Origin of the sequence: Bradyrhizobium sp. B120 (assembly GCF_049075665.1) — a bacterium.
Taxonomy (GTDB): Bacteria; Pseudomonadota; Alphaproteobacteria; order Rhizobiales; family Xanthobacteraceae; genus Bradyrhizobium.
In genome coordinates, this window is record NZ_CP185242.1 from 5,041,691 (window position 1) to 5,097,358 (window position 55,668).

Annotated in this window: 58 protein-coding genes and 1 tRNA gene (2 of these 59 only partly in view); 18 read left to right on the forward strand and 41 right to left on the reverse strand. The window is 63.9% G+C overall.

The window, feature by feature from the left end; all coding sequences use genetic code 11:
- The 4 genes in view from ACOIX3_RS23205 to ACOIX3_RS23220 are tightly spaced (at most 53 nt apart) and all read left to right on the forward strand, a layout consistent with a single transcriptional unit that may run on beyond the window.
- On the forward strand, positions 1-990 hold the 3' end of the coding sequence (locus ACOIX3_RS23205; protein ID WP_420964438.1) for an FdhF/YdeP family oxidoreductase. The gene continues 1,275 nt to the left of window position 1, outside the view; 990 of the gene's 2,265 nt are visible here — the last part of the coding sequence; its start codon lies off the left edge, out of view; the stop codon is at positions 988-990.
- A 53-nt stretch (positions 991-1,043) separates the two neighbouring features.
- The gene (locus ACOIX3_RS23210; RefSeq protein ID WP_420964439.1) at positions 1,044-2,456 is read left to right on the forward strand and encodes a cytochrome ubiquinol oxidase subunit I; all 1,413 of its coding nucleotides are present in this window, start codon (positions 1,044-1,046) and stop codon (positions 2,454-2,456) included.
- Positions 2,457-2,461: 5 nt separating this feature from the next.
- Positions 2,462-3,466: a cytochrome d ubiquinol oxidase subunit II gene (gene cydB / locus ACOIX3_RS23215; protein ID WP_420964440.1), complete on the forward strand. Its 1,005-nt coding sequence runs from the start codon at positions 2,462-2,464 to the stop codon at positions 3,464-3,466.
- Positions 3,466-3,582: a DUF2474 domain-containing protein gene (locus tag ACOIX3_RS23220; RefSeq protein WP_420964441.1), complete on the forward strand. Its 117-nt coding sequence runs from the start codon at positions 3,466-3,468 to the stop codon at positions 3,580-3,582. The genes cydB and ACOIX3_RS23220 overlap by 1 nt, the downstream gene beginning before the upstream one ends.
- Positions 3,583-3,663: 81 nt before the next feature.
- Here the strand turns inward: ACOIX3_RS23220 and ACOIX3_RS23225 are convergent, their stop codons facing one another.
- The 23 genes from ACOIX3_RS23225 to ACOIX3_RS23335 all read right to left on the reverse strand — a co-directional run bounded on the left by ACOIX3_RS23225 (position 3,664) and on the right by ACOIX3_RS23335 (position 23,442).
- A complete protein-coding gene (locus ACOIX3_RS23225; protein WP_420964442.1) occupies positions 3,664-3,960 on the reverse strand; it encodes an Hsp20/alpha crystallin family protein in 297 nt (98 codons plus the stop codon).
- Between the two features lie 69 nt (positions 3,961-4,029).
- The gene (locus ACOIX3_RS23230) at positions 4,030-4,995 is read right to left on the reverse strand and encodes a Dyp-type peroxidase (RefSeq protein ID WP_420964443.1); all 966 of its coding nucleotides are present in this window, start codon (positions 4,993-4,995) and stop codon (positions 4,030-4,032) included.
- A gap of 32 nt (positions 4,996-5,027) precedes the next feature.
- Entirely contained in the window at positions 5,028-5,222 is a 195-nt protein-coding gene (locus tag ACOIX3_RS23235) for a hypothetical protein (protein ID WP_420964444.1), read from the reverse strand.
- Positions 5,223-5,407: 185 nt separating this feature from the next.
- A complete protein-coding gene (locus ACOIX3_RS23240; RefSeq protein ID WP_229165131.1) occupies positions 5,408-5,662 on the reverse strand; it encodes a DUF2171 domain-containing protein in 255 nt (84 codons plus the stop codon).
- Positions 5,663-5,751: 89 nt separating this feature from the next.
- A complete protein-coding gene (locus ACOIX3_RS23245; protein WP_420964445.1) occupies positions 5,752-5,979 on the reverse strand; it encodes a DUF2171 domain-containing protein in 228 nt (75 codons plus the stop codon).
- A gap of 58 nt (positions 5,980-6,037) precedes the next feature.
- Entirely contained in the window at positions 6,038-8,650 is a 2,613-nt protein-coding gene (gene clpB / locus ACOIX3_RS23250; protein WP_420964446.1) for an ATP-dependent chaperone ClpB, read from the reverse strand.
- Positions 8,651-8,700: 50 nt separating this feature from the next.
- Positions 8,701-9,114 (reverse strand): thioesterase family protein, encoded by a 414-nt coding sequence (locus tag ACOIX3_RS23255; RefSeq protein ID WP_420964447.1) that lies wholly within the window; start codon positions 9,112-9,114, stop codon positions 8,701-8,703.
- A 3-nt stretch (positions 9,115-9,117) separates the two neighbouring features.
- Entirely contained in the window at positions 9,118-9,714 is a 597-nt protein-coding gene (locus ACOIX3_RS23260) for a superoxide dismutase (protein ID WP_420964448.1), read from the reverse strand.
- 361 nt (positions 9,715-10,075) lie between these two features.
- Positions 10,076-10,468 (reverse strand): hypothetical protein, encoded by a 393-nt coding sequence (locus tag ACOIX3_RS23265; RefSeq protein WP_420964449.1) that lies wholly within the window; start codon positions 10,466-10,468, stop codon positions 10,076-10,078.
- 615 nt (positions 10,469-11,083) lie between these two features.
- Positions 11,084-13,120, reverse strand: a complete 2,037-nt coding sequence (locus ACOIX3_RS23270; RefSeq protein ID WP_420964450.1) for a sensor histidine kinase — start codon at positions 13,118-13,120, stop codon at positions 11,084-11,086.
- Entirely contained in the window at positions 13,099-14,487 is a 1,389-nt protein-coding gene (locus ACOIX3_RS23275; RefSeq protein WP_229165124.1) for a sigma-54-dependent transcriptional regulator, read from the reverse strand. The genes ACOIX3_RS23270 and ACOIX3_RS23275 overlap by 22 nt, the downstream gene beginning before the upstream one ends.
- A 139-nt stretch (positions 14,488-14,626) precedes the next feature.
- Positions 14,627-14,908, reverse strand: coding sequence for a chaperone modulator CbpM (locus ACOIX3_RS23280; RefSeq protein WP_420964451.1), 282 nt, complete (start codon positions 14,906-14,908; stop codon positions 14,627-14,629).
- Positions 14,905-15,813: a DnaJ C-terminal domain-containing protein gene (locus ACOIX3_RS23285; RefSeq protein WP_420964452.1), complete on the reverse strand. Its 909-nt coding sequence runs from the start codon at positions 15,811-15,813 to the stop codon at positions 14,905-14,907. The genes ACOIX3_RS23280 and ACOIX3_RS23285 overlap by 4 nt, the downstream gene beginning before the upstream one ends.
- 74 nt (positions 15,814-15,887) lie before the next feature.
- A complete protein-coding gene (locus ACOIX3_RS23290) occupies positions 15,888-16,064 on the reverse strand; it encodes a hypothetical protein (RefSeq protein ID WP_420964453.1) in 177 nt (58 codons plus the stop codon).
- A gap of 141 nt (positions 16,065-16,205) precedes the next feature.
- A complete protein-coding gene (locus tag ACOIX3_RS23295; protein WP_420964454.1) occupies positions 16,206-17,357 on the reverse strand; it encodes a hypothetical protein in 1,152 nt (383 codons plus the stop codon).
- Between the two features lie 59 nt (positions 17,358-17,416).
- Entirely contained in the window at positions 17,417-17,914 is a 498-nt protein-coding gene (locus tag ACOIX3_RS23300) for a DUF992 domain-containing protein (protein ID WP_420964455.1), read from the reverse strand.
- 148 nt (positions 17,915-18,062) lie between these two features.
- Positions 18,063-19,961 (reverse strand): molecular chaperone DnaK, encoded by a 1,899-nt coding sequence (gene dnaK, locus ACOIX3_RS23305; protein ID WP_420964456.1) that lies wholly within the window; start codon positions 19,959-19,961, stop codon positions 18,063-18,065.
- A 191-nt stretch (positions 19,962-20,152) separates the two neighbouring features.
- Positions 20,153-20,746 (reverse strand): Hsp20/alpha crystallin family protein, encoded by a 594-nt coding sequence (locus ACOIX3_RS23310; RefSeq protein ID WP_420964457.1) that lies wholly within the window; start codon positions 20,744-20,746, stop codon positions 20,153-20,155.
- 169 nt (positions 20,747-20,915) lie between these two features.
- Entirely contained in the window at positions 20,916-21,533 is a 618-nt protein-coding gene (grpE, locus tag ACOIX3_RS23315; RefSeq protein ID WP_420964458.1) for a nucleotide exchange factor GrpE, read from the reverse strand.
- A gap of 57 nt (positions 21,534-21,590) precedes the next feature.
- Entirely contained in the window at positions 21,591-22,154 is a 564-nt protein-coding gene (locus ACOIX3_RS23320) for an HdeD family acid-resistance protein (protein WP_420964459.1), read from the reverse strand.
- A 333-nt stretch (positions 22,155-22,487) separates the two neighbouring features.
- Complete coding sequence (locus ACOIX3_RS23325) at positions 22,488-22,652, reverse strand: hypothetical protein (protein ID WP_420964460.1); 165 nt, start codon at positions 22,650-22,652, stop codon at positions 22,488-22,490.
- A 367-nt stretch (positions 22,653-23,019) separates the two neighbouring features.
- Positions 23,020-23,104 (reverse strand) — tRNA-Leu (locus tag ACOIX3_RS23330).
- Between the two features lie 92 nt (positions 23,105-23,196).
- Positions 23,197-23,442 carry a FliM/FliN family flagellar motor switch protein gene (locus ACOIX3_RS23335; protein WP_021080574.1) on the reverse strand — a complete coding sequence of 82 codons (246 nt, stop codon included), beginning with the start codon at positions 23,440-23,442 and terminating at the stop codon, positions 23,197-23,199.
- Positions 23,443-23,502: 60 nt separating this feature from the next.
- Here ACOIX3_RS23335 and lipB point away from each other — a divergent pair, with 60 nt between their 5' ends.
- A complete protein-coding gene (lipB, locus tag ACOIX3_RS23340; RefSeq protein ID WP_420964461.1) occupies positions 23,503-24,255 on the forward strand; it encodes a lipoyl(octanoyl) transferase LipB in 753 nt (250 codons plus the stop codon).
- Between the two features lie 28 nt (positions 24,256-24,283).
- Positions 24,284-24,673 carry a hypothetical protein gene (locus ACOIX3_RS23345; RefSeq protein ID WP_420964462.1) on the forward strand — a complete coding sequence of 130 codons (390 nt, stop codon included), beginning with the start codon at positions 24,284-24,286 and terminating at the stop codon, positions 24,671-24,673.
- Between the two features lie 10 nt (positions 24,674-24,683).
- On the opposite strand, the gene ACOIX3_RS23350 is transcribed toward ACOIX3_RS23345, so the two are convergent.
- Positions 24,684-25,109, reverse strand: a complete 426-nt coding sequence (locus ACOIX3_RS23350) for a tautomerase family protein (protein WP_420964463.1) — start codon at positions 25,107-25,109, stop codon at positions 24,684-24,686.
- Positions 25,110-25,218: 109 nt separating this feature from the next.
- Here ACOIX3_RS23350 and ACOIX3_RS23355 point away from each other — a divergent pair, with 109 nt between their 5' ends.
- Entirely contained in the window at positions 25,219-26,076 is an 858-nt protein-coding gene (locus ACOIX3_RS23355; RefSeq protein WP_420964464.1) for a LysR family transcriptional regulator, read from the forward strand.
- Between the two features lie 18 nt (positions 26,077-26,094).
- On the opposite strand, the gene ACOIX3_RS23360 is transcribed toward ACOIX3_RS23355, so the two are convergent.
- The 5 genes from ACOIX3_RS23360 to ACOIX3_RS23380 all read right to left on the reverse strand — a co-directional run bounded on the left by ACOIX3_RS23360 (position 26,095) and on the right by ACOIX3_RS23380 (position 29,417).
- A complete protein-coding gene (locus ACOIX3_RS23360; protein WP_420964465.1) occupies positions 26,095-26,403 on the reverse strand; it encodes a hypothetical protein in 309 nt (102 codons plus the stop codon).
- A gap of 126 nt (positions 26,404-26,529) precedes the next feature.
- A complete protein-coding gene (locus tag ACOIX3_RS23365; RefSeq protein ID WP_420964466.1) occupies positions 26,530-27,966 on the reverse strand; it encodes a TIGR01777 family oxidoreductase in 1,437 nt (478 codons plus the stop codon).
- A complete protein-coding gene (locus ACOIX3_RS23370; protein ID WP_420964467.1) occupies positions 27,963-28,628 on the reverse strand; it encodes a DUF4166 domain-containing protein in 666 nt (221 codons plus the stop codon). Before ACOIX3_RS23370 ends, ACOIX3_RS23365 begins: the two co-directional genes overlap by 4 nt.
- Positions 28,629-28,654: 26 nt before the next feature.
- Positions 28,655-29,212 carry a GbsR/MarR family transcriptional regulator gene (locus ACOIX3_RS23375; protein ID WP_420964468.1) on the reverse strand — a complete coding sequence of 186 codons (558 nt, stop codon included), beginning with the start codon at positions 29,210-29,212 and terminating at the stop codon, positions 28,655-28,657.
- Positions 29,213-29,243: 31 nt separating this feature from the next.
- Entirely contained in the window at positions 29,244-29,417 is a 174-nt protein-coding gene (locus tag ACOIX3_RS23380; protein ID WP_420964469.1) for a hypothetical protein, read from the reverse strand.
- A 32-nt stretch (positions 29,418-29,449) separates the two neighbouring features.
- Here ACOIX3_RS23380 and ACOIX3_RS23385 point away from each other — a divergent pair, with 32 nt between their 5' ends.
- Entirely contained in the window at positions 29,450-30,262 is an 813-nt protein-coding gene (locus tag ACOIX3_RS23385; protein ID WP_420964470.1) for a class I SAM-dependent methyltransferase, read from the forward strand.
- A 9-nt stretch (positions 30,263-30,271) separates the two neighbouring features.
- On the opposite strand, the gene ACOIX3_RS23390 is transcribed toward ACOIX3_RS23385, so the two are convergent.
- The 5 genes from ACOIX3_RS23390 to ACOIX3_RS23410 all read right to left on the reverse strand — a co-directional run bounded on the left by ACOIX3_RS23390 (position 30,272) and on the right by ACOIX3_RS23410 (position 34,129).
- Complete coding sequence (locus tag ACOIX3_RS23390) at positions 30,272-30,571, reverse strand: acylphosphatase (protein WP_420964471.1); 300 nt, start codon at positions 30,569-30,571, stop codon at positions 30,272-30,274.
- Positions 30,568-31,434 carry an isocitrate lyase/PEP mutase family protein gene (locus ACOIX3_RS23395; protein ID WP_420964472.1) on the reverse strand — a complete coding sequence of 289 codons (867 nt, stop codon included), beginning with the start codon at positions 31,432-31,434 and terminating at the stop codon, positions 30,568-30,570. Before ACOIX3_RS23395 ends, ACOIX3_RS23390 begins: the two co-directional genes overlap by 4 nt.
- 123 nt (positions 31,435-31,557) lie before the next feature.
- The gene (locus ACOIX3_RS23400; protein WP_420964473.1) at positions 31,558-33,573 is read right to left on the reverse strand and encodes an acetyl-CoA carboxylase biotin carboxylase subunit; all 2,016 of its coding nucleotides are present in this window, start codon (positions 33,571-33,573) and stop codon (positions 31,558-31,560) included.
- Between the two features lie 167 nt (positions 33,574-33,740).
- Positions 33,741-33,947, reverse strand: a complete 207-nt coding sequence (locus ACOIX3_RS23405; RefSeq protein WP_016840474.1) for a hypothetical protein — start codon at positions 33,945-33,947, stop codon at positions 33,741-33,743.
- Positions 33,948-34,000: 53 nt separating this feature from the next.
- On the reverse strand, positions 34,001-34,129 hold the full coding sequence (locus tag ACOIX3_RS23410; RefSeq protein WP_283815118.1) for a hypothetical protein: 129 nt from the start codon (positions 34,127-34,129) through the stop codon (positions 34,001-34,003).
- A gap of 158 nt (positions 34,130-34,287) precedes the next feature.
- Between ACOIX3_RS23410 and ACOIX3_RS23415 the strand changes: the two genes are divergently transcribed.
- Both ACOIX3_RS23415 and ACOIX3_RS23420 read left to right on the forward strand, forming a co-directional pair.
- Positions 34,288-35,085 carry a thermonuclease family protein gene (locus ACOIX3_RS23415; RefSeq protein ID WP_420964474.1) on the forward strand — a complete coding sequence of 266 codons (798 nt, stop codon included), beginning with the start codon at positions 34,288-34,290 and terminating at the stop codon, positions 35,083-35,085.
- A gap of 91 nt (positions 35,086-35,176) precedes the next feature.
- Entirely contained in the window at positions 35,177-37,645 is a 2,469-nt protein-coding gene (locus tag ACOIX3_RS23420) for a PAS domain-containing protein (protein ID WP_420964475.1), read from the forward strand.
- 19 nt (positions 37,646-37,664) lie between these two features.
- Here ACOIX3_RS23420 and ACOIX3_RS23425 read toward each other — a convergent pair whose 3' ends face one another.
- The 4 genes from ACOIX3_RS23425 to ACOIX3_RS23440 form a co-directional block, all read right to left on the reverse strand.
- Complete coding sequence (locus ACOIX3_RS23425; RefSeq protein ID WP_420964476.1) at positions 37,665-37,961, reverse strand: septal ring lytic transglycosylase RlpA family protein; 297 nt, start codon at positions 37,959-37,961, stop codon at positions 37,665-37,667.
- A gap of 107 nt (positions 37,962-38,068) precedes the next feature.
- Complete coding sequence (locus ACOIX3_RS23430; RefSeq protein WP_420964477.1) at positions 38,069-40,780, reverse strand: bifunctional diguanylate cyclase/phosphodiesterase; 2,712 nt, start codon at positions 40,778-40,780, stop codon at positions 38,069-38,071.
- Positions 40,781-40,912: 132 nt separating this feature from the next.
- Positions 40,913-41,431: a hypothetical protein gene (locus ACOIX3_RS23435; protein WP_420964478.1), complete on the reverse strand. Its 519-nt coding sequence runs from the start codon at positions 41,429-41,431 to the stop codon at positions 40,913-40,915.
- A 146-nt stretch (positions 41,432-41,577) separates the two neighbouring features.
- Positions 41,578-42,072 carry an ArsI/CadI family heavy metal resistance metalloenzyme gene (locus tag ACOIX3_RS23440; RefSeq protein ID WP_420964479.1) on the reverse strand — a complete coding sequence of 165 codons (495 nt, stop codon included), beginning with the start codon at positions 42,070-42,072 and terminating at the stop codon, positions 41,578-41,580.
- A 94-nt stretch (positions 42,073-42,166) separates the two neighbouring features.
- On the opposite strand from ACOIX3_RS23440, the gene ACOIX3_RS23445 reads away from it, so the two are divergent.
- From ACOIX3_RS23445 to ACOIX3_RS23465, 5 genes are all read left to right on the forward strand, one after another.
- Positions 42,167-42,394 (forward strand): hypothetical protein, encoded by a 228-nt coding sequence (locus ACOIX3_RS23445; protein ID WP_420964480.1) that lies wholly within the window; start codon positions 42,167-42,169, stop codon positions 42,392-42,394.
- 92 nt (positions 42,395-42,486) lie between these two features.
- Entirely contained in the window at positions 42,487-42,837 is a 351-nt protein-coding gene (locus ACOIX3_RS23450; protein WP_420964481.1) for a hypothetical protein, read from the forward strand.
- Between the two features lie 113 nt (positions 42,838-42,950).
- Positions 42,951-44,174 (forward strand): efflux RND transporter periplasmic adaptor subunit, encoded by a 1,224-nt coding sequence (locus ACOIX3_RS23455; protein WP_420964482.1) that lies wholly within the window; start codon positions 42,951-42,953, stop codon positions 44,172-44,174.
- Positions 44,167-47,391 carry an efflux RND transporter permease subunit gene (locus ACOIX3_RS23460; protein WP_420964483.1) on the forward strand — a complete coding sequence of 1,075 codons (3,225 nt, stop codon included), beginning with the start codon at positions 44,167-44,169 and terminating at the stop codon, positions 47,389-47,391. The genes ACOIX3_RS23455 and ACOIX3_RS23460 overlap by 8 nt, the downstream gene beginning before the upstream one ends.
- Positions 47,392-47,531: 140 nt before the next feature.
- A complete protein-coding gene (locus tag ACOIX3_RS23465) occupies positions 47,532-49,373 on the forward strand; it encodes an alkaline phosphatase family protein (protein WP_420964484.1) in 1,842 nt (613 codons plus the stop codon).
- Positions 49,374-49,454: 81 nt separating this feature from the next.
- Here ACOIX3_RS23465 and ACOIX3_RS23470 read toward each other — a convergent pair whose 3' ends face one another.
- Positions 49,455-49,997 (reverse strand): hypothetical protein, encoded by a 543-nt coding sequence (locus ACOIX3_RS23470; RefSeq protein WP_420964485.1) that lies wholly within the window; start codon positions 49,995-49,997, stop codon positions 49,455-49,457.
- A 428-nt stretch (positions 49,998-50,425) separates the two neighbouring features.
- On the opposite strand from ACOIX3_RS23470, the gene ACOIX3_RS23475 reads away from it, so the two are divergent.
- Positions 50,426-51,085 (forward strand): peroxiredoxin, encoded by a 660-nt coding sequence (locus ACOIX3_RS23475; protein WP_097675150.1) that lies wholly within the window; start codon positions 50,426-50,428, stop codon positions 51,083-51,085.
- 3 nt (positions 51,086-51,088) lie between these two features.
- On the forward strand, positions 51,089-52,570 hold the full coding sequence (locus tag ACOIX3_RS23480) for a cryptochrome/photolyase family protein (protein ID WP_420964486.1): 1,482 nt from the start codon (positions 51,089-51,091) through the stop codon (positions 52,568-52,570).
- On the opposite strand, the gene ACOIX3_RS23485 is transcribed toward ACOIX3_RS23480, so the two are convergent.
- Entirely contained in the window at positions 52,567-53,439 is an 873-nt protein-coding gene (locus ACOIX3_RS23485) for a DMT family transporter (RefSeq protein WP_420964487.1), read from the reverse strand. The genes ACOIX3_RS23480 and ACOIX3_RS23485 overlap by 4 nt on opposite strands.
- A gap of 362 nt (positions 53,440-53,801) precedes the next feature.
- On the reverse strand, positions 53,802-55,367 hold the full coding sequence (locus ACOIX3_RS23490) for a winged helix-turn-helix domain-containing tetratricopeptide repeat protein (protein WP_420964488.1): 1,566 nt from the start codon (positions 55,365-55,367) through the stop codon (positions 53,802-53,804).
- Here ACOIX3_RS23490 and ACOIX3_RS23495 point away from each other — a divergent pair.
- A protein-coding gene (locus tag ACOIX3_RS23495) for an acyl-CoA dehydrogenase family protein (protein WP_420964489.1) crosses the window boundary here: on the forward strand, positions 55,366-55,668 show its 5' portion. The gene runs 1,011 nt beyond the window's last position; the window shows 303 of its 1,314 coding nt (coding positions 1-303); the start codon lies at positions 55,366-55,368; its stop codon lies beyond the right edge, outside the window. The two genes, ACOIX3_RS23490 and ACOIX3_RS23495, sit on opposite strands and share 2 nt — an antisense overlap.

A 55,668-nucleotide genomic window follows, 5' to 3' on the forward strand; every position in this document is an offset into this window, starting at 1 on the left:
GTGCGCGACGTCTTCGGCTTCGAACCGCCGCGCGGACACGGCCACCACACCGTCGAGACCGTCGAGGCGATGCAGAACGGCACTGCCAAGGTCTTCATCGGCATGGGCGGCAACTTCGTCCGCGCGGTCCCCGATACCGAGCGGTCGTATGCTGCGATGAGGAAGCTCGCCCTGACCGTCGGCATCAACACCAAGCTCAATCGCGGACATCTCGTCCACGGGCGTGATGCGCTGATCCTGCCGGTGATCGCGCGGTCCGAGGCTATCTACACCTTGGCCGGCGAGCAGTTCGTCACGATCGAAGACTCGATGTCCACCGTCACGGCTTCGCGCGGCGTGCTGGCGCCGGCAAGCCCCGATCTGCTCCCGGAGGTCGAGATCGTCTGCCGGATGGCGCGCGCGACGCTTCCCGGCAGCAAGATTCCGTGGGAGAGCTACATCGAGGACTACAGTCTCATCCGCGACAAGATCGCGGAGGTCTATCCCGAGATCTACAGCGACTTCTCGGAGAGAATCAGACGGCCGCAAGGCTTCCACCTCGACGTGCCGCCGCGCCGGCTGGTCTGGCCGACCCCCAACGGCAAGGCCAATTTCCTGCTGATGCCCGGCCTCGAGGTCAACGCTCCGGTGTCCGATCCGGCGATGTTGCGATTGGCGACAGTCCGCTCGCACGACCAGTTCAACACCACGATCTACAGCTATAACGACCGCTATCGCGGCGTCTACAACGACCGCATGGTGCTGTTCATGAACGCCGATGACCGGGCGGCGCGAGGGCTCGCTTCGGGCGCGCGCATCGCGCTCGAGACGATCAGCGATGACGGCGTGCAGCGTCGGGTCGAAGGTCTCACGGTGCTGGACTATCCGATGCCGCGCGGTGCGGTCGCGGGATACTATCCCGAGCTGAACCCGCTGCTGCCGCTCGAATATTACGACAGGATCAGCGGCACGCCGGCCGCCAAATCGATTCCGGTTCGTGTCGTCGCCTAGCGGGCGGCGACTGCACAGATTGCGGAGAGCTTCGGTTTCATAGGGAGGCAACATTGCTTGGGCAACTCGACCCGGTAATCCTGGCACGCGCGCAGTTCGCGTTCACCGTCTCCTTCCATTTCATCTTCCCGGCCTTCTCGATCGGGCTCGCAAGCTACCTGATGGTGCTGGAGGCGCTCTGGCTGAAGACCGGAGAAGGCGTCTACGCCAATCTCTACCGCTACTGGCTCAAGATCTTCGCGGTCACGTTCGGCATGGGCGTGGTGTCGGGCGTCGTCATGTCCTACCAGTTCGGCACCAACTGGTCGGTGTTCTCCACCAAGGCAGGACCGATCATCGGTCCTCTCATGGCCTACGAGGTGCTGACAGCGTTCTTCCTCGAAGCCGGCTTCCTCGGCGTCATGCTGTTCGGCATCAGCAAGGTCGGCAAGGGCCTGCATTTCTTCGCGACCTGCATGGTGGCGCTCGGCACGCTGATCTCGGCGACCTGGATCATCGCGGTGAACAGCTGGATGCAGACGCCCGCGGGCTTTGCGATCAACGCCAAGGGACAGTTCGTACCGGCCGGCTCCTGGCTGCCGATCATCTTTACCGCGAGCTTTCCATTTCGCCTCGTCCATACCGTGATCGCGGCCTATCTCACCACCGCCTTCGTCGTCGGCGCCGTCGGTGCCTGGCATCTGCTCAGGGACCGCAACAATCCCGGCGCGCGCAAGATGTTCTCGATGGCGATGTGGATGGCCGCGATCGTCGCGCCGATCCAGATCCTGGCCGGTGACGCCCATGGGCTCAACACGCTGGAGCACCAGCCGGCCAAGGTGCTGGCGATGGAGGGCGACTACCAGCCGAGCCCCAATGGTGCCCCGCTGATCCTGTTCGGCTTCCCGAGCAATGAGGAGGCGCGCGTCCGTTACGAGGTCTCGATACCGCACATCGGATCGCTGATCCTGAAGCATGATCCATATGCGCCGCTTCAGGGCCTCACCGACTTCCCGCGCGAGGACTGGCCGCCTGCACATATCGTGTTCTGGTCGTTCCGGATCATGGTGGCGCTGGGATTTGCGATGCTCGGTGTCGGCCTCTGGAGCCTCTTCGCCAGGGTGCGCGGCAAGCTCTACGACTGGCGCTGGCTGCATCGCGTCGCGGTTGCGATGGGACCGGCCGGCTTCATCGCCGTGATCGCCGGATGGGTGACGACCGAAGTCGGCCGTCAGCCCTTCACGGTGTACGGCCTGCTGCGCACCGCGGAATCGCATTCGCCGCTCGCGGCACCCGCGGTTGCCGCCTCGCTCGTCGCCTTCGTGCTGGTCTATTTCAGCGCCTTCGGGGCCGGCACCTATTATCTGCTGCGGCTGATGGCCAGGCCGCCGGAGCGGAAGGAGCCCGAGTTGCCGAACCTGCCGCAGCGCGCGGCTGGCATCACGCCGGCGGCGGGTGTCGGGGCGCCGCTGACGGCCGGGGAGTAAACGCCATGATCAGCATCGACCTCACCATCTTCTGGGCGGCGGTCATCGGCTTCGCCGTGATGGCCTATGTCGTGATGGACGGCTTCGACCTCGGCATCGGCATCCTGTTCCCGAGTTTCGCGGTCGGCGACGAGCGCGATCAGGCGATGAACTCGATCGCGCCGGTGTGGGACGGCAACGAGACCTGGCTCGTGATGGGCGGCGGCGGGCTGCTCGCGGCTTTCCCGCTGGCCTATGCCATCCTGCTTCCGGCGACCTATCCGCTGATGATCGCGATGCTGCTCGGCCTCGTGTTCCGCGGCGTCGCATTCGAATTCCGCTGGCGGGACGCGGGCCACCGCGCGCTGTGGGACATGGCCTTCTCGCTGGGCTCGGTGGTCGCGGCACTGGCACAGGGCATCACGCTCGGCGCGATCCTGCAGGGCGTCCGGGTGGAGAATGACGCCTATGCCGGCGGCTGGCTCGACTGGCTGAGCCCGTTCAGCCTGCTCACCGGGATTGCAGTCGTCATCGGCTATGCCCTGTTGGGCGCGACTTGGCTGATCTGGAAGACCGAAGGAACCAGCCAGCGTCACGCGCGCCGCCTCGCCTTCTGGCTCGGCCTCGGAACCCTCGCAGCGCTTGCGGCGGTGAGCGCGATGACGCCGTTCCTGCATTACGATTACTGGCGGCGCTGGTTCGCGCTGCCCGGCGTGCTGCTCACGGCGCAAGTGCCGCTGCTCGTCGCGATCTGTGCGGCGACGCTGTTCTGGGGCCTCAAGCGCGATTTCGAGCGGCTGCCTTTCGCGATGGCACTCGCGCTGTTCCTGCTCGGCTTTCTCGGTCTCGGCATCAGCATCTATCCCTATATCGTCCCCCGCGCGGTAACGATCTGGGATGCGGCTGCGCCGCCCGAGAGCCAGTCCTTCATGTTGGTCGGCGCGCTGGTCATCGTCCCGGTCATCCTCGCCTATACGGGCTGGGCCTATTGGGTGTTCCGAGGCAAGGCCGGCGTTCACGGATACCATTGATGGAGAACCAGCTTCCGCTCTGGAAGCGGCTCGCCTGGATGGCCGCGATCTGGGCCGCGAGCGTCATCGCGCTCGGGTTGGTCGCCGGCCTGATCCGCTTCGTCCTGACGGGCTGACGTGCCGCAACGGAAAGATGAATCGGTCGGCGTGCGTGACGACGAACCGGTCAGCGATCCGTCGGTCAGATCGCGGCGCGGTCAGCCCTGCTCTCGGGTCTTCCGCTTCGGCAGCCGCACCGTCAGCATGCCACCATCGAAATCAACTCGCATTTGATCGAGGTCGACCGGACACGGCAATCGCATCACGCCCAGAAATCTGAACGAGCGTCCCACGCGGCAATGGCCTTCCGGCTTGTGCCGCCCGAGGCTCGGTTCGGCGAGAATGGTGAGCACCTCATCGTCCACCATGACCTCGATCTCGTCTTCGCTCAGACCAGGCAGCTCCGCAAGGACCACTACATCGCGTTCGTCTTCGTACACATCAAGGTCAAGCATGCGCGGACTGTGCGGTTACGAGACTGCCTCGATTACCCCGTCGCCATGTCGAAATTGCACGGATTTCCATCATTTGGATTGGGCAGCCGGCACCTTCGACGCAAGTTCCGGCTCGACGTCGTCGAAGAAGCTTGCCGATGGCACGAAGAACAATGCGCCGGTCACGGCGCGGCTGAAGTCCAGCAGCCTGTCGTAGTTTCCCGGCGGCCGGCCGACGAACATGTTATCGAGCATCTGCTCGATACGATGCGGCGATCGCGCGTATCCGATGAAATAGGTGCCGAACTCGCTCTTTCCGAACTCGCCGAACGGCATGTTGTCGCGAACGATCTCCAGCTGCTCTCCATTCTCGACAATCGTCGTCAGGACGTTGTGCGCATATGGCGCCTTCGCAGCGTCCAGTTGCTCGATGTCGGAGAGCTTGTGTCGACCGATGATGTTTTCCTGTTGCTCGACCGGCACTGCATTCCAGCGCGCCAAATCGTGCAGATACTTCTGCACGATGACGTAGCTTCCGCCGGCGAAGGGCGCATCCTCCTCGCCGATAACGGTTGCGCGTTCGGCGTCGGCGCCGACGGGGTTTTCCGTCCCATCGACAAAGCCCATCAGATCGCGGTCGTCGAAGTATTTGAAGCCGTGCACCTCGTCGACAACGGTCACGACGTTCCCGAGCCGTGACATGATCTGCGCTGCGAGCTCGAAACACATATCCATGCGAGCGGACCGGATATGGAAGAGAAGATCGCCCGGCGTCGAAACCGCATGATGCACGCCGCGGATTTCCTGAAACGGATGCAGATCTTTCGGTCGCGGCGTGCCAAACAGCCGGTCCCAGACGTTGGAACCTATGCCCATGACGCACGACAACCGCCCCTCGAGGTCACGGAAGCCGACGGCCCGTAACAGCGAGGACAGGTCGGCGCAGAGACCACGCACGGCGACGTCGCTTTCAGGTCCGGAATTGACCGTCACGACCAGGAAAATGGCCGCCCGCGTGAGACGCGCGACGACCGGTTGCGGAACAGCAGACGGCACACTTTGCTCCTTTGGTGACCTCTGAGAGCTCTCTAGTCCATATCCCGAAAAGCGTGCCCGTCAGCTCTCACGCCCAAGATGACGCTCGAGGGCACCAGGTCCTGGGCACAGGTGCCGTCGAACACCCAATCGCCCTTGTCCGCAAGGTCAGGGAGATCTGCGCCCTTGCGTACATACAGTCCGATCGCCGGCTTCTTCACATTGATGTAGAGATCGTACTCTTCCATTTTACCAACCTTTCTGAAACACCAGGCCTATCGTCCGCCGCTCCGGGATCGCGCATGCGACGCGCCGGAGCACAGGCGTCATGACGTCAACAGCTTGCACGGGAGCGCCGGCTTTCCGCGTGCGCCTGCCCGGCCCAGGCCGGACGAGCCGTCTCTCGCATCCGCGCGAGCGATATGACCGGCAGTCACAGCTTGACCGGCCGCCCCGACTTCTCCTCTTCCAGCGTGACGGCAATATCCGCATTGGCGGAGAGGCGAACCTTGTCGCCTTCGACACCCGCTACGAAGCCCATTTCGATGTAGTGATGATGGCCTTCGTGATGAGCAAAACTGTCGGACTTCTTGAGCTTGATGCGATCGCCCTCGACACGATCGACTGTGCCGACGTGAACGCCGTCCGCGCCGATGACTTCCATATTCCCTTTGATCTGGTCCGCCATGAGTTGGTTCTCCTGTTCAATTTCTGACTAGTCCGACATTGTCTTCGGCGTCCCGGGAGACGTCGACAACCTCCCCTGCCGCTACGCCATCAGTCCTCGAAAAGCCTGGCGATGTCGGCGTCGCAACAAAGCCGAACCTTGTGGCCCTCGATGTTGTTGACGAGATCGAGGCCGATATAGTGGTGATGCTTCTTGTGCGGACCGCCGTCGCGCTTCTTGAGCTTGATACGATCACCCTCGATGCAGTCCACCCTGCCCAGATGATCGCCATCGAAGCCGACGACCTCCATGTTCTCCCTGATTTCGTCCGTCACCATGCTTTCCTCGTCAGTCCTCGCTTCGCCCTGATGTCCGCCGCCGCCTCGGATCACGGCCTCAAATCATGACTTCATCGTCCTGGTCCGCGGTCGGCGCGACCTTGCCGTTGAAGGTGAGGCCGTCCTTGCCAGCCGAGATCTTGACCTGCGAACCGTCGCGTACATCGCCTGCGAGCAGCATCTCCGCCAACGGATCCTGCAGGTAGCGCTGGATGACGCGCTTCAACGGACGTGCACCGTATGCGGGGTCCCATCCCTTGTTGGCCAGCCAGTCCCGCCCCTTGGCGTCGAGAGACAACTCGATCTTGCGATCGTCCAAAAGCCGGCGAAGCCGCGCAAACTGGATTTCGACGATCCGGCCCATCTCATTCTTCTGAAGCCGATGGAAGAGAATGATGGCGTCGATCCGGTTGAGGAACTCGGGCCGGAAATGCGCCCGCACCATCGTCATGACCTGCTCGCGCACCGCGCTGGTTTTCTCGCCTTCTCCCTGGTTGACGAGCAGCTCCGCCCCGATATTCGAGGTCATGGTGATCAGCGTATTGCGGAAATCGACGGTGCGGCCCTGACCGTCGGTCAGGCGTCCGTCGTCGAGCACCTGGAGCAGGACGTTGAACACATCCGGATGCGCCTTCTCGATCTCGTCGAACAGCACCACCTGATAGGGTCGTCGACGTACCGCCTCCGTCAATACGCCGCCCTCGTCATAGCCGACATAGCCGGGCGGAGCGCCGATCAGCCGCGCGACCGAGTGCTTCTCCATGAACTCGGACATGTCGATCCGGACCATCGCCGTTTCGTCGTCGAACAGAAATTCCGCAAGTGCCTTGGCGAGTTCGGTCTTGCCGACGCCGGTCGGTCCGAGGAACATGAACGAGCCCATCGGGCGATTGGGATCCTGCAACCCTGCACGCGCGCGGCGCACCGCCGTCGACACCGCTCGCACGGCTTCGGCCTGGCCGACGACGCGCTTGGCGAGCGCCTCCTCCATGTGGAGCAGCTTCTCCCTTTCGCCTTCCAGCATCTTGTCGACCGGAATCCCGGTCCAGCGCGACACGACCTGCGCGATATTGTCCGCGGTCACCGTCTCGCCGATCGACGTGCTCTCGCTGGCTTCGACCGCGGCAAGCTTCTTCTCGAGTTCGGGGATCCTGCCGTAGGCAAGCTCACCCGCCTTCTGGAACGCGCCCTTTCGCTGGGCATTCGCTAGTTCGGTGCGGAGCCGTTCGAGCTCGCTTTTCATCTTCTGTGCGTCGGAAAGCTTACCTTTCTCCGCCTGCCATTTCGACGTCAGGTCGGCCGACCGCTTCTCGAGATCGCGCAATTCCGTCTCCAGCGTCTGCAGGCGGCTCTTCGAGCCGGCATCATTCTCCTTCTTCAGCGCCTCCTGTTCGATCTTCCGCCGGACGATCTCGCGATCGAGGTTGTCAAGCTCCTCGGGCTTGGAGTCGACCTGCATCTTCAGTCGGGCGGCCGCCTCGTCGACAAGGTCGATCGCCTTGTCCGGCAGAAAGCGGTCCGTGATGTAGCGGTTCGAGAGCGTCGCCGCCGCGACCAGCGCCGAATCCGAGATACGAACACCGTGATGGAGCTCGTACTTCTCCTTGAGACCGCGCAGGATCGAGATCGTGTCCTCGACCGTCGGCTCCGACACGAACACCGGCTGGAAGCGTCGCGCCAATGCGGCGTCCTTCTCGACATGCTTGCGGTACTCATCCAGCGTGGTGGCGCCGATGCAGTGCAGCTCACCGCGGGCCAGCGCCGGCTTGAGCAGGTTGGAGGCGTCCATCGCGCCGTCGGTCTTGCCGGCGCCGATCAGCGTATGCATCTCGTCGATGAACAGGATGATGCCGCCTTCGGCCGCCGTCACCTCGTTCAGGACCGCCTTCAGCCGCTCCTCGAATTCGCCGCGATATTTCGCACCGGCGATCAAGGCGCCCAGGTCGAGCGCCAGCAGCTTCTTATCGTTCAGGCTCTCCGGCACGTCGCCATTGACGATGCGCAGCGCCAGCCCCTCGACGATGGCGGTCTTGCCGACGCCGGGTTCGCCGATCAGAACCGGGTTGTTCTTGGTGCGGCGTGAGAGCACCTGAATGGTGCGGCGGATCTCCTCGTCGCGGCCGATCACCGGATCGAGCTTGCCGTCGCGCGCGGCCTGCGTCAGGTCACGGGCGTACTTCTTCAGCGCATCATAGGCGTTCTCCGCCGATGAGCTGTCGGCCGTGCGCCCCTTCCGCAGCGCGTTGATCGCGGCTTCCAGATTTTGCGGCGTGACGCCGCCATCCCTCAGAAGTCCGGCCGCATCGCTGTTTCGATCCGAAGCCAGGCCCTGAAGCAGCCGCTCGACCGTGACGAAGCTGTCTCCCGCCTTCTCCGCGGCCTGTTCTGCCGCGGTGAACACGCGGGCGGTCTCGGGCGCGAGATAGACCTGTCCCGCGCCGGCTCCCGACACCTTCGGGAGCTTGTTCAACGCCGCTTCCGTTGCCTTGAGGATCGCCCGCGAATTGCCGCCGGCACGGTCGATCAGGCCGCCCGCCAGACCTTCGCCGTCATCGAGCAGCACCTTGAGGATGTGAAGAGGCGTAAACTGCTGGTTGCCTTCCCGCGTCGCCAGCGACTGTGCCGACTGGATGAAGCCTCTTGCGCGATCGCTATATTTTTCAACATTCATGGAATCACCTCACACTGGCAACACCGGCGCATGCCGTCCTCGTTCCGATTTCATCGACCTGCCGGCGAACGCGCCCTTTTCGCTTCGAGATGCTGTTCCAATCGAGCGATATCGATCACCATGCGCTCATGGGTGCCGCTGCCGATCTCTTCGATTTCGTCATGCGCGGTCACCGCGAAGACCAGGCGCCGTCCATCGACGCCGGTGACTTCGGCCTCTGCGGTCACCCGCTGTCCCGCCGGCGTCGCGGCGATGTGTCGGACGTCGACTATCGTCCCGACCGCCGCCTCACCCGGTTCGAGATAGCTCCGGATGGCGTTGAGCGCCGCGTTTTCCATCGCAAGGATCATCACCGGCGTCGCGAGAACCGGTGGCAGCGTCGGGTCCTTGAACTGGTTGGCCAGATGTTGCGGCTTCACGTCGAGCGTGAAGCGGCCCTTTGCGCCGAGAGGCACCGGCTTCATGTTTCACACCGCCTTCTGGAACAGTTCCTCGACATGGTCCCAGTTCACGAGGTGATCGAGAAACGCCTTGATGTAATCGGGCCGGCGATTGCGATAGTCGATGTAGTACGAGTGCTCCCAGACATCGCAGCCGAGAATGGGTTTGGCGCCGTGCACGAGCGGACTTTCGCCGTTTGCGGTCTTCATCACGACGATCTTTCCATCCTTCACTGCCAGCCAGCACCATCCAGAGCCGAACTGGCCAACACCGGCCGCCACGAAGTCATCCCTCATCTTCTCGGTCGAGCCGATATCCGCGTTGATCCGCTTCTCGAGGCTGCCTGGAATCGCGCCACCGCCGCCAGGCTTCATCCACTTCCAGAAGTACGTGTGATTGAGATCCTGGCTCGCATTGTTGAAGAGCGGCGTACTTTTGCCGAAGGAGCCGACTACGACCTCCTCGAGGCTCTTGCCTTCCCATTGCGTGCCCTTGATCAGCGTATTGAGCGCGTTGACATAGGCCGCATGATGCTTGTCGTGATGATACTCGAGCGTTTCTTTCGACATGTAGGGAACGAGCGCATCATGGGGATAGGGTAGATCGGGAAGGGAAAACGACATGGGACTCTCCGGCTCATGATCTGCTGTGTGAGCGAACACCCGGGTTCTGTTATCGACATAGGCTCGACCGTTCATGCCGATAGTTGCGTATCGCGATCCGCCAGATTGCAATCGCGCCGATCCGACGGATACTTCCTCAGCAACCGACGTGCCAACTCAAACGGCGCGGAATATCAATACGTTACAGAGCGAGAAGCACGTACCCTTGGACAAGTTGTCGAGGTAGCCCGAGACAAACTGTCCGAGATGGCAGGAACCAGACGAAGCTCCAACAGTCTTGCGACGGCAAGCGACGCGGGGGCGAATCATTCGGCGCATCGGAAGCGGCCTTACAGCATCAATACGTGACCGGCAGGCCGTTCTACTTCTTCGGCCCGTACATCAGCTCCAGTGCTGCAAGGGCAGTCAGGATGTACCCGCCATCATTGTCCATATCGTCATCCGTGGAGAGATCAAATTCCCTCCAAACGCCATCAAGATTGCCGGCCCTTCTTTCGTTGATGACCTTGCTAGCCAGATCACTTATGGCGCCGAACTGCGCAAGGTCGTAGTGCAGGCCATCGGCATCGGAAAACAGACCGTGCTTGCGCAGGAACGCGGCCATCGGCATCGACGTTTCGCTGAGGTAGAAGAGCAGATCGCCTGCGTCCAAGGGACGATCCATCGCCTGGGGCACGAAGCCGGCCTGCTCGATGAGTTGCTTGGCGCATGATTGAAGATCGGTCGTGAGCTGGTTCAGCGATACAACAGGCATTGCGGATCTCCCCTATGAACACGGATCCTCGACCAGCCCGGGTTTGATCGGTCCCTGGCTCTAGGCGCCTGATCGGATAACGACGCGCGCACTCGGGTCTCTACTTGACCCTGCGGCCATGGAAGAACCCGGCATTCGTCGTGTTCTCACGAATATTGGCCGTTTCGCCTTGCTCCGCCGCGTTCTTCGCCTTTCCTTTCGGCTGCGGCCCGGCATTGGTGTCGGGTTCCGATCCGGTCCCTTTTGGACTCCGGTTGGCGGGCGGGACGGGTGGCATCTTGTTATGACGTGACATGGCGGCAACTCCCTTTGAAGACAACGGATCGTGACTCCTGCCGATATCGTGGGAGATCGAGCAACTGATGTGCCAAATCGAATCGGCAACGAAATCAGCCTCATAGCGTGACAGTTCTCATCGGGATAAAGACAATTTGTCAGTGCCAGGCCAGACAAACTGTCCGGCGAATTTGTTCGTCGAAATCCTCCCTTGTAATGGACCCATCGCGCGACGCAGTTCGCGCCACGCCGCTTTCACGCGTCTAACGCTGCACCACGGCGAATCGTTGCACCGCGATCGCCTTGACCTCGAAAGGTCGGGCAAACCATCTCTCGCGGTCAGCCGGGAGCTTCTCGCAGCCAGACGGAAAAGGTCGTGCCCTTTCCCAATTCGCTTTCGACCGAGATCCTACCACCTTGTCGGGTCACGAGCATCTGGCTAATTGACAGCCCGAGGCCGGTACCTTCCCGCCTCTTGGTCGTGAAGAAGGGATCGAATATCCGTTGCATGATATCGGGCGTCATGCCGGCGCCGGTGTCGCCGACCTCGATCACGACGCCACGACGGAGACCTTCCTGGCGATCAAACGTCCGCAGCGCAAGTCGTCCGCCGTCGGGCATTGCGTGAATCGCATTGACGATCAGATTCACAAGCACCTGCTGAAGCTCGGTCCTGTTCATCGAAATCGGGCGCGATGCGCGATACTCCCTGTCGACGGTGATCGTCGTCTTGTTCAGCAGGTGTTGCACCAGCGGCAACGTATCGTTCACGATCTCATCCGGCTGATACTGCTCCACGAAGCCCGCGTATTCCTGCGGCTTGGCGAATTGAAGCAGTCTGGTGACGATCTCGCTGATCCGTCGCAACTGCTCGTCGATGAGCCGGAACTCGGTCTTCGCGGCATCGACCTTGCTACCCATCAGGTCGCGGATGACTTCGAGATTCCCCTGCACGACGGCGATCGGATTGTTGATCTCATGCGCGATGCCGGCGGTGATTTCACCGATCGCAGCAAGCTTCTCCGACATGATGAGCTGCTTCGTGGTTGCCTCCAGCTGCTGGTTGGCGAGTTGCAGCTTGCTGGTACGCTCCTCGACGCGCTGATTGAGCTCCTCATTCCATTGCCGCAGCTGGGTATCGCGCTCGTGAAGCTGGTCGAGGAGCCGATCGAGGTGGAGCGCGACCCGACCGATCTCGTCCTGATCGCCGGCATGACCGGTTCGAGCATCGAGCTCACCCCGTTCGACCCGGGCAATTGTGCCTGTCATGCTCTCGAGAGGACGGAAGATCGCCGCGGCCCACCTCAGAAACAACGGGACAGTCGCGGCAACGGCAACCAGGAAAGCAACCGCGATCTCGATCAGCGTCCGGCGCTTCGCTTCGGTGAAGGGCTTTTGAAGGAAGCCGGCATAGAGCATGCCCACGCGATGATTGTAGCTATCGAGCAGCGGCTCATAGCCCGAGACATACCAGTCGTTGACGACGAATGCACTGTCGAACCAGCTGCCGCCGTCGTCGAGGACGGCCTTGCGGACCGCCGCCGACACACGGGTGCCGATCGCACGCTGCGTCTCGAACAACTCCACATTGGTGCTGATCCGCACGTCATCGAGAAACAGGGTGACAGTCCCACGGCTCTCCTGAGGCAGGCCCAGGCCATGATAGATCAGATCGTTGATCGTATCGACGAAGGCGAGATTCTGATTCAAGAGGATGCCGCCTACCAGCGCAGCACGCCGACCGTCGGGCAGCATCAGGGGGTTGGCGGACTGAAGGATCAGGCCGCGCGTTTCCTCCGCCTTTGTGCTCGGAGCGCTTCCGACCGTCGGAACGAGATCGATTCGTGCCCGTCGCGCGAGATCAGGCGATACCGCCGAAAGCTCGGCCGCCTCGAAAACGTCGATCGCCGTCCTTGCGTGCCCTTCAAGCGCGGTGCTGATGACCGGCCAGTTCCAACGGACGGAGGCCGACGCGAGCGGATATTCGCTTGCCACGATATGTCCGCCGTCGGCGACGATATAGAGGAAGTCAAACCCGCGGGCTTGCGCCGTTTCCCTGAGAAGCGCCGCAAGATCGCCGTCAGAACCACCTTGCTTTCGCAACGTCGTCTGAAACCGCGCGGAGCCGGTGACGAAAGCCAACTGGTCTTCCGTATTCTCCATGATGCGAGCGAGATATTGGTGCGCGATGGTCAGATCATCGTGGACCTTGGAGAGCAGCGCCTCGTCGAATTTGGTGTTCCAGCGATAGATGCTGATCCCCAGCAGTAGCGGGAGGATCACGAGCATCGGCACGAGAGCAATCGCCAGCAATCGATGGCGAACCGAGCGTCGATTGCTCATCGAGCGAACAGCTATACTTTCCAGCTTGCGCATTTGCGGTCGACCGTCTTGCGCGAGATGCCAAGCCGCCGCGCGGTTTCGTCGCGATCGCCGCCGGTCTCGCGAAGGATAGCCAGGATATGGCGCCGCTCCACTTGAGCAAGACTCTCCCCGCCGCTCTCGCCGTGATCAAGGGCTCTCTCGAAATCCTCCGGGAAGGTTCCGAGGATGATGGTCCGCTCGATCAGATTGCGCAGCTCCCGGATGTTCCCGGGCCACTCGTAGTGCGTCAGGGCCGCGCGCACCCGCTCGCCCATGGGCACGGCAGGCATGCCGAGCTGCTGGGAAATATCGCGCATGAATATTGCGGCGAGCTCAAGGACGTCCTCGCCGCGGTTTCGAAGCGGCGGCATGCCGATCTGCATGATATTCATTCGGAAGTAGAGATCAGCGCGGAAACTGCCGGCCTCGACCCGGCTTGGCAGATCGGCGTTGGTGGCGAAGACGAATCGGGCGTCGAAAGGGACCTCTCGTTCCGCCCCGACGGGACGCACCCGACGGTCTTCGAGAACGCGCAGCAACTTGCTTTGCAGCGTATAGGGCAATTCGCCAATCTCATCGAGAAAGACGGTCCCGCCCTGTGCGTGCATGAACAGGCCCTCGCGAGCCCGTCCTGCACCCGTGAACGCTCCCTTGAGATGGCCGAACAGCTCGCTCTCGATCATATCGGCTGGAATCGCGCCGCAATTGATCGGCACGAAGAGCTTGTCGGCGCGATTGGAGAGCGAATGAAGCGAGCGGGCGGCAACCTCCTTGCCGGTTCCTGATTCGCCGGTAAACAACACCGGCGTCGGCAACGGAGCAACTCGCGCGATGATATCGCGCACCTGTTGGATTGCGCCCGACTGACCCAGTAGCTTGTTACGTAGGAACGTTTCGTATGAAGCGGATGTCAATTCATGCCGCAGCACGTAGTTCTCTCGCTGCAGCCGCGTTCGATCCAGGCATCGGGCCACGGCGTTGAGCAACTGATTGGAACGGAAGGGCTTGATAACGAAATCGACGACACCGGCCCGCAAAGCCACGATGGCTGTATCGAGGTCGGCGTAGGCCGTCATCAGAATCACATCGGCGAAGAAGCCGATCGCCCGTTGTTCGGCAAGCCAATCGAGACCCGCTTTCCCGGGCATGACGTTGTCAAGGATGACCACATCGAAATGCCGGCTGTCGAGCTTGCGCGACGCCTCCTTGGCATCCGCCGCCTCCTCGATCAGCTTGCAACGCGGCCGCAGAATCTTGACGAGAAAGTTGCGGATGCCGGGCTCATCATCGATGACTAGTATCGACGCCTGCGAGAGCCAGGGGCCGAACTCCGGGCCGCCGACGGGTTCGACAACTTCCTGGGTTGAATCCTCCGACATTCGGCCTTCTCCTGACGCCGCCTGTACCCTAACAGGGGACAGGCCCGAGAACCACAGCATCACACCCGCGCAAAAGCCCGTTTCAACGCGATCGCACGCCGGCGCCGACCTGTATTCCGGCCACCGGCCATGGTGAGGACTAGCTCGCCTCTCCGCTGACCTCATCATGCAGCCGCGCAAGGACCCGCCGCATGCCATGAAGTTGGTCCACCAGATGAAGCACCACATCGATGCCTTCGTCGTTGACACCCATTCCGGCCGCAAGATCCTGAATGAAGCGCGCGCGGGCGACGTCGCCCTCGGTGAATGTCATCCCGGTGATGGTCCGCTCGGGGATCAGCCACTCCTGCTCGAGCCAAAATTCCAAGGTCTGCCCCCGGACACCGGAAGCGATCAGAAACTCCTGCCTGCTCATGATCATGATGCACCGCCTTCGCGCGGGTTGAATTCCTGGCCCTCGCCCCATCCCGACACGAAAGCCTCAAGCTCCGGGTCCGGCGAATTCGGCAGGACGATCTTCAGCTTCACGAGCTCATCGCCACTGCCGCCGCCGTGCCGCGGCGCCCCCTTTCCGCGCAGGCGAAGCGTCGTCCCGGTATTCGATCCCTTCGGGACCGACATGGTCACTTCGCCGGTCGGCGTCGGGACGCGCACCCGCCCGCCCAGGACGGCTTCGGACAGCGAGATCGGCAATTCCAGCGAGATGTTGTCGCCGTCGCGCGTGAAGCGCCGGTCGGGCAGGACTTCCACATCGATCAGCGCATCGCCGGGCCCGCCCTTGCCGATGCCGGGCGCACCCTTGCCCTTCAGACGCAGGACCTGGCCGTCGACCAGCCCGGGCGGGATCTTGACGTCCAATGCACCGCCGTCCGGCAAGGATATGCGCTTGTTGCCACCCGTGATCGAATCGACAAAATCGATCGCGAGCCGATAATGCAAATCTGCGCCGCGACGGTTCGCGCGTGCCCGCTGACTGCGCTTGAGAAGCTCAGCGAACGGGTCCTCGCCGTCCATGAAATCGGCGAAGCCGGCGCCGTTGGTGTAGGGATGACCGTCGTCCGCGCCGGCGAAATCCCGGTAGAAGTGATGTTGCGGCTGCTCCGCGCCCGACGCGTCGATCTCTCCATTGTCGAACCGCTTCCGCTTCTCGGCATCGCCAAGCAGATCATAGGCGCCCGCAACTTCCTTGAACTTCTCTTCGGCCTTCTTGTCGCCGGGGTTGAGATCCGGATGAAGCTTCTTCGCCAGCTTACGATACGCCTTCTGAATGTCGGCGGCGGAAGCCGACGGTGAGACGCCGAGCACATCGTATGGGTTGGTCGCCATTTCAGCTCTCCCGGCATCTGGACGTCAGCATGGCGTCACGGCGAGCTGCGGCGCTGTTCGATCGCATGTTGACGCTACGCGACATGGCCCGGGTCCACATATCCTGGATAATTCTTGGTCTGCTGCGGCGTCATTCGCGCCGGATCCGGCGCGCCCGGCACGCCGCGCGGGCCGAGCCTGGCTCGCGCGATGTCATCCTCCGTCAAGCGCGGCTTGCCGTCGTCAAGCTGTCCATTGCCCCCGTGATCCATTGCCGTGGCACTCCATCATCCGGCCAAAGCTTTGCAGCCGATATTCAATTCAAGCAGCCGAACGGCTCTCGTCCCGGCACACGTCACTCGCCGAGCACCGCGCAGCAACGCATGAATCGAACGTGCCGGTCCCTCGATTCCCTAGCGTTGCTCCGGCCTCCGCTCTTCGTCTCGTGGCCGCTCTGCAGGAGAAGCGCCGCGCAACGGAACGCCCTGATCGCCTCTCGGCTCGGATCTCATCCCCGGTTCGGGCCGTCGCTCCGTTTCAGGCCCGGGCTTCCTCATCGGCTCTGGTCTGGCCATTGGCGCGGCTTGCGGCTCCCGGACTGTCCGCGGCTCACGCATCTCCTCGCGAGGCGGCTCCCTGCGCTCCTGCCGCGGCTGCGGCTCAGTCCGCGCGTGATCGTCTGGGGCAATCGGCCTTGCCTCACGCTGTTCGCGGTCATTTTCGAGGTTGGGAGCAACCTTCCGCTCCTCCGAACCCGGTGCATTGCGCTCGACCGGAGAGACCTGCGGCGGGCGCCTCGTCGCGTCGACGGGGACGTCTTTCAATTCAGGCCTCGCGACCGGCGTCTCTTCGACAGGACGCGATCGGACGATACCGGGTCCCTTGAGATCCCCGGCACGAGCGGTTGCGGCGACGGGCGGCCGACCGCTGTTCTCTCGCTGAAACAGGCTGCGATCGCGCGTCGCTATCTCGACATGCCGGCGCTGCTCCGGTGTCGGAGCAAAATGCGGTTGCCTGGCGATGGACCGGTCGACCGCGGTAGGACGAGCCTCAATGCCGCCTCGGCCGCCGTTGTAGCTGACATTGGTCACCGTCTGATTGACGACGATGTTCTGCTGATAGACGTTCCTGACTGACACACCTCGGAGGTTGTTGACGGTGCTGTTGTAGAAGAATTGGCCGCGATCCCATCGTCCGCCCTCATAGCCGGCGCCGGAATAGCCAAAACCGTAGTTGATGCCGCCATAGAAACCGACATGCTCTCCCCAGTAGCCGGGATGGAAAACGTAGCCGCCTGCAAACCAGGCCCAGTAGCCCGGGGTCCACAGCAAGCCGGCGCGCGGCGGAAGAACCCAAGTGCCTGGCACCCAGGCGTAGTCGCCTTCATACTCATCCCATGACCAATAGCCCGGCGACCAGAGATAGCCGGGTCCCGGCAGGGCCGGCTGCTCATAGGCGGGCAACGGCGGCGGCGGTTGCTCCACGGCCATGACAGGCGCACACGCCGCCTCCTGCGCAGCGGCCGGCGCAAGCATTGCGCACGGACCGCCGAGCAGCGCGATCACGATGACGGCGCGAGATGCGGTTCCGAAAAAGCGTATCGCCATCCCAGACGTCCTCCGCGTCATCGCCCCGGTTGCAACGTGAGGCTCTCGACGCCAGCCGCGATGATCACGCCGGTCGACGCCTGAACACTGAGCGGTTGCAGCGCGATGCTGTTGTTCGAGCCGCCCAGCAGCACGTTTCCGCCCACCCCCACCACGGCTGCCGCCATGGCGTCGACCCCGACATAGGTGCCGGCAAGGTCGCCGCGACCGGGCTGCACCACGGGCGCGAACACATTCCAGGCAAGCGCCGTGGTCTCCGTGAAGCCGATATCGAGGCCGAGCTTCTGCATTGTCGCAACGTAGTAGTCTTCCGGCATTCCGTTGATCCGCAAGACACATCGAAGATTGACCACAGCCCCCACGAGGAATCCGACGGTCGCGCCGCCGAGGCACTCGAGCACGCCGACTTGCACCTTCTGTGTCGGTTGCGCCGATTGTTGCGCAAGGCCGGGCGACGCAAGCGCGCTCAGCATGGTGGCAGCAATAACGATGGTAAGACCCCGATGACGTCGCATGAGAAACCCCCTTTGTGAGTTGGAAGACGATGCCTTCTGGGCATCAAGGATAGAGCCTGAGTGATCCGATCAAGGCGGTCCGGGCAATTCGCATCGCCCGGACCAGCCGACATTTGTGTATGCCGGGAGGCCCCCGGCCGCAGCCCCGCTACATCGACTTCTTCTCGTCGTCGCCGATCTCCGTAAACTCGGCATCGACGACGTTGCTGTCATCGTGACCCGGGCCGGCGCCGGACGTCCCATGCGGCGCAGCGTGGATGGCCTCACCGAGCTTCATCACGTTCTGCTGGAGCACGCTCGCCTTGCTGGTGATCGCGGCCGCATCATCGCCTTTCAGCGCCTCGCGCAGATCCGACATGGCGTTCTCGACCGCACGACGGTCCGTGTCGGAAAGCTTCGAGCCGTGCTCGGCGACCGTCTTTTCCGCCGAATGCAGCAGCGCCTCCGCGGTGTTCTTCGCCTCGACGGCTTCCTTGCGCTTCTTGTCTTCGACCGCGTGCGCCTCGGCCTCCCTGATCATGCGATCGATGTCGGCTTCGGAGAGGCCGCCGGACGCCTGGATCTGGATGCGCTGCTCCTTGCCGGTCGCCTTGTCCTTTGCCGAGACATTGACGATGCCGTTGGCATCGATGTCGAAGGTCACCTCGATTTGCGGCACACCGCGCGGCGCCGGGGCAATGCCCATCAGGTCGAACTGCCCGAGCAATTTGTTGTCGGCGGCCATTTCGCGCTCGCCCTGGAAAACGCGAATGGTCACCGCATTTTGATTGTCTTCGGCCGTCGAGAACACCTGGCTCTTCTTCGCCGGAACGGTGGTGTTTCGCTCGATCAGGCGCGTAAACACGCCACCCAGCGTCTCGAGACCAAGCGACAGCGGCGTGACGTCCAGCAGGAGGACGTCCTTGACATCACCTTGCAGCACGCCGGCCTGGATGGCCGCGCCGATCGCAACGACCTCGTCGGGGTTGACACCCTTGTGTGGCTCCTTCCCGAAGATCTTCTGCACGATCTCCTGGATCTTCGGCATCCGAGTCATTCCGCCGACCAGAACGACCTCGTTGATGTCCTGGGCCTTGAGCCCCGCGTCCTTGAGGGCATTGAGGCAGGGCTCGATGGTCCGTTGCACGAGATCGTCGACCAGGGATTCGAACTTCGCGCGGGTCAGCTTGACCTGAAGGTGCTTGGGACCGGTTGCGTCGGCCGTGATGAACGGCAGGTTGATCTCGGTCTGCGTCGTGGTCGAGAGCTCGATCTTGGCCTTCTCCGCGGCTTCCTTGAGGCGCTGCAGGGCGAGGTTGTCCTTGCGCAGATCGATGCCCTGCTCCTTCTGGAACTCGTCGGCCAGGTAGTTCACGAGCCGCATGTCGAAATCTTCACCGCCGAGGAACGTGTCCCCGTTGGTGGCCTTGACCTCGAACACGCCGTCACCGATGTCGAGAATGGAGATGTCGAACGTACCGCCGCCGAGATCGTAGACCGCGATCTTGCTTTGCTTCTTCTTCTCCAGACCATAGGCGAGCGCTGCGGCCGTCGGCTCGTTGATGATGCGCAGCACCTCCAGGCCTGCGATCTTGCCGGCATCCTTGGTCGCCTGCCGTTGCGCGTCGTTGAAATAGGCGGGGACGGTGATGACCGCCTGCGTGATCTTCTCGCCAAGGTTGGCCTCTGCGGTCTCCTTCATCTTCTGCAGGATGAACGCCGATATCTGCGACGGCGAATAGGACTTCCCGCCGGCCTCGACCCAGGCATCGCCGTTGGAAGCCTTGATGATCGTGTAGGGAACGAGCTTCTTGTCCTTCTCGACCATCGGATCGTCATAGCGACGGCCGATCAGGCGCTTCACCGCGAAGATGGTGTTGGTGGGATTTGTCACCGCCTGGCGACGTGCAGGCTGACCCACGAGGCGCTCGCCGTCGCTCGTGAACGCCACGACCGACGGTGTTGTGCGCATTCCTTCCGCATTCTCAATGATGCGCGGGTTCTTGCCGTCCATGACGGCAACGCAGGAGTTCGTCGTTCCGAGATCAATACCGATTACTTTTCCCACTGTCGCACCCTCCTGTTTTTGCTGTTTCGCTGTTCTTCACCGAACTGGTGCAGGTTGCTCGCCTGACCACCATTCCGGCGCGGCGAAGCTATCGGCGTCCAATGCGTGTGCGTGTCGTTCGTCGATATGGCAGGCGCAATGGCCAGCAAGGCCTGGCGCAGACCCGCTCGATCTCCAGCACGATGCACGTCTCATGACGCCTTCGGCTTCGGATCGGCATTGTACGCCACTTCCGGTGCGGCCGCGCCGGCTTTGTTCCGGTCCGGCGCCGGCGCCTCGCCGCCCTGCGCGGCAGCTTGAACGGGTATTCTGCGGACGTATTCCTTCTCCCTGTTGATCGGCAACGTCACCGTCAGAACGCCATTGTCGAAGTCGGCCTTCATCTTGTCGGTGTCGACCGAATAAGGCAGGCGCAACGTGCGGAGCAATGTGCCGTGGCTACGCTCGAGGACGTGGAAGCTCTCCTTGTCGTCCGCCCTGTCCGGCGTCTTCTCTGCGCGAATGGTGAGGATGTCGTCGACGAGCGTAACGTCGATGTCCTCCGCCCTCACGCCGGGTAGGTCGGCGCTGATCCGCATCTCGCCATCGGTCTCACTCACATTGATGCTGGGCATAAAGGGGCCCTGCTGATCGACGTTGGGACGCGACTGATGATGAAGACGGCCATGCAGGAAGACCTCACCAAACAGCCGATTGATCTCGTGATGGAGCGAATGGAAGGGAGCTTCGATATCACGCTGAATCAGAACGCCTGATCGAACAGGTCCGGTGGAATTCGGCGCCATCATTCTCTCCCTGTAAGACGACGGACTCTTTGATCGGGGCTCTTCTTTGCAACGGGCATGCCATCCCCTGCAGCCAGCGGTAACAACGACTTAGAGGCGCATCGATCGCGACGGCGGACATTTTGTCTCTGCCGTGCAGGACAAGTTGTCGGTGGAGCGGGATGGATTTTCATGCCCCACTCGCGATGCCGACCTTCGCGGGACGCAATACGCGAGAGCCGATCGCGTAGCCCGGCTGCAGAACCTTCATCACGGTGCCGCGCGGTACGGACGGATCCGGCACCTCAAACAATGCCTCGTGGAGATTGGGATCGAACCGCTCGCCGAGGGGATCGAGCTTCCTGATGCCGTGCTTTTCCAATGCGCGCAGCAACTCCTTCTCGGTGAGGCCGACACCTTCAACCAGAGTCCTCAGCGCCGCCTCCGGTTCCCGGACACTGGCGGGGATACTGGCAATGGCTCGCTCCAAGTTATCGGCCACGTTGAGCATGTCGCCAGCAAATTTCGTGATCGCGTATTGGCGCATGTTGTCGAGGTCGCGCTCGGCGCGACGGCGCGTGTTCTCGACCTCGGCCAATGCGCGCAGCAAGCGGTCCTTGAGCTCGGCGTTCTCAGCGAGGAGCTGGGTGCGATCCTCCGACGAACGATCGCTTGCTACGGCTCTCCCGGAATCCGCCGCGCCCCCGGGGTCAGGCAGGGCATCGCTCGCGGTTGGCAGCGTGTGAGTCGAACTTGCCGGGCGATGTCCGTGCGGATCGTCGTCGGGTGGCCATTTTCGCTCCGTCATCTAGTCCTCCCTCGCAAGCGGACAGCGCTTTCCTGTCCTATTCAGCGGTGGTGCCAGCTAGGCTGCGCGAAACCGCAGGCCGAGGCCGACAAGCGCGCACCCCTGGAAAACGAGATCGATCGCCAGAACAAAGCCAAGCAACCACAGACTGTTGACCGGCCAGCCAAGCAAGAAAACGAGCCCTGCGATCGCGGTGACGACACCCGAGGCAACGATCCAGCCCCAGCCGTGGTCCGTTCGCGCCTGGAATCCGAGCCAGAGACGCGCAACGCCCGACGCGACCGTGAGCAGAGCCAGCATCAGCGTCAGAAAGACCGAGGCAAGCAGCGGATTCATCGATGTCACGACGCCGGCGGCCGTGTAGAGGACGCCGCTGAGCATCCACCACAGGAAGCCGCCCCAGCTCTTCACGCGGAGCGACTGCACGATCTGCATGACGCCGGCGACGATCATTCCCGCGCTCACGTAGTAGACCGTCACGATTGTCGCCAGGAGCAGGTTGCCGGCCGCGACAGCGCCGAGGACAATGAAGACGAGCCCGAGGCCGACGAACCAGCCCCACTTGGCGTGCACGTCCGCAAACGCGCGGGACAGCATGGACGTATGATTGGTGGTCGTCATAGGACCCTCCGAGAGTCGAACCGGCGAACCCGCTTCAGCCATGTGCAACCGGCACTCAGGCGTGAAGGCCTCCCGGCACAGCACACCGGAGCAACAGACATGCCAAGCAGGAAACCACGCTACGTCAGACGCTTGGTGGTTCGACCGCATTCACGAAGGACAATTTGTCCGCGCGCCACGGGACAGAATGTCGAGGGCAGGCCGCCGCTGGGGAAGCCTTGTGACGAGGAAACTGCGGTGGCTTGGCCATCAACCGCCAAAGGGCATATGCCGCCATCCCGGCACCTGGCCAGGCCGTAGCGAGGTCCGCTACCGCGGAAGACGTCTCAACAGTCAGTCTCTTGAGGGCTTCGGCTGAGTTTCACTCACAGGATCGGAGGCCGGAAACGTCTCTTCGAGGCCTTCTTCGAGCCGGGTCATTTTCATATCCGCCTCGATCGCCTTCTTGGGGTCTACCGCGAGCTTGTCGACGGGGGCAGGATCAAATGTTTTCTTCATGGACAGAGACCAGCGTAACCGGAATTGCACCTGATGCGCACGCCATTCGTTCCTTGGCACATCCGCAAGAGCGTCATTGAGCGCCCGTCGACGGCACCCTGCGCATGTCAATCTGGGAAGACCGCGTCGCGCTCCCGAACGAGAGACGGCCCCGCCGATTCCTACGCTGGGCTGCACTACAGCACTCTCGTGAGGAAGTAGTGGTTTTCCTTCGCTGGACCTTGGCTCAAAAACGGATGCGACGACAAGGACAGCGCTTGCCAGATCGAAACTGGAGATTGGTGATAAGTAACTACGAATTTTGCTGGGTCACAATGTGGGAGCAGGCCATTACGAAAACATTATTCGTATCAATGACTTATTCCTATGGTGCGCTCGGAGGGACTCGAACCCCCACGGTGTTACCCACTGCCACCTCAAGGCAGCGCGTCTACCAATTCCGCCACGAGCGCTAAGGATGTCGGATGGAACCCTAAGGCGCCGCCGCATCGAGGGGGCCATGTAACAAATCACGGATGCAGGGACAAGGCGCTTGATGCGTGAATTAACTGCGAACCCCGGGAGATTTCGGCAGCATCTGCTTGACCTCGACCGCAATCCGGTTGCGGTCGACCAGGACGACGCCGCTGGCCACCGGCAGGTTGTTGGCGAGGATCTTGACCTCGTCGGCCTCGGTGGCATCCAGTTCGATGATGGCGCCGCGGGACAGCCGCATGACCTGGTGAATCGGCATGGTGGTCGTGCCGAGGACCACCATGAGATCTACGCTGACTTTATCAAGCGTGGGCACTTCTGAACCACCGAACGGGAACTAAATTGTGGGTTCACCTGACCACGTTAGGGTTAGCTAATGGTTAACGACCGCCAAAGCCTCGATTTGACGACCTTTGCGCGCCCTTCGGGCGGCGAAGCGGTCGAATGGCGGATCTCGGACCGTCCGGTGCCCTACCCCGATTCGCTCGCCGAGATGGACGCAAGGGTGGCGGCGATCGCCGAGGGCTCGGCGCCGGAACTGGTGTGGCTGCTCGAGCATCCGCCGCTCTACACCTCCGGCACCAGCGGCAGGGCCGACGACCTGCTGGCTCCACGCTTTCCGACCTTCCAGAGCGGCCGCGGCGGCCAAGTCACCTATCACGGCCCGGGCCAGCGCGTTGCCTATGTGATGCTCGACCTGAAGCGGCGCCGGCCCGATGTGCGCGCCTATGTCGCCTCGCTGGAGGAATGGATCATCCGCACGCTGGCCGCCTTCAACGTCCGCGGCGAGCGCCGCGAGGACCGCGTCGGGGTCTGGGTGCGGCGGCCGGACAAGGGACCGGGCCATGAGGACAAGATCGCCGCGATCGGCGTGCGGCTGCGCCGCTGGGTCTCGTTCCACGGCATCGCGATCAATGTCGAGCCCGACCTTTCGCACTTCCAGGCGATCGTGCCCTGCGGCGTGGTCGATCCGCGCTACGGCGTGACCTCGCTGGTCGATCTCGGACTGCCGGTCACGATGGCGGATGTCGACATCGCGCTCCGGCAGGCATTTTCCGAGGTGTTCGGCGACGTAGATGCCGACCTGCCAGAAGCATCTACCCCACGCCACAGTGACGCTTCGGTTTAAGGCGCGCATCCAGGAGCCGAGCGATCGCATGTGGTTTGCAGGCACGGTCATCCTCGGAGCCCTTTGCGTGGCGGGCGCGATCGTGGCGCTTATGCGCGTGCGAGGAGAGGTCCGGTTCAAAACCTATGACGAAGTCAATGTCGTCCAGCAATTGATGCTCTGGTCTGCGCAAAAGCTTTCCGGCCGCGAGGGCCAACGCCTCGCAGCCAAGGCGTCGACGCTCAGCACCGACCAGATCGTGGCCCTGCAATCGATCTCGAGGGATGATCTGGCCGCGCTTGCTCCCTTCATTGATGAATGGATCGCAGGTCACTTGCCTCCGCAGAACTTGCCGGCCGAATATGAGGATTTTCGACCGCGAACCCTGCTGGGATTCAAGCACCGGCTACAATCCGAAGGGCTGTGGCCGGAGCGATGAACTGATAGGCTTACGCCGCCTTCTGCGGCGCGACCTCGAGCTTGCCGGCGATGTAGCGCCGCTCCTGGGTCAGCCCGCCGAAGCCGTAGGCATCGCCCCTCACCTCGTCGACGTGGGCGTAGCTCTCGGTGTGGAGCGGGCCGAGCAATTCGCCCATCCGCTTGAACAGCGCGGCGAGATAGGCCGCCTTCTCGTCCTTGGTGTTGGTGCCTTCGGTGACGTGGATGTCGAGCCAGTAGCTCGCGAGCCCCTGCTCGGCGAGCGACTTGCCGCCGGCGAACCAGTCGGCGGCGTCGGCGGACTTCACGATGATGGCGGTGACCTTGGGGTCCTTGTGCAGAATCCCCGCAGTCAGGTCCGACACGGCAGCGGCGATGTCGGACTTCAGCGACGGCCTCTCGCGGGAGGTCGCATAGGTGACGGTGATGAGCGGCATGAGCGGTCTCCTTGAATCCGGTTGGCGCGGGTCAATCGCGCCTCCTCTAGCTAGACCTTTGCGCATCATCTTGGTATCTTATCTAGATGGATAGCAATGATAACGTTTGTTGATCATGGCGCTCGATATCGACACCGTGCAGGCCTTCCTCCTCGTCGCCGAGCTGCAGGGCTTCACCCGTGCCGCCGAGGCGCTCGGCACCACGCAGGCGGCGATCAGTATGAAATTGCAGCGGCTCGAAACCGTGCTCGGCAAGCGGCTGGTCGAGCGTTCGCCGCGCGCGGTGCGACTGACCGCCGACGGCGCGGCATTCCTGCAGCACGCCCGCGCGCTGATCGAGGTGCATGATCGCGCGTTGTCCGGCGAGAAGCCGGCGCGGCAGCAACTCACGCTGGGAATTAGCGATCACGCCGCGGGTCCGGAGCTGGTGCCGCTGCTGGAGCGGCTGCACGCGATGGCCTCGCAGCTTGCGCTCGCCGTGACCATCGGCTTCTCGCGCGAGATGCTCGACGCCTACGATGCCGGCGAGCTTGACGCCGTGATCGTACGCCAGGAAGGCAGCCGGCGTGGCGGCGAGAAACTGACCGAGGACGAATTCGGCTGGTTTGCCGCCAAGCGCTTCGTCTGGCCGCGCGGCGACGCACTGCCGCTCGCTACGCTGGCACCGCCCTGCGGCGTGCGCGCCCTTGCCATGCGATCGCTCGACAAGGCCGGCATCGCGTGGACCGAAAGCTTCGTCGGCGGCGGCGTCACCGCAGTGGTCGCAGCCGCGCTCGCCGGCCTTGCCGTCGCACCGCTCGTCCGCCGCATCGCGCCGCCGGGCCTGATCGACATCGGATCCGCGCACAAGCTGCCGCGGCTCGGCGCGTCAAAGGTGATGCTGCATTCGAAGGTCGGCGATCCCGCGAAACTCGCGGCATTGCGGACGCTGGCAGCGACGTTCCGGAGCGTGGCGTCTGCGGCGTAGTGCGGGCGTAGCTCTGCGTCACGAGGAATGCTCGGCGGCCTCTAGCTCTCGCACCACAAACCAGTAGGTCAGGCCTGCGACAAATCCGGCAGCGACGAACAGGCAGACAAGTCCGGATGTCCAGACGGCCGGAGACCGCAGCAGCACCGTGATGCTCAACGCGCCGATCGCTGCACCTGCACCGGCGAAGAACCCCGCGGATCGGATCCGGAACTGCTCGCTTAGCCAGATTGCGATCGCTGCGGGAATCGCGGTCAGCAGGCATGTGACGACAAAGACCAGGAATGTGGGAAGCAGAAGCGCGATGGCGCCTCCCAGCAACCTCATGATGTCGCCGCCGGATGCGACCATCAAGAGGGTCTGGACAACGGCGGAGAGAACCGCAGTTGCGGCTCCGCATCCGGCGAGCCAACCTCCAAATGCACGGCAACCGTCATCAGACATCTCACCTCCTCACAAGATCGCATCGAACGCGCTGCGCAAGGTTTCGTGGCGGAACACAAAGCCGTTGCTCAGCGCCTTGTTCGGCAGCACGCGTTGACCACCGAGCAGGAGCTCATTGGCGAAGTCGCCGCCGACGGCACGGAGCAGCGCGGCAGGGACGCGGAAGATCGCGGGCCGGTGCAGGCGGCGTCCCAGCTCCTCGGTGAACTTCGTATTGGTCACCGGGATCGGCGCCGTCGCATTGACCGGTCCCGACAGTTCAGGTTTCGCGATCACATGCGCGATCAGGCGCATCAGATCGTCACGCTCGATCCATGACATCCACTGCTTGCCCGAGCCGAGCGGGCCGCCGAGACCGAACTCGAACGGCGTCAGCATCCGCGTGATAAAGCCGCCGTCGGTGCCGACCACGAGACCGGTCCGCAGATGCGCGACGCGCACGCCATGATCGGCAGCGGGTTTGGCCGCATTCTCCCAGGCCTCGCACAGTTCATGACTGAAGCAAGCGTGGGATTTCGCCGACTCCGTCAGCACCTGGTCCTGCCAGAGACCGTACCAGCCGATCGCCGAGCCGCTCACCAGCACCGCCGGCTTGCGTTCGAGCCGCGCGATCAGCCTGATCACCTCGGCCGTCATGTCGACACGCGAGGCGATGATCTTGCGGCGCTTGGCTTCAGTCCACAGACCGTTACCGATCGGCTCGCCCGCAAGATTGACGATGGCGTCGATCCGAGAGTCCACGGGCAGCTGATCGAGGCTGGTGATCAGCGTCACCGGCGGCAGCAGCATCTCGGCCTTCGCCGGATTGCGGATCAGCGCAATCACCTGATGGCCTGACGCAGTGAGGCTTGCGGCCAAGCGGCTGCCAATGAAACCGGTCGCACCGGTGATGAGCACGGTCTGCCGCACCGGCAATTTCTCGACCAAGGTGGCGGCCGGCACGCTGACCATCCGTCCCAGCCGGCTGGCCGCGGCAAAGTCGCGCGCACCGAACAGCGCCGCGCCGAAGGCCGCGGCGGTTGCGAGCAGGCTTAGCAGACCCGCATAGGCCGGCACGACAGCCGTCGGCAGCATCGCCCAGCCGATCAGCACCGGCACCAGCAGCACCAGGATGGCGCCGTAGTTGATCGCGAGCAGCGTATGATTGATCCGCTCGCTCGGCGGCAGCTTTCGGCTCAGATCCTCCTCGACGAAATCCATCAGCGTGATGACGACCTCGACGACCAGTACGGCCATGATGCCGATCGCGAGAATGCCGTGCACCTCAAGCCAGCCGAGCACGAGGAACAGCAGCGCATAGAGCATGTTCCGCACGCTGTGCAGCTGCAGCTCATGGCGCTGCGAGGGACGCCAGGCCAGCCGCTCGGTGAATTCGTGGTGATAGAAGGTATCGAACGCGCCCATCGCGATCTGGATGGCGACGAGGGTCCACAGCAGCGGCGTCATGACGAAGCCTCCCTGAACACGGCGGACTGACGGATCAGCCGGCCAAAACGCGGGTGGATGATCTCCAGCGTGAAGCGGAAGTCGCCGCAGCCGAGATCGGAATGGGTCACGGTGAGATCGCCAGGCGTGAGCCATTCGGGCAATTGCATCCGAAACGGCCCGAGCCGCAGCGAATAGCCGACGCTATGAAACACCAGCGCCTCGTGCTCGACCGCGATCCGCAGCGCCATGCTGACGCCGAAGCCGACATACTCCTCGAGCCCGGTGGGCCCGGCAAAACGCTTGGCGGAATGAATCACCTGCGGAAAGCCGTCGCGGCGCGCGCAGATGCGGGTCCAGATCTGGCCGCCGCTGGCGGCGTCCTCGGTAACGGTGACGATCATCGGCACGCCGGTCTCGGTGCCGGTTGGAAGCGGTCCGCCGATCAGCCGCGCGGCCTGTGCCAGCCACCAGCCGGCGCGGCTACTCGAGGCTTCCTCGACCTCGCCGACATAGACGACGGTGTTGCCGTCCTCGAACCGCTTCGAGAAGCGTCGCCAGATCGCAACCGGCAGGCGGCCCCAATCCTCGTCGGGCAGCAATGCGCGGAAGCGATGATCGTCGAGCAGTTTTGTATCGGAAGCCGATGCTGTCCTTAAGGTGGATATCCTTGCTGACGCCATCGCACGCTCCCGTTACGCCGCCGCCCCTATTTGGCTCTGCCTGTCGGCAGGAAACTCACGATCTTCTCGCCGAGCCTGATCAGCGCGACCAGGCGCGGCCGCGGCACGTTCAGCATCTGCGTGTACCAGCGGTCGACCAGCTCGGTGAACGTCAGCATCTCCTTCAGCCGCTTGCTGGCGAGCGGGCTGATGGCGGGATCGTCGGCCGCGTCGGAGACGCAGGCGCGCAGTGCCGCAAGCGCGGGATCGATCTCGCGCTCCTTGCGCCCGGCCGCGATCTTGGCCGCGACCTCCCAGATGTCAGTCTCGGCCTCAAAATGGTCGCGGCGGTCGCCAAGGATCGGCACCCGCCGGATCAACCCCCAGGACAGCAATTCCTTGATCGAATTGGAGACGTTGGAGCGCGCCATGCCGAGCGTGTCGGCGATGTCCTCCGCGGTCATCGGCGCCTCGGCGAGGTAGAGCAGCCCGTGGATCTGGCTGACCGAGCGGTTGACCCCCCATTGGTCGCCCATGTCGCCCCAATGCAGGATGAAGCGCTCGACGGCGGCGGGAAGTTTCTTCTTGGCGGTTATTTCTGTCATGACAGAAATATCAGACTGTTCGGAGCAGAAGTCAAGGGTCATCGATGCCGCCAGAGACGCCGCGCGACGCACCATGCCCCTCGCCTGTGTGACCCCAGCGAAGGTGATCGTCACAGATGACGAATTTTCCTTTGTCGCGACCGACGTCTTCGTCCAAGCTCATCCGGGTGGACGATTTTTCGGCCGGATCGCGGGCTGTCGACATGAGCCAGCTTCACGGCCAACAAGGAGCTTGCGATGCCCGCGTCCGACAAGGAGTTCGTTGGGTCCATTCCAGAACTTTACGACCGGCTCCTCGTGCCGATGATTTTTGAGCCCTACGCACGCGATCTCGCACAACGCGCCAAGGCCATTGGCCCGCGCGACCTGCTTGAGACGGCCGCAGGCACCGGGGCCGTCACCCGCGCGCTGTCGTCAGCGCTCGGCCGCGACACCCGCATCGTGTCGACCGACCTGAATGAGCCGATGCTCGAGCGGGCGAAATCGCGGATGCCGGACGCGGCTGATATCAGGTGGCGGCAGGCCGACGCGCTCAACCTGCCGTTCGACAATGCGAGCTTCGATGTCGTCGCCTGCCAGTTCGGCGCGATGTTCTTCCCCGACAAGCCCAAGGGCTATTCGGAGGCTCGCCGTGTCCTGAAGCCGGGCGGCCGTTTCCTGTTCAGCATGTGGGATCGCATCGAAGAGAACGAGTTTGCCGACGTGGTGACCCAGGCATTGGCAGAGGTCTTCCCGGCCGATCCGCCGCGCTTCCTGGCGCGCACGCCCCATGGCCACTACGCGACAGACCCGATCCGGGCCGATCTTTTGGCCGCGGGCTTCAGCAAGATCGAGATCGACACCGTCCGGGAGCAAAGCCGGGCGAACGCGCCGCACGATCCGGCGATCGGTTTTTGCCAGGGCTCACCGCTGCGCGGCGAAATCGAGGCGCGCGGAGGTATCGGCCTTGATGCTGCGACCGAGCACGCCGCATCGGCGCTCGCGCGCCGCTTCGGCAAGGGCGCGATCGAAGGCCGCATTCAGGCGCTGGTGATCACGGCGGTCGCGTAACGCCGCGCGTCATACCGTCGGCAGGACCGAGAACCGCTCCGCTGCCCGTCGCAGGTTTAGAAGATCGGAATTGCCTGATACGGCATGCACGGCATCGACCCGCGCCGAGAACGGTCCGCGGCCGCAGGCCGCGATCATGTCAGCGACGACGGCCTCGGGGCCAGCGAACACCGCCTCGACACTGCCGTCGCGGCGGTTGCGGACCCAGCCTTCGAGGCCGCGCGAGTTCGCCTGCTCGTCGACCCAGGCACGATAGCCGACGCCCTGCACCCGGCCGCTGATGGTGACATGGCGGATCACGCCGCTCATTTCTTCAGGCCGAGGAACGCGCCGCTGCGCGCCTTGGCCTCCGCCTCGCGCATCACGCGGCTGGTCAGTTCGGACGAGGCGATGCCTTTCAGATTCTTCGGCGAGGTGCCGTCGCGCAGCGCCTTCAACGTTTCGTAGACGGCCTGGGTTGCGGCCGCGAACGGCGCGTGGCCCTGCAGCGCGATCCTGACGCGCTGGCTTGCCAGATAATCCAGCGCGGTCATCTCCTCGGGCGCGCCGCCAAGCACGATCGGCAGCCTCGTCGAAGCCGAGAGCGCCTCCAGTTCGCCGCGCGATTTGATGCCGGTGAAGAACAGCCCATCGACGCCGACCGCCTCATAGGCCCTGGCGCGTGCGATCGCGTCGTCGAGATCAGTGATCGAGACGGCGCCGGTCCGGCCCAGGATGACAAGCGACGGATCGCTGCGGCCGTCAAGCGCGGCCTTCATCTTGCCGACGCCTTCCTCGAGCGAGATCAGCTGCGCCTTGGCCTGGCCGAACGCCTGCGGCAGCAACGTGTCCTCGATGGTGAGGCCGGCGGCGCCCGCGGCTTCCACTTCCTGAACCGTGCGACGGACATTGAGCGCGTTGCCGTAGCCGTGGTCGGCATCGACCAGCACAGGCAGGGTCGACGCACGCGACATCCGGCGTATCTGCTCGGCGAATTCCGTCAGCGTGATCAGCGCAATATCGGGATCGCCGAGCACGGCGAGCGATGCCACCGAGCCGCCGAACATGCCTAGTTCGAAGCCGAGATCCTCCGCAATCCGGATCGAGGTCGCGTCATAGACCGAGCCCGGGCGGATGCAGGTTGATCCGCTCAGAATCGATCGCAGTGCTTCGCGGCGTTTGCGGAAAGCCATTTGCTATGTCCCCATTCTCGTCATTCCGGCGCAATCCGAAGCATCGAACCCTCAGGTGCGCAACTGCGCACCGAGAATCTCGAGATTCCGGGTTCTCGCTTCGCGAGCCCCGGAATGACAATTTCAGGCGAACTCCAGGATCAGCGCGTCGACCGCGAGCGTGGCGCCGGCGGCGGCGTGGACCTTCTTGACCGTGCCGTCGCGCTCGGCGCGCAGCACGTTCTGCATCTTCATGGCTTCCACCACCGCGAGCGTCTCGCCGGCCTTGACCTCCTGGCCTTCGGTCACCGCGATCGACACCACGAGCCCGGGCATCGGACACAGCAACTTCTTGCCGGTGTCGGCCGCCGAGGTCACCGGCATCAGCCGCGCCGAGGTCGCCTCGGTCTCGGTGAAGACGGAGACCGGCACCTCATAGCCCTGGTGCGCAAGGCGGAAGCCGTTGTTGATCGCGCGCACTTGGACGGCGACAAAATTGCCGTCGATGGTGCCCTGCCACACCGGCTCGCCCGGCGCCCAGCTCGACACCAGATTGTGCGGATTGCCCGGCAGCCCGTCGGCGCCGACGAAGCGCACCGCGATGGCGTCATCCTCGCGCGCGACGTCGAGCGCGATCTCGGCGCGGTCGAGCCACACCGCGCGGCGGCGCTCACGCTGCACCACACGGCCGCCCATCTGGCCGGAGATCTGCCGCTTACGCTCGCCGAGCACGTGATCGATCGCGGCACCGACTGCCGCGAGCCGCCGCGCGATCTCGCCCTCGGGGGCACGCGCGGAAAATCCCTTCGGGAATTCTTCCGCGATGAAGCCGGTCGAGAGCCGGCCCTCGCGCCAGCGCGGATGGTTCATCAGCGCCGACAGGAACGGAATGTTGTGCCTGATGCCGTCGACATAGAAGGCGTCGAGCGCGGTCGCCTGCGCCTCGATCGCCGCGGCGCGCGACGGGGCATGGGTGACGAGCTTGGCGATCATCGGATCGTAATGGATCGAGATCTCGCCGCCCTCCTGCACGCCGGTGTCGTTGCGGATCGTGATGCCGTCATGGCTGGCCTCAGCCGGCGGGCGGTATTTCACCAGGCGGCCAATCGACGGCAGGAAGTTGCGGAACGGATCCTCGGCATAGACGCGGGACTCGACCGCCCAGCCGGTCAACGTGACGTCCTTCTGCGCGAGCGCGAGCTTCTCGCCGGCGGCGACGCGGATCATCTGCTCGACGAGGTCGATGCCGGTGATCAGCTCGGTGACGGGATGCTCGACCTGCAGACGGGTGTTCATCTCCAGGAAGTAGAAGCTCTTGTCCTGGCCGGCGACGAATTCCACGGTGCCGGCCGAATCGTAGTTCACCGCCTTGGCGAGCGCGACCGCCTGCTCGCCCATCTTGCGGCGGGTCTGCTCGTCGAGCAGCGGCGACGGCGCTTCCTCGATGACCTTCTGGTTGCGGCGCTGGATCGAGCACTCGCGCTCGCCGAGATAGATCACGTTGCCATGCTTGTCGCCGAGGATCTGGATCTCGATGTGCCGGGGATCGACGATGAATTTCTCGATGAAGACGCGGTCGTCGCCGAACGACGACTTCGCCTCGGCCTTGGCGAGGTTGAAGCCTTCGGCGACTTCGCTCTTCGAATGCGCGATGCGCATGCCCTTGCCGCCGCCGCCGGCGGAGGCCTTGATCATCACGGGGTAGCCGATCTCGTCGGCGATCTGGACGGCGTGCTTGTCGTCCTCGATGACACCGAGATGGCCGGGCACGGTCGAGACCTTGGCCTTAGCCGCGGCCTTCTTGGATTCGATCTTGTCGCCCATCGCGGCGATGGCGCCGGGGTTCGGGCCGATGAAGACGATGCCGGCGGCTTCCAGCGCGCGCGGAAACGCCTCGCGCTCGGACAGGAAACCGTAGCCGGGATGCACAGCCTGTGCGCCGGTCTTGCGGCAGGCGTCGACGATCTTGTCGATCAGAAGATAGCTCTCGGCGGCGGCGGGCGGGCCGATCAACACGGCGTCGTCGGCCATCTCCACATGCAGCGCGTCGCGGTCGGCCTCGGAGTAGACGGCAACCGTCTCAATCCCCATACGGCGCGCAGTCTTGATGACCCGGCAGGCGATCTCGCCGCGGTTGGCGATCAGGATTCGTTTGAACATGCTCTTCTTGCTTGGGCTTTGGGCAGGATTCCTCCCCCGCGCAATCCGGCACGGGCGATTGGCGTAACCACTCCGTGGTACAGCAAAATGCCCCGGAGGCAAATCCAGACCGGGCCCGGCGCCTGGCCTGTCCTTGCCAAGTCCTTGGCGGTAGCCGGAGGGGTCGTTCAGCCCGAATAAGTCTTGAAGCGGCCGCGCGAATGCGCCTTCGCGACGGCCTTCATCAGCTCGCTGACCTCATTCTCCAGGAATTCATTGGCCACGATCAGCGCCCGGATGGTCGCGCGCAAATTGCCGCCGCACGCGGAAATGGCCTGATCGACAGCCGCTTCCAGCCCGTCATCGTCATCAGATTCGGGCCGTGCAGACATCATGGGGCATCCGGGATTCAGGTGGCACATCATGTTCCTATTTTGTTCTCATGAAGTCAATCGGATCTTTGCTCGGAAGCCGTCTGCCGAGGCGCCTCCCGCTTCCGCCGCCAGCGCGCGAGACATTGCAGGGTCCAGATGTCGGTGATGACATCGGCAATGAGGTTGATGATGAACTCGGCCATATCGGCATCCCTTCGATAGCAATGTCCGGCCGTTCTACGTCGCGGAATGCCGATCGGGATGTGACGGCGCGCACGCATCTATTGCGAACAGGCCTTGGTTGGATCGTACCTGCCTGTGCTAGAAGTTCGGCTGCCCGCCAAAAATCTGAAGTGAGAAAATGCGGTTTCGGAATCCGGTCATCACGACGCTTCTCCTGACATGCCTGTCCGCGAGCCCTGTCCTGTCTGCGACGGCTGCGCTGTCTGCAACCGGTGGCCCCTCGGCCACGGCGATCGTCAAGGACGCCGGCACCGTTCAGCTCGGCAGCACGGTCTATCGGCTCGACGGCATCGACGCGCCGGCGGCCGACCAGCTCTGCATCGACGAGCACGCCGACGTCTGGACCTGCGGGATTGAAGCGCGCGACCAGCTGACAAAGCTGATCGGCGGCAAGCCGATTCATTGCGACGATATCGGCGTCGATCCGACCTTCAAGAAGCGCCGCCTCGGCGTCTGCAAGCTCGAGGGCGACCCGACCAGCCTCAGCCAGGTGATGGTTCAAAAGGGCTACGCCCTCAACGTCGAGACATCGGCCACTGGCCGATTCAAGCCGGATCAAGCCACCGCCAAGGACAGTCGTGCTGGGCTGTGGAAGGGCTGCTTCGTGGCGCCGCGCGATTTTCGTCTCGGCAAGAAGGACGGTGCCCTGCTCGGCAACGCCTGCCCGGCCGACCGTGACACGCAGATCCGCAATGCGCTCTTCCCCGACGACCTGCCGATGCCGGCGAGCTGCAACATCAAGGGCAAATACGCCGTGCGTGCCCGCGTCACCGGCAATGTCGGCATCTATCACCTGCAGGCGTGCCGCAGTTACCCGGGCCTCGGCAATCCGGATCGCTGGTTCTGCTCCGAGGAGGATGCGCAGGCCGCCGGGTTCCGCAGGGCCTATAATTGCCGGCCGCCCAAAGGCAAATGAAGGGCAAGTGAAGAGCGAGTGATCGCCGCAAATCACGCTGGAAAAGCCGCCTCTTCCTGTGTGAAACTGCACCGAGAGGTTGCCGGCGCGTATGACCCCACCCGATCCCGCTGATGTGCTTCCCGAAGCTGCGGCAGCCGAACGGCTGCGGCAGCACCTTGAGGAGATCGCGCGCGAACGCGACCGCGCCCATCGCGAGCTTCAGGAGCGCGAGGCCGAGCTGGCACGGATCCAGCGTATCGCGCGGGTCGGCGGGCTCGAGATCGATTTCCGCGACGGCGTGCGCAACCGCCGCTCTCCCGAATATCTGCTGGTGCACGGCCTGCCGCCCGAGGAGGTCAACGAGACCTATGAGAACTGGGTCGCGCGCATCCATCCCGATGATCGCGAGCGAACCATCAGGCATCTGTTCGGCGTGCTGAAGGCCGGCGGCGAGGATTACACCGCCGAGTACCGCATCATCCGCCCGAACGACGGCGAGAGCCGCTGGATCCGTGTCGTCGCCAAGATCGACCGCGACCGCAACGGCCGCGCGCTGCGGCTGGTCGGCGCCGATCTCGACGTCACCGATCAGATGCTGGCGCAGGAAACCCTGCGCGAGAGCGAGGAACGCTTCCGCCTGATCGCCGACAGCGCGCCGGTGCCGATCTGGGTGACCAAGCTCGACCGCACCCGCTCCTTCGCCAACCAGGCGTATCTCGATTTCCTCGGCCTGCCGTTCGAGGAAGCCGTCGTGTTCGACTGGCGCAAGGCGCTGCATCCGGATGATCTGCCGAACATCCTGCAGGAGCAGATCACCGGCGAATTGTCGCTCAAGCCGTTCGTGCTCGAGGCACGCTATCGAAACGCGGCAGGCGATTGGCGCTGGCTGCGCTCGGAATCGCAACCGCGCTGGGACCCGAACGGCAAGCATATCGGCTTCATCGGCGTCGCCCACGACATCACCGCGGCCAAGGAAGCCGAGATCGAGCTGCGCAAGCTCAACGAATCGCTGGAGCGGCGCATCCTGGAGCGCACGGCGCAACTCGAATCCCGTGAAGCGCAGACCCGCGCGATCCTGGAAACCAGCCATCAATATCAGATGCTGCTCAACCGGGATGGCGACCTGCTCTACACCAACCAGACCGCGCTGGCCGGCATCCGCGCCGAGGCCACCGACGTCGTCGGCAAACCGTTCTGGGACACGCCCTGGTTCACTGCGACCGACGGCATGCCGCGCATGATCCAGAATGCCTTTGCGACCGCGATGCGCGGCGAGGACGTTAAGATCGAGCTGCAGCTGCACCTGCCGATCGGCGAGCGCTATTTCGATTTCGCGATGCGCCCGCTGCAGGACCAACACGGCACCATCGTCGGCGCGGTGCCGGAGGCCGTCGACATCACCGAACGGCGCCTCGGCGAGGAAGCCCTGCGGCAGTCGCAGAAGATGGAAGCGGTCGGCCAGCTCACCGGCGGCGTCGCGCACGACTTCAACAATCTGCTCACCATCATCCGCTCCGCGACCGACTTCCTGCGCCGCCGCGAGCTGCCGGACGAGCGGCGACGCCGCTACATCGATGCGATCTCCGAGACTGTGGAGCGGGCCTCCAAGCTCACCGCGCAGCTCCTGGCATTTGCGCGCCGGCAACCGCTCAATCCTGAAGTGTTCAATGTCGGAACGCAGGTCGACAGTGTGACGCAGCTGATCCGCCCGCTGGTCGGCGCGCGGATTCACATCGAGGTCAGGATCGACGATCCCGACTGCTTTGCGATCGCCGATATCGGTCAATTCGAGACTGCGATGATCAACCTTGCAGTCAACGGCCGCGACGCCATGAACGGCGAAGGCCAGCTGACGATCAGCGTCAGGAAGGTCAAGCACATCCCTGCCCTGCGCGCCCAGGCCTCGCGCAGCGGCGATTTCGTGACGGTCTCGATCCAGGATACCGGCACCGGCATCTCGCCGGAAAATCTCGACGCGATCTTCGAACCGTTCTTCACGACCAAGGAGGTCGGCAAGGGAACGGGCCTCGGATTGAGCCAGGCGTTCGGTTTCGTCAAGCAGTCCGACGGCGACATCGAAGTCACCTCAACGCCGGGGCATGGCGCGACCTTCACCATCTATCTGCCGCAGGCGATGCGCCCGGCGGACGCCAAGGTCGCGGCCAGCGCCGGCATCGAGCAGGCCTCGATCGGCCGCGGCTATCGCGTCCTCGTGGTCGAGGACAACGACGATGTCGGCCAGTTCTCCACCGAGCTGCTCGAGGATCTCGGCTATTCGGTCAAGCGCGCAGCGAACGCCAACGCGGCGCTGTCGATCCTCTCCGAGAACGAGTTCGCCGCCGACCTCGTGTTCTCCGACGTGATCATGCCCGGCATGAATGGCGTCGAGCTCGCCGGCGTGATCCGCGATCGCTTTCCCGGCCTGCCGGTGGTACTGACCAGCGGCTATAGCAACGTGCTCGCCGAGAATGCGCATAGCGGCTTCGAGCTGATCCAGAAACCCTATTCGGTCGAAGCGCTGTCGCGCACGCTCCGCAAGGCGATCGCCGAGCAGCGGGCGACCGCCTCAAAACCCTGATCCCACCGCCGGCTGCGCGCTACTCGATCACCACATGCGCGACGCCGAGCTGAAGGATGCCGAGCGCGCGGGCCGCGGTGGTCGAGACATCGATGATCCGTCCGCGAATGAACGGTCCGCGGTCGTTGACCCGGCAGCGGATCGATTTCCCGTGATAGGACACCGTGACCATGCTGCCGAATGGCCGTTTGCGATGCGCGCAGGTCATCTCGCCGCTCCTGCCGATGCCATGATAATAGGACGCAAGGCCACTCTCTGCGTTCGCCATGCACGAGGTAAACAGCAGCATGGCCGCGGACGTTATTGCGGTCTTCATTGATTGCCTGCCGGTCGAGCCCCGCAATGGAACGCGGTTCCACGGTTTCGGTTCCGCGCCTGACACGTCGGCAGGTCGATTTTTTGGAACTTTTCAGCGAGAGCCGCTCAGGCGGCGTCCTCGACGCTATCGGCCGCGAGCAGCGTCCGGAGATCCTGCGCCGGAACCGGCTTGCTGAACAGATAGCCCTGCATCTGCGTGCAACCGAGCATCTGCACGGTGTCGCGCTGCTGATCGGTCTCGACGCCCTCGGCGGTCGTGATCATGTTGCGGTCGGCCGCGATCGAGACCACCGCGCGAATGATCGAGGCCGAGCCGCTGTTGCGGGTGACTTCCTTGACGAAGCTGCGGTCGATCTTGATCTTGTCGAACGGGAAGCGCTGCAGATATTGCAGCGACGAGTAGCCGGTGCCGAAATCGTCGAGCGCGATGTGAACACCGAGCGCGCGCAGCTGGCCGAGCGTGACCAGCGCCGCATCGTCGTCGGCGATCAGCACCGCCTCGGTGATCTCGAGCTCGAGCCTGCGCGGGTCGAGCCCGCTCTCGGCGAGTGCGCTCGCAACCTTCAGCGCCAGCGTCTCCGACTTGAACTGGATCGGCGAGACGTTGACCGCCAGGCGCACATGCGCCGGCCAGGCCGCGGCCTCAATGCAGGCGGTGCGCAACACCCACTGGCCGATCTCCTCGATCAGGCCGGTTTCCTCGGCGACCGGGATGAACTCCGCCGGAGAGATCATGCCGCGTACAGGATGCCGCCAGCGCAGCAGCGCCTCGCAGCCGGTCACCTCGTCGCTGCGCAAGTCGACCAGCGGCTGATAGTGCAGCTCGAAGCGGTCCTCCGCCAACGCACTTCGCAGATCGGCCTCCAGCGCGCGGCGCAGATTGGCCTGCTTCTCCATCGCCGGGTCGAAGAAGCGATAGGTCCTGCGGCCGGCGGCCTTGGCCGCGTACATGGCGAGATCGGCGCATTTGAGCAGGCCGAACAGGTCGGAGCCGTGGCGCGGGGCGATCGCAATGCCGATGCTGGCGTCGCTCGACAGCCAATGACCATGGCAGTCGAACGGCGCCCGCAGCGACTGATAGACGCGCGCGACCAGATCGTTGACGTCCTCGTCCGATATGATGTCATGCTGGACGATCGCGAACTCGTCACCACCGAGCCGCGCGATGAAGTCGTTCGATCCGACCGACTGGCGCAGCTTGTCGGCCACGCGCCTCAGGAATTCATCGCCGATCGGATGACCCAGCGTGTCGTTGATCCGCTTGAACTCGTCGATATCGATGTAGTGGATCGCGAACTCGCGGACGACAGCCTCGCGCAACAATTCCTCCGCGTGACGCTGGAACAGCGTCCGGTTCGGTAGATTGGTCAGGGCATCGTAATGCGCGAGATACTCGATCTGCGCCTGCGCACGCCGCCCGTCGGTGACGTCCTCGAGCGTGGTGGCCCAGCCGCCGTCGGGTGCGCGCTTGTAGATCAGGCGGATGCTGCGGCCGTCGGGCGTCATGATCACCGAGTCGCGGATTTCATCACCCCTGGGGTCGATGAACCGCGCACAATATTCATCGACATCGCCGACGAATGAACCGAGCGCCTGGCGATGCAGGATCAGATCGCGCAGATGGCAGCCGGGCCTGGCGACATCGGGCGACAGACCGAACATGTCGATGTATCGCTGGTTGCAGATCACGAGCCGCGCCGAGGCGTCGAACAGCAGGAGCCCCTGCGTCATGGTGTTGATGGCGGTGTCGAGATGCTGGCTCTTCTCGGACAGCCGGCGCTGCGCCGCATCGTGCTGCCGCTGCAGCTGGCGGACGATCAGGAAGACCGCGAAGCTGATGATCAGTACCGCCAACACGGCCGCGCAGAATTGCAGCTTGGTCTGGGCACGCCAGTCCTCCAGCGCGCTCGATGTCTTCGTGGTGGCAAGGATCAGGATTGGAAAATGCGACAGCGATTTGACCGCGCCGACGTTCTCCTCGCCAGAAGCGCCAACGAACCGTCCCGACGTGTTGCCGCCAAAGCTGATGACCTTTTGGAACACTGGCAGGTTGATGATGTTGCGGCCGATCACGCCGGCATCCTGCGGATAGCGCGCGATGATCGTGCCGTCGCGGTGGATCATCGAAATTACGGTGTCGCCGCTCAATGCCAGCGAGGCGAGGAAATCCTCGAAATGGCTGGGCTCGACGCCGCGGCTCGCAAAGCCGATGATCTCGCCGTTGCGCCCGGTGATCTTGCGCGCAAAGATCGTGGTCCAGTTGCCGGTCACCTTGCTCATCGCAGGTTCGACGATCACCGGCGACGTCGGCCGTCCCGAGGTGAACTCCTGGAAATAGCGACGTTCCGCAATGCTGATGTCGGGCACCGGCCACATCTCGGACGAGTTGATCAGCCATCCCTTGGCATTGAACAGATTGAGCCCGCCGACATGCGGCAGCGCGGCCAGCCGCGTGCGCAGCATCTCGTGCGCGCTCAGCAGCGACATGTTCTTTTCGAACTGATCGGCAGTCTCGACCTGCTCCGACCGCAGATAGTTCACGATGTCGTCGTGGACATGCTGGAGGTCGCTGAGCTGCTGGTCGAAGTGCCGCGACAGCAGCAGCGCGGTGTTGTTGAGCTCGCGTTCGGACATCTCCAGCGCGCGCTCGCGAAACTGCAGCGCGAGGTATCCGGTGCCGAGCGTAATGGCGAGCACCAGCAGCGCGGCGCTCAGGACGAGCCACTGAATGGCACCCATCCTGGTGGCGCGCAGCACACCCTTGATCGACAGCCGCCGGTGCTCCGGCTTCACGCTGTTCGTTGAGATAACCGACATTTTCCTGCCCCTGCGGGTGCCCTTCTACGGGAGCACAACCCAAGGGGTCGTTAGGAAAATCAGTTATCGGACTATTAAGGTGGATGAGTAGCTGAGCGCGATCAGCACGGGAGTCCTCAGGACGCGACCGCCTCAGGCGACCCCGGTCGCCTCCTTCAGGCTGCACTCGATCAACGCGCCCTCGATGCTGAATTTCGAGAATGGAGAGAACGGCGTCGCGGCCTTGAGCGCGGCGAAGAATTGCGAGTCGCCAGGGCTCTTGAGCAGAAAACGGATGTGGCTGGCCGCCAGCGCATCGCGCGACAACCAGACGACGCCGGAGAACAGCGCCACGAGCATCTGCGCGTAATCGCCGACATCGGCGAGGCCGAGATCGTAGATCGGAGACACATTGATGAAACGCGCGCTGAGCGCCGGCGACGTGTATCGGCTCATCAGGAGGCGCCTGACCTGGCAGACCGCGTGGACCCGTTCGCCGTCGGTCAGGTGATACAGTCCCTGACTGTCACCTTCCCTGGCGGTCAGCGCTTCAAAGGCACCGATGCCGCCAAAGGTGGCAAAATCCTCTCCGACGCCTTCAGCGTCCTTCTTCCATTGTGCCTTGATATGACGCCAGGACCGCTCAGGATCCTTGATTGGCAAAAGCCGCATGGTTAAGGGGCTGTTAGCACGGAGGGGGGTAGTCGCTGGGATAATATGTCGCAGGCATTAAGCTTTTGCTTACAGCGGTAGCCGGCTGCGCCGACATGACGCCTGCCCCGCGACGTCTTGCCGTTGGTATGCGCGACAGCCCGAGCTCACGATCTGCAGCAAGCCGAAGCCTCGGGCGGCGCGGCCTCCGGCTGTGGCGCACAACAGGCGCTCTGCTGCCCGTCCAGCTTCTCGTGCGCGACGCGCGCGGTCCGCTCGCCGCTGCCGTCGCCATAGACGATGCTCTCACTCGTCGTATGGAAGGTCTCCCACGCGATCCCCGCGGGATCGTCGATCCATGATTTCTCGGACTCGGCATAGCAGCACACCGTCTGTCCCTGCTCGATCACCTCGCCGCCCGCCTTGCGCAGCCGGCCATAGACCTCGCCGAGCTCCTCGGCGCTCTCCACCTGAATGCCGAGATGATCGAGCCCCGGCTCGCGGCCGCGGGTCGAGATCGCGAAGTTGACCCGGGGATCGTCGAGCATCCATTTGGCATAGTCGGATTTAACGACCGACGGTTCGGCGCCGAACAGCGCCGAGTAGAAGCCGACCGATTGTTCGATGTCCTTGACAGCGACGTGAACATGCATGCGCTTCATGGGGGCAATCCTTTCGGACGGCGACGCTGGATGGATATTCCAGCCCAAGCATGCTCAGATATCAACAGCGTTACAACAGGAGTCCTGCTGCGGAATGGATGCGCTCACGCTGTTCGGTTTGTTCGCCGTGACGATGATGCTCGTCTGCTACGCAGCCGAGGATCGCAGCCCGTGGTTCATCCTGGCCTTCGCGATCTCCTGTGCGCTCGGCTCGGCCTACGGCTTCCTGCAGGGCGCCTGGCCGTTCGGCCTTGTCGAAGCGATCTGGGCCGTCGTCGCGGCGCGCCGCTGGCTGATGCGCCGAACCGCAGAGAGCCTGTAACGTTATAGTATCCACGGCTAATCTGTCGCGGACTTGAACTTGAATGCGCGCGGTCGCGGCGCTAATTAGGGCCCATGGACGCTTCGCGCACCATGATTCAGTCTTCCGCTCATGCAGCAGGATCGCGCCGCTGGCGCAGCCTGCTTGCGGGGCTGATTTCGCTTGCGCTGGTGCTGTCGTTCTTCCACGGCTGGGCCTTCGACGGCGATGACGATGCAGCTCCCGGCTTCTCGATCGCCCAGTCGATCAACGACACCGGCGGCAAAGCTCCCGCGCATCCGGCCTCACTGCACGGCGATCACTGCCTGACCCACGTCGCCTCCGTGGCGGCGCAGGAGACGGCAGTCACGATCGCCTATGCGCCGCATAGCTATGGCGACAGCAGCATCGGGCTGCCGGCGTCAGCCGATCGCCTCTCCCCCTTCAAACCACCCCGCGCCTGATCAGGTCGGCATGACCGGCCGTGCGCCGCTGCCATCCGGTAGCGCGCACGCTTCCGCACAGATCGATGTCGCGACAGCGCAGGGCCATCGGCATGCGCTGCGGAGAGGCGCATATGAAACGGGTTGTTCTATTTTTCGCGGGCGTGGCTGCCGGCATTGCACTGATCATTCTGGCGGCCGGATGGATCGGCTGGCCGGTCAAGTTCCCGGCCACGACGCAGGAGACGGCGGTCACCGGCGTACCGAAGGTTGCGGCCACGCATGAGGCTCCCGGACATATCGAGCTGAGCGAAGACCAGATTCGTGAATCCGGCATCACGCTCGCGCGCGCCAGCGGCGGCATGCTGAAGCGGCATTTCCTCGCGCCGGGATCGCTGATCCCCGACGCCGATCATATCGGCCGCGTCTCGGTGCGCGTGCTCGCGACGGTCACGGAACTGCGCAAGCGTCTCGGCGACGTGGTCGAGAAAGGCGAGATCGTCGCTGCGATCGAGAGCCGTGAGGTTGCCGACGCCAAGAGCGAATACCTCGCCGCGCGGCTCACCAACGACCTGCAGCAGACGCTCTACGCGCGACAGAAGACGCTGGTCGAGACCCGCATCGTCTCGGAAAACGAGTTCCTGCGCACGCGGCTGACCGCCAACGACGCCCAGATCAAGCTCGACGGCGCGCGGCAGAAGCTGTTTGCGCTGGGCCTGTCGGAAAGCGAGATCGCCGATCTGCCGAACCAGCCGCCCGAAAGTCTGCGGACCCAGTTCCTGCGCGCACCGATCAGCGGCCGGGTGTCCGAACGGCGGGTCGATCTCGGCGGACTGATCGGGCGAGAAGGCCAGGAAAGCGAGCTCTACGTCATCGTCAATCTCGACGACATCTGGGTCGATCTGGCGGTGTCGCCTGAGGACATCAGCGCGGTCCGCGAAGGCGTTTCGGTCAAGATCCGCGCCATCGGCACCGAGGATGAAGCCAATGCCGGCGTGATCTTCGTCAGCCCCCTGCTCGACCGCGAGACCCGCAATGCCCGCGTGATCGCGACCATGCCCAACAAGGATCACCGCTGGAAACCGGGCACATTCGTCACCGCGGAGGTCCCGCTGTCGGGTGCGCCATCGACCGTGGTGGTCTCGAAGAAGGCCATTCAAACCATCAAGAGCACGCCGACCGTATTCGTGCGTGATGCCGACGGCTTCGAGGCGAGGTCGGTGCGGACCGGCAGGGAGGACGACGACGACATCGAAATCGTCGCGGGTCTTGCCGCCGGCGAGACCATTGCGGTGCAGAACACCTTCACATTGAAGGCCGAGGTCGAGAAGGACGAAGCGGAGCACGGCCATGATTGAGCGCATCATCGGTCTTGCGATCCAGCGGCGCTGGGTGGTCGTCACACTGGCGGCGGTCCTGATGTTCCTCGGCGGCCTCGCATTGACCAAGCTGCCGATCGACGCAGTGCCCGACATCACCAACAAGCAGGTCCAAATCAACACCGTCGCCCCGGCGCTGTCGCCGGCGGAAATCGAGAGGCAGATCACCTTCCCGATCGAGACGGCGCTGGCGGGCGCGCCAGGGCTGGAGAGCACGCGGTCGCTCTCGCGTAACGGCTTCTCGCAGATCACGGCGGTGTTCAGCGAAGCCACCGATATCTATTTCGCCCGCCAGCAGGTCGGCGAGCGTCTGACCGAAGTGCGCGCGCGCCTGCCGCAAGGCATCGAGCCGCGGATTGGCCCGACCACGACGGGTCTTGGCGAAATCTACATGTGGACCGTGCACTACTCCGGCCAGAAGGTGCAGAGCGACGGCGCGCCGGGCTTGCAGAGCGACGGCCGCTTCCTGACGGCGGACGGCCAGGTGCTGCAAAGCGAGGTCGAGAAAGACGCCTATCTGCGCACGGTGCAGGACTGGATCATCAAGCCGCAGATCAAGATGGTGCCTGGTGTCGCCGGCGTCGATTCGATCGGCGGCTATCTCAAGCAGTATCAGGTCCAGCCCGATGCAGCGAAGCTGATCGCGCTCGGCCTTACCTTCGCCGACGTCGCCAAAGCGATCGAGAGCAACAATGTCAGCCGCGGTGCGCGCTATATCGAGCGCAACGGCGAAGGATTCGTGGTCCGCTCCGGCGGCCGCCTCGAGAACATCGAGGAGCTCGGCGCCGTCGTCGTCACCACCCGCGGCGGCGTCCCGGTCCGGATTCGCGACCTCGCCTCGCTCTCGATCGGCGGCGAGACCCGCACCGGCAGCGCCAGTGAGAACGGCCGCGAGGTTGTGGTCGGCACCGCACTGATGCTGATCGGCGCCAACAGCCGCACGGTGTCGGCGGCGGTCGATGCCAAGCTGCGTGCGATCACGCCATCCTTGCCGGCGGGCGTCGCAGTCGAGACGGTGCTCGATCGCACCCAACTGGTCGATGCGACCATCGGTACCGTGGCGCGCAACCTCGGCGAAGGCGCGCTGCTCGTGATCGCGGTGCTGTTCGTGCTGCTCGGCAATTTCCGCGCGGCATTGATCACGGCACTGGTGATCCCGATCGCGATGCTGATGACCGCGATCGGCATGTGGCAGGGCCGCATCAGTGCCAATCTGATGAGCCTCGGTGCGCTGGATTTCGGCCTGATCGTCGACGGCGCCGTCATCATCACCGAGAACAGCCTGCGTCACCTCGCCGAGAAGCAGCACGCGCTCGGCCGCGTGCTGACGCGCGACGAGCGGCTGGCGACGGTGCGGGCGTCTGCCGTGGAAATGGTGCAGCCGAGCCTTTATGGGCAGGCCATCATCCTGCTGGTCTACGTGCCGCTCCTCACCTTCACCGGCGTCGAAGGCAAGATGTTCGAGCCGATGGCGCTGACCGTGATCCTCGCGCTCGCTGCGGCCTTCGTGCTGTCGCTGACGCTGGTGCCCGCGCTGATAGCGATCGGCATCACCGGCCGCGTCCAGGAGAAGGAGAACTGGCTCGTTGCCGCATTGAAGCGCGGGTACATCCCGCTGCTGCGGCGCGCGGTTGCAACGCCCCTGCCTGTCATCGCGGTGGCGGTCGTGCTGTTCGCGACCGCCTTGTTCGGATTCTTCCGGCTCGGCCAGGAGTTCATCCCCTCGCTCGACGAGAAGAACATCGCCATGCACGCGCTCAGAATTCCGAGCACGGCGCTGTCGCAGTCGCAGGCGATGCAGCTCTCGGTCGAGAAGGCCGTCAGCCGCTTCCCGCAGGTGTCGTTCGTCTTCTCCAAGACCGGCACCGCGGAGGTGGCGAGCGACCCGATGCCGCCGAACGCGTCCGACACCTTCATCATCCTGAAGCCGCGCGCGCAGTGGCCGGATCCATCGCTGACCAAGGAGCAGGTGATCGAGGATATCTCGAAGGCGGTCGGCCGGCTGCCGGGCAACGTCTATGAATTCACCCAGCCGATCCAGATGCGCTTCAACGAACTGCTCGCCGGCGTTCGCGGTGACATCGCGGTCAAGGTGTTCGGCGACGAGTTCGAGCCGATGCAGAAGGCCGCCAACCAGATCGCCGCCGCGCTGCGCGGCGTCCGCGGCGCGACCGACGTCAAGGTCGAACAGGCCGGCGGACTGCCCGTGCTCGAGATCAAGGTCGACAAGGCGGCGATCGCCCGGCGGGGCCTGAGCGTCTCCGAGGTCCAAGACGTGATCGGTGCCGCGGTCGGTGGCCAGGATGCCGGCGTCGTCTACGAGGGCGATCGCAGCTTCGACATCGTGGTGCGACTGCCGGAGAGCGTGCGCTCCGATCTCGAGGCGTTGAGCAATTTGCCGGTCGCCTTGCCGAAGGCAACGCCGAGTTCGCCCGTGCAGAGCCTGCCGCTCAACCGCGTCGCGCAGTTCTCCTTCACCGAGGGGCCGAACCAGATCAGCCGCGAGAACGGCAAGCGCCGCATCGTGGTGACGGCCAATGTCCGCGGCCGCGATCTCGGCTCGGTGGTCGAAGAAGCTCAGGCAAAGGTCACGCAATCGGTGCAGCTGCCGCCCGGCTACTGGATGACCTGGGGCGGCCAATCGGAAAATCTCGCCGCGGCGCGCCAGCGCCTTGCCGTCGTGGTGCCGGCCTGTTTTGCGATGATCTTCCTGTTGCTGCTGGCGGCGATGGGCTCGACGCGCGATGCGCTGCTGGTGTTCAGCGCGGTGCCGCTGGCGCTGACCGGCGGTATCGCTGCGCTGTGGCTGCGCGGCATGCCGTTCTCGATCTCGGCGGCGGTCGGCTTCATCGCGCTGTCGGGCGTTGCGGTGCTGAACGGGCTCGTGATGCTGAGCTTCGTCAGGCAATTGCGCGAGCGCGGCGTGCCGATGCGGGAGGCCATCGAGCAAGGCGCCCTCACCCGCTTTCGGCCCGTGGTGATGACCGCGCTGGTGGCCTCGCTCGGTTTCGTGCCGATGGCGTTCGCCACCGGCACCGGCGCCGAGGTGCAGAAGCCGCTCGCCACCGTCGTGATCGGCGGCCTGATCAGCGCGACCCTGCTCACGCTCGCCGTCCTGCCCGCGCTCTATGCACGGTACGGGCATGCCGGCAGCGCCGCGCGCAATGAGAGCACCGCGGTCCAGCCCGCGGAATGACGGTGGGTTGACCGGGCCGTCGCCAAGAAAAATCCGGCAGTTACAGCGCCGCCCCGGCGCTGTAACATTTCTGTCATGTGGCAAAACTAAACGAAAGCTGCGGCGGGCTGCCGCGGGGCTTCATCAGGGGGAATAACAAAATGCGCCATGCCATTACACTACTGTCCGCGAGCATGATCGCGCTCTCGGCCGGCGCCGCTTCCGCGCAAAATGCAAAACCCCGCAACCTCATCCTGTTCGTCCCCGACGGCCTGCGCGGCGGCATCGTGACGCCGCTGACGGCGCCTGCGATGGCCGAGATCCGCGACAAGGGTGTCCACTTCAAGAATTCGCATTCGCTGTTCCCGACCTTCACGATGGCGAACAGCTCGGCGCTGTCGACCGGCCACTATCTCGGCGACACCGGCACCTTCTCCAACACGATCTTTACCGGCTACACCTCGGTGCCCGCCGGCGACACCGTGGTCCCCTTCATCGAGAACGACGCCGTGCTCGCCGATATCGACGATCACTTCAATGGCGACTACCTCAATGAGGAGACTCTACTGAAGATGGCCCGCGGCCAGGGTTTCAGCACCGCAGCCATCGGCAAGCTCGGCCCGACCCTGCTGTTCGACCACACCGACCGCGGCAAGAACACGATCGTGGTCGACGATTCCACCGGCGGCAAGGCCGGCGTGCCGCTCTCCGACGAGATGAAGGACGCGCTGACCAAGGCCGGCCTGCCGCTCGCCACCCCGAGCCGCGGCGACAATGCCAAGGCCGGCGACGCCAAGACGCCGGGCACCACGGTCGCCAACGTCGCGCAGCAGGCCTACATGGCCGATGTTGCGACCAAGGTCGTGCTGCCGATGTTCAAGGCGCGCAACAAGCCGTTCGTGCTGGTGTTCTGGTCGCGCGATCCGGACGGCAGCCAGCACAACACCGGCGACAGCCTCAACACCATCACGCCCGGCATCAACGGCCCGACCTCGATGGCCGGCATCAAGAATGCCGACAACAACCTCGCCCAGCTCCGCAAGGCGCTCGACGAACTCGGGCTCGCCGCCAACACCAACATCATGGTCTCCTCCGACCACGGCTTCTCGACGATCTCGAAGGAAAGCAAGACCAGTCCCTCGGCCAAGATCGCCTATGACGACACACCGAAGGATTTCCTGCCGATGGGCTTTCTGGCGATCGATCTCGCCAAGGCGCTGAACCTGCCGCTGTTCGATCCCAACGACAAGAACGCCAAGGTCGCCGACAATGCCCACCCGAAGGCCGGCAACGGCGTGCTCGGCCAGGACCCGGCCAAGCCTGACGTCGTGATCGCGACCAATGGCGGCTCGGACCTGATCTATCTGCCGAACCGAGACAAGAAGCTCGCCGACCGCGTCATCAAGTCGCTGCTGGAGCAGGACTACGTCAGCGGTCTCTTTGTCGATGACAAGCTCGGCAACTTCCCCGGCACGCTGCCGATGTCGAACCTCAATCTGAAGGGCAAGGCGGTGACGCCGAACCCGTCGATCGTGGTCAACTTCCGCTCCTGGTCGAGCGGCTGCGAGATCCCGACCAACTGCTCGGTGCAGATCGCCGATACCGTGCTGCGCCAGGGCCAGGGCATGCATGGCAGCTTCAGCCGCGGCGACACCTACAACTTCACCGCGGCAATCGGCCCCGACTTCAAGGCGGGGTATGTCGATCCGCTGCCGGTCAGCAACGCCGACGTCGGCATGACCGCGGCGCAATTGCTCGGCCTGCGCGCGCCGAACAATGGGGGGCTGATCGGCCGGGTGATATCGGAAGCGCTGCCGAACGGCATCGTGCCGAAGATGGCCGAGGGCACCATCACGTCGAAGAAGCCTTCGGCCAACGGCCTGCGCACCGTGCTGAAATTCCAACGGGTACTCTCGACCCGCTATTTCGACGTCGCCGGGTTCCCGGGGCGGACGCTCGGGCTCGAGGAGAGCGGCGGCAAACAGAAAACGGCGGGGAAGTGATCCCCGCCGCTCTCGTTTGAAGCTATTGGTTCGGGGTAATGCACAGGCATCATCCCGGATGATCACCATCATCCCGAATGATCACATCATCCCGATGTCGAGCACGTTGGGCAGCTGAGCTGCGAGCGGCAGCGCAGTCGCGCCGACCAGCGTCGCCACCATCGCCGCGAGCGCACGACCGGTGCGGCGCTGACCGCGCATCCGGCCCGCGATCCATTCCAGAACCTTGGTGTCCATCTTGGTGCCTTGTGTCGGCGCCCAGCGATCGATGTTCGTGTCCGGCGACAGCGCCACCGTGCGCGGCGGCACCGGCAGACCGGACTCGGAGGCGGCATGATGGGCGATCGCTTTGGCGAGCAGGTCGTCGAACCGGCCGCCATCGCTGCGCTCGGCAGCAGCCTCGTTGATCGCGAACAGCGCCTCGATCTCCGCCCGGCTGACCGGCTGATGCTCGACCGCGGCCGCCGTCAGGATGCGCGCGCACCAGGCAGCGTCATCGGCATCGAGTGACCGGGAGAAATGGATGCGGCCCTTGGTGGTCGGGCCTTCGCCGGTGATCACGCCGTCGCGCACGATGGTCAGCGCATGGGCGGCGGTCCTTGCGGCAGGACGGATGCAACGCACCGCTGAGAGCCTCAGCGGTCTTGGTACTTGGGGTAGACATTGTGGGAGCTTTCAATTCCTATCTGAGGCCAGCTTTTCCATGCGGGCGTAAACGAGTGGTTAATGATTCGGAACTTGGGTTCCGAGATTTTTAGATGGTTGCTATTTGGTCGATTTAAACGCTGTCACGGTTCAGTCCTATAGCAGCCGGGGCCGGCGTGATGACGGCGATAAGCGGCTTTATCTGGGCATTTCCAAGCTTTTGTGCCGCAACTGATATTTCGTCGCAGGAGTACGGATCAAAACAAGTTGCTTGGAATTCCACCCTCAAGGAGAAATGTCTTACCTTTTTTCAGAATCCGTTCACTTAAGCCTTGTCCCGTCCTATACTGGAACCGACGACCTCAAATACAATTTTAGCTGCAACATCAAAGAGATGAGGTAAAATCATGGCACTTCAGATTGGCGCCGTCGCCCCCGACTTCGAAGCTGAGACCACCGAAGGAAAGATCAAGTTCCACGACTGGATCGGCAGCAGCTGGGTGCTTTTGTTCTCCCATCCCAAGGACTTCACCCCGGTTTGCACCACCGAGCTCGGCACGCTCGCCCGCCTGAAGCCCGAATTCGACAAGCGCGGCGTCAAGCTGATGGGCCTGTCGGTCGATCCGGTCGACCGTCACGCCAAATGGTCCGAGGACATCAAGGAAACCCAAGGCGCGGCGCCGAACTATCCGATGATTGGTGACACCGATTTCAACGTCTCGAAGCTCTACGACATGCTGCCGGCCTCGACCTCGGGCGATCCCCTCACCCGCACGCCGGCGGACAATCAGACGGTCCGCAACGTCTTCATCATCGGCCCCGACAAGAAGATCAAGCTGGTGCTGGTCTACCCGATGACCACCGGCCGGAACTTCCAGGAGATCCTGCGCGTCATCGACTCGCTGCAACTCACCGCCACGCACCGCGTCGCCACCCCCGCCGACTGGAAGCAGGGCGAGGACGTGATCATCGCCGGCTCGGTCAGCAATGACGAGGCCAAGACGATCTATCCGCAGGGCTGGAAAGAACCGAAGCCCTACATCCGCATCGTGCCGCAGCCGAAGTAACTGTTGGTACGCAGCGTCCGGGTGGCCCGCGCACGGCCTGTTATCGTCTGGTTCCGTGACGATCTGCGGCTGTCGGATCACCCGGCCCTGCATGAAGCGGCCAGCCGCGGCGCGCCCGTGGTTGGCCTCTTTATCCGCGACGAAGCAAGCAGTGCCCTGAGACCTCGAGCCGCGCGTCCCCTCGGGGGCGCGACGCGCTGGTGGCTGGCGCAGTCGCTGCGCGCACTCCGCAAGAGCCTTGAGGCGATCGGCGGAACGCTGGTGCTGCGCACCGGACCGGCGGCTTCCGTGATCGCCACGCTAGCGCGCGACATCCATGTGGGCGCCGTGTTCTGGAACGACATCGCACAGGCGCCGCATCAGGCGATTGCCGCAGACGTTGAATCCGCGCTCGCAAGCGACGGAATAGACTCGCAGATTTTCCCTGGCGACCTGCTCGTCGAACCCAGGGCCATCCGCAACAAGGACAACCGTGGCCTGCGCGTCTTCACGCCATTCTGGCGGCGCGTGCAGGCGCTCGGCGATCCGCCAAAGCCGCTGCCGGCGCCGAAGAAGCTCACACCCGTCAGCGGCGTCGCGAGCGAACCCGTCGACGATTGGGATCTCGAACCGACACGGCCGGATTGGGCCGGCGGCCTGCGCGACACCTGGACTCCGGGCGAAGCCGCGGCGCAGACACGGCTGAAGGCGTTCCTCGACGAGAATATCAGCGGCTACAGCGACGACCGCGACCGGCCCGGCCGCGACGGCACCTCGCGCCTCTCCCCGCATCTGCGCTTCGGCGAGATCAGCCCCCGCCAGGTCTGGTACGCCGCCCGCTTCGCCGCCGCCGAGCAGCCGCGCCTTGCCGGCGATATCGACAAATTCCTCAGCGAGCTCGGCTGGCGCGAGTTCTGCCGCCACCTGCTGTTCGATGTGCCTGATATGGCGGATCGGAATCTGCAGGCGCAGTTCGATGCGTTTCCGTGGAAGCGCGACGCCCGTGCCTTCAAGGCCTGGCAGCGCGGCCTGACCGGCTATCCGATCGTCGATGCCGGTATGCGCGAGCTCTGGCACAGCGGCGTGATGCACAACCGGGTGCGGATGGTAGTCGCCTCATTCCTGGTGAAACACCTGCTGATCGACTGGCGCGCCGGCGAACAATGGTTCTGGGACACGCTGGTCGATGCCGATGCCGGCTCCAATCCGGCGAACTGGCAATGGGTCGCCGGCTCCGGCGCCGATGCCGCGCCGTATTTCCGCGTCTTCAATCCGATCCTGCAGGGCGAGAAATTCGATCCGGAAGGCGCCTATGTCAGGCGCTGGGTGCCGGAGCTCGCGCAGCTTCCCAACGACCTGCTCCATCAGCCATGGACCGCGACGCCGATCGAGCTTGCAAGCGCCGGCGTCGAACTCGGCAAGACCTATCCGCAGCCGATCGTCGACCACAAGCAGGGCCGCGAGCGTGCGCTGGCCGCGTACGCGAAAATCCGCCGCAAGGATTAAGTGCGGCGGTTGACCACCAGCACCGCGGCGGCGCAGGCCGCCATGCCGGCGATCGATACCGGCTCGAGCCGCTCGCCGAACAGGATGTAGGCCATCAGCGCGGTCACCGCCGGCACCAGATAGAACAGGCTCGCGACCGAGGTCGCAGCATGGTGTCGGATCAGCCAGTACAATAGCCCAATCGAGCCGATCGACAGCGCGAACACCAGCCAGGCGATCGCCAGCACGAACTCGCTGGTCCAATGCACGACATTGGTCTCGAACAGCCAGGCGCCGATGCCGAAGAAGATCGTCACCGCGATGTACTGCACCAGATTGCCGGCGCGCCAGTCGATCTGGTTGCAGTAACGGCGCTGGTACAGCGTGCCAAGTGTGATGCTGATCAGCGAGACGCCGGAGGCAAGCCAGCCCCACCCTGCATCGCCCGTCATCGGCCGGTTGTGCAGGATCAGCACGACGCCGGCGAGGCCGAGCACAAGCCCGCCCCATTGCAGCGGCGTGACGCGCTCCCCTAACCAGCGGTTGGCGATGGTCGAGGTCAGGATCGGCTGCAGGCCCGGGATCAACGCCGAGAGCCCTGCGGGAATCGAATGCGCGATCGCAATCGCGGTGCCGCCGAGATAGAAGCCGTGCACCAGAATGCCGGCCACCGCACTGTGGAAGACACCTGTCCGGTCCGGCCATTTCGGCCGTGCGACCGCGGCGATGCCAGCCATCACCACCACCACGAACGCCATCCGGATCGCCAGGTAGGTCAGCGGCTCCGCATTGTTGATGACGTATTTGGTGCCGATGAATCCCGTGCTCCACAGCACGACAAAAATCGCCGGCGCCAGACGAGCGGCAGTTTCCTCGAAGCTCTTGTTCATTGCAGGCCGTCATTGCCTGAAGAAGAGGCAGCGGGCAATCGCGAATTTTTGCGTGGGTGGCGGGCGAGCCCGCCGCTGTAAGCAGGTGGCGCCTCACCCACAGTGTCGTCCCTGCGAAAGCAGGGACCCATACTCCGTGGCGGATGTTTTGAAAGGGACTCGTCGTCCCAGCGACCTTCAACGATAACCATCGGTGGTTATGGGTCCCTGCGTTCGCAGGGACGAGACTGAACGTGTTGCACCGACTGCTAGCCACACATTCGCATTCTCGCGACATGATCTGGCGTGATACGCACCACGTGACGACACCCGGACGCAGCGCAGGTCAACTCGCAGGTTCGAGAACCAAGCGGCTGTGAGCGTCAACCGGTGAGACCCGCCTTGCGCAATCCATCGAGGAAATGTTCGCGGTCGGAGGGATGGCGATACCGTTCGGCTCTGGCCTGGGCGAGGTCGAGCGTTCTCGCGGGCGCGGTGTTGCCATTCGCATTCAGTTCGCGACACCGTTGGCTGACGAAAGCATCAGCCGCGGCCTGCGCCTCGCCGAGGCGTCCCATTTGCGCATAGCAGGCTGCAAGGAGGCCGTGCGACCACCTGTCGAACGACCGCGCCTCCATCACCGCCTTGACCGCCTGCCCGTACTCGCGCCCTGAATAGAGGGCAAGCGCGTGATACCAGTGGTACAGGTTGGGCGGAAACGGATTGAGCCGCTTGGCTGTCCCGATCCACATCAGCGCCTCGCGCCACCGTCCCCAGTAGACCAGGATGTTGGCGAAAACGGCGGCGACATCGGCATCATTTGGATTGAGCGCGAGCGCGCGGCTGAAATGGATTTCGGCCGTGGCGTCATCTTTCAGCAGGAACAGCAACTGAGCGAAGACGCCATGAGACCAGGCGTCGCCGTCCTCGATATCGAGCGCGTTCTCGATCTCGCTCCGCGCCTCGCCCAGAGTTGCGGTGGTGGGTGATTCGAGAAACACGTCACAGACGATGGTCCAGGCGATGTTGACGTGGGCGCGGGCATATTGCGGGTCAAGCGCGACGGCGCCTCGAAAATATTCTCGGGCCTGCGCCATGGCATCCACGGTCAATTGACGCCATCGCTCGTTTCCGAGCAGGACCAGATCATAGGCGGTAATGCTGGAGGTCGGCTTGCGTCTGGCGACCTCGCGGCCGGCGTCCTCCATCCGGCCCGGCAGCGCCGCGACGATCGCCCGTACAATCTCGTCCTGCAGCGCGAAGATGTCGTCGAGATCGCGGTCGTAGCGCTCGGTCCAGAGATTGTAGCCGCTCGCAGCATCGAGCAGTTGGATGGTCACCCGCACACGGCTGCCGATCTTGCGCACACTGCCTTCGGCCACGTAGCGGACGCCGAGCTCGCGGCCAACCCGTTTGACCTCGGCTGTCTTGCCTTTGTAGGCGAAGCTGGAGTGACGGGCGACGACGAATAGTGACCTGAACCGCGACAGTTCGGCGATGATGTCGCCCGTGATCCCGTCGGAAAAATACTCCTGCGCGGGATCGCCGCTCAGATTCGACAACGGAAGCACCGCGAGCGACGGCTTGCCGGACAGCGCCGGCTCGGGCGTTACGGAGGAGCCCGGTTCGGCTACCATCGCAACCGGCGGGCCGACATAGCGATAGCCGCGACGCGGTAGCGTCTCGATCCAGGTCGCGCCTCCGTCGATGTCGGCAAATACCTTCCACAAGGCAGCGATCTGCACGGTCAGGTTGCTCTCCTCGATCGCAAGCCCCGGCCAGGCCGCCTCCATCAACGCATCCTTGGAAACCGGCGATCCGGCCCGCTCGACAAGCAGCCGAAGCAGCATCACCGCCCGCCGCCCGAGCGCGACCGGTTCGGACTCCCGGAACAGCATCTCGGCCCCGGCGTCGAGGCGGAAGGGACCGAATTCGTGGAGTGTCGCCATGGCTGCGGAGACTACATTTTTTGCAACTTTTTCGGAATGGATTCAGGACCTCGGGGAAGCGGACGATCAGGCTGCAGCGGAGCTGAACCTCGAGGAGAACCCGATGCGCGATCCAGGCTATGCGGCGAAAGCGGACGGCCCGACGGCCCGTCCCGGTCCCGAAGTGAATGCCGGTGACCCCGCCCACGTTTGCCGCGTGCTCGAGGCCGTCCAGGCGTTGGCCCCGCTCATCGCTGCGCAGCGCAACGCATTCGACAGCGGACGGCGGTTGCCGGACGCGGTTTTCGCCGCATTGGCGGAT

Coding starts and splice junctions, on each gene's coding strand:
- clpB (WP_420964446.1), bottom strand. CDS start 8,650: ATGAATGTTGAAAAATATAGCGATCGCGCAAGAGGCTTCATCCAGTCG.
- ACOIX3_RS23465 (WP_420964484.1), top strand. CDS start 47,532: ATGCGCCATGCCATTACACTACTGTCCGCGAGCATGATCGCGCTCTCG.
- ACOIX3_RS23345 (WP_420964462.1), top strand. CDS start 24,284: ATGTGGTTTGCAGGCACGGTCATCCTCGGAGCCCTTTGCGTGGCGGGC.
- ACOIX3_RS23365 (WP_420964466.1), bottom strand. CDS start 27,966: ATGACGCCGCTGCTGTGGACCCTCGTCGCCATCCAGATCGCGATGGGC.
- ACOIX3_RS23390 (WP_420964471.1), bottom strand. CDS start 30,571: ATGAGCGGCGTGATCCGCCATGTCACCATCAGCGGCCGGGTGCAGGGC.
- ACOIX3_RS23440 (WP_420964479.1), bottom strand. CDS start 42,072: ATGAAGCGCATGCATGTTCACGTCGCTGTCAAGGACATCGAACAATCG.
- ACOIX3_RS23300 (WP_420964455.1), bottom strand. CDS start 17,914: ATGCGACGTCATCGGGGTCTTACCATCGTTATTGCTGCCACCATGCTG.
- ACOIX3_RS23360 (WP_420964465.1), bottom strand. CDS start 26,403: ATGAGGTTGCTGGGAGGCGCCATCGCGCTTCTGCTTCCCACATTCCTG.
- ACOIX3_RS23245 (WP_420964445.1), bottom strand. CDS start 5,979: ATGGTGACGGACGAAATCAGGGAGAACATGGAGGTCGTCGGCTTCGAT.
- ACOIX3_RS23285 (WP_420964452.1), bottom strand. CDS start 15,813: ATGGCGACCAACCCATACGATGTGCTCGGCGTCTCACCGTCGGCTTCC.
- ACOIX3_RS23490 (WP_420964488.1), bottom strand. CDS start 55,367: ATGGCGACACTCCACGAATTCGGTCCCTTCCGCCTCGACGCCGGGGCC.
- ACOIX3_RS23400 (WP_420964473.1), bottom strand. CDS start 33,573: ATGTTCAAACGAATCCTGATCGCCAACCGCGGCGAGATCGCCTGCCGG.
- ACOIX3_RS23425 (WP_420964476.1), bottom strand. CDS start 37,961: ATGAAGACCGCAATAACGTCCGCGGCCATGCTGCTGTTTACCTCGTGC.
- ACOIX3_RS23380 (WP_420964469.1), bottom strand. CDS start 29,417: ATGTCGACAGCCCGCGATCCGGCCGAAAAATCGTCCACCCGGATGAGC.
- ACOIX3_RS23445 (WP_420964480.1), top strand. CDS start 42,167: ATGGATGCGCTCACGCTGTTCGGTTTGTTCGCCGTGACGATGATGCTC.
- ACOIX3_RS23475 (WP_097675150.1), top strand. CDS start 50,426: ATGGCACTTCAGATTGGCGCCGTCGCCCCCGACTTCGAAGCTGAGACC.
- ACOIX3_RS23350 (WP_420964463.1), bottom strand. CDS start 25,109: ATGCCGCTCATCACCGTCACCTATGCGACCTCCCGCGAGAGGCCGTCG.
- ACOIX3_RS23270 (WP_420964450.1), bottom strand. CDS start 13,120: ATGCGCAAGCTGGAAAGTATAGCTGTTCGCTCGATGAGCAATCGACGC.
- ACOIX3_RS23275 (WP_229165124.1), bottom strand. CDS start 14,487: ATGTCGGAGGATTCAACCCAGGAAGTTGTCGAACCCGTCGGCGGCCCG.
- ACOIX3_RS23240 (WP_229165131.1), bottom strand. CDS start 5,662: ATGGCGGACCAGATCAAAGGGAATATGGAAGTCATCGGCGCGGACGGC.
- grpE (WP_420964458.1), bottom strand. CDS start 21,533: ATGACGGAGCGAAAATGGCCACCCGACGACGATCCGCACGGACATCGC.
- ACOIX3_RS23255 (WP_420964447.1), bottom strand. CDS start 9,114: ATGAAGCCGGTGCCTCTCGGCGCAAAGGGCCGCTTCACGCTCGACGTG.
- ACOIX3_RS23310 (WP_420964457.1), bottom strand. CDS start 20,746: ATGGCGCCGAATTCCACCGGACCTGTTCGATCAGGCGTTCTGATTCAG.
- lipB (WP_420964461.1), top strand. CDS start 23,503: ATGGTTAACGACCGCCAAAGCCTCGATTTGACGACCTTTGCGCGCCCT.
- ACOIX3_RS23260 (WP_420964448.1), bottom strand. CDS start 9,714: ATGTCGTTTTCCCTTCCCGATCTACCCTATCCCCATGATGCGCTCGTT.
- ACOIX3_RS23405 (WP_016840474.1), bottom strand. CDS start 33,947: ATGATGTCTGCACGGCCCGAATCTGATGACGATGACGGGCTGGAAGCG.
- ACOIX3_RS23455 (WP_420964482.1), top strand. CDS start 42,951: ATGAAACGGGTTGTTCTATTTTTCGCGGGCGTGGCTGCCGGCATTGCA.
- ACOIX3_RS23460 (WP_420964483.1), top strand. CDS start 44,167: ATGATTGAGCGCATCATCGGTCTTGCGATCCAGCGGCGCTGGGTGGTC.
- ACOIX3_RS23430 (WP_420964477.1), bottom strand. CDS start 40,780: ATGTCGGTTATCTCAACGAACAGCGTGAAGCCGGAGCACCGGCGGCTG.
- ACOIX3_RS23235 (WP_420964444.1), bottom strand. CDS start 5,222: ATGGAAGAGTACGATCTCTACATCAATGTGAAGAAGCCGGCGATCGGA.
- ACOIX3_RS23280 (WP_420964451.1), bottom strand. CDS start 14,908: ATGATCATGAGCAGGCAGGAGTTTCTGATCGCTTCCGGTGTCCGGGGG.
- ACOIX3_RS23320 (WP_420964459.1), bottom strand. CDS start 22,154: ATGACGACCACCAATCATACGTCCATGCTGTCCCGCGCGTTTGCGGAC.
- ACOIX3_RS23325 (WP_420964460.1), bottom strand. CDS start 22,652: ATGAAGAAAACATTTGATCCTGCCCCCGTCGACAAGCTCGCGGTAGAC.
- ACOIX3_RS23385 (WP_420964470.1), top strand. CDS start 29,450: ATGCCCGCGTCCGACAAGGAGTTCGTTGGGTCCATTCCAGAACTTTAC.
- ACOIX3_RS23420 (WP_420964475.1), top strand. CDS start 35,177: ATGACCCCACCCGATCCCGCTGATGTGCTTCCCGAAGCTGCGGCAGCC.
- ACOIX3_RS23395 (WP_420964472.1), bottom strand. CDS start 31,434: ATGGCTTTCCGCAAACGCCGCGAAGCACTGCGATCGATTCTGAGCGGA.
- ACOIX3_RS23220 (WP_420964441.1), top strand. CDS start 3,466: ATGGAGAACCAGCTTCCGCTCTGGAAGCGGCTCGCCTGGATGGCCGCG.
- ACOIX3_RS23375 (WP_420964468.1), bottom strand. CDS start 29,212: ATGACAGAAATAACCGCCAAGAAGAAACTTCCCGCCGCCGTCGAGCGC.
- ACOIX3_RS23450 (WP_420964481.1), top strand. CDS start 42,487: ATGATTCAGTCTTCCGCTCATGCAGCAGGATCGCGCCGCTGGCGCAGC.
- ACOIX3_RS23370 (WP_420964467.1), bottom strand. CDS start 28,628: ATGGCGTCAGCAAGGATATCCACCTTAAGGACAGCATCGGCTTCCGAT.
- ACOIX3_RS23485 (WP_420964487.1), bottom strand. CDS start 53,439: ATGAACAAGAGCTTCGAGGAAACTGCCGCTCGTCTGGCGCCGGCGATT.
- ACOIX3_RS23265 (WP_420964449.1), bottom strand. CDS start 10,468: ATGCCTGTTGTATCGCTGAACCAGCTCACGACCGATCTTCAATCATGC.
- cydB (WP_420964440.1), top strand. CDS start 2,462: ATGATCAGCATCGACCTCACCATCTTCTGGGCGGCGGTCATCGGCTTC.
- ACOIX3_RS23290 (WP_420964453.1), bottom strand. CDS start 16,064: ATGGATCACGGGGGCAATGGACAGCTTGACGACGGCAAGCCGCGCTTG.
- ACOIX3_RS23415 (WP_420964474.1), top strand. CDS start 34,288: ATGCGGTTTCGGAATCCGGTCATCACGACGCTTCTCCTGACATGCCTG.
- ACOIX3_RS23225 (WP_420964442.1), bottom strand. CDS start 3,960: ATGCTTGACCTTGATGTGTACGAAGACGAACGCGATGTAGTGGTCCTT.
- ACOIX3_RS23410 (WP_283815118.1), bottom strand. CDS start 34,129: ATGGCCGAGTTCATCATCAACCTCATTGCCGATGTCATCACCGACATC.
- ACOIX3_RS23435 (WP_420964478.1), bottom strand. CDS start 41,431: ATGCGGCTTTTGCCAATCAAGGATCCTGAGCGGTCCTGGCGTCATATC.